Source organism: Streptomyces sp. NPDC052101 (assembly GCF_040680235.1).
In the GTDB taxonomy this organism is placed as follows: Bacteria; Actinomycetota; Actinomycetes; order Streptomycetales; family Streptomycetaceae; genus Streptomyces.
This window is the reverse complement of record NZ_JBFAWH010000021.1, coordinates 57,672-115,342: the sequence shown is the minus strand read 5'-3', so window position 1 is coordinate 115,342 and position 57,671 is coordinate 57,672. Positions and strand designations below refer to the sequence as shown.

Genomic DNA, 57,671 nt, shown 5'->3' with positions numbered 1-57,671 from the left:
GGCGGTGAGCGCCGAGGATTCGGCGGTGTCGACGACCTGGGCCGGCCCGCTGAGCCCCAGCAGGGTCACGAGCCGTCCGGTCAGCCCCGAGTGACCGCTGCTCGGCCGCCGGCGCCCGCCGCGGGCCCAGGCCTCGGCGCCCAGCAGCGCGTAGTCGAAGGCGCTCGCGCCGACGAAGACACCGAGCGCCCGCGGCGCCCCGTGCGGGCCGGTCAGCGCGTCCAGCCGGGGCCCGGTGCAGCCGGCGTCCTCCAGCGCCTCCCAGGCGACCTCCAGGAACAGCCGCTCCTGAGGGTCCATCAGGGTGCCGTCGTCGGGCGTGATGCCGAAGAACTCCGCGTCGAACCGGTCGACGCCGTCCAGGAAGTGGCCGCGCTGCCCGGTGGCGAGCGGGCCGGCGCCGGGGCGGGCGGCGGGCGCGGCCGACGAGGTGTCCCGGCCGGCGCGCAGGTTCTCCCAGTGGGCGCGCGGATCGGGCGCCTGCGGATAGCGTCCGGCGAGGCCCACCAGGGCCCAGCGGTCGTCCACGGCCGTGGTCACGGCGGGGGACGCCGTGTCCGGTGCCGCGCCGGGCCCGCCCCCTGTGCCGGGCCCGGCGACGGCCCGGGGCCGGTCCGCGGTGTCCGCCGCCGGGCGGCGTTCCGGTACGGCGGCCGGTGCCGGGGTGCGCGGCCGTGCCGGTGGTGCGGCCGAAGGCCCGGCCGTGGACCGTGCCAGCAGCCGGGCGGCCTGTGCCCGGTCGAGCGTCCCGGTCTTGAACCGGGTCAGTATTTCTCGGTCGTCCATGGGTTCTGTTTCCAGCCCGTTCAGGCTCATCGGGACAGCAGGGCGAGCGCCTCGTCGACGCTGATCCGGTCGTCGGCCACCGCGTCGAGGAGTGCCTCGACGTCCAGGGGCCCGGCCGGGCCCGGGAGGGAGGCCGCCGCGGGCGCGGGGGCGGCTGCGATGTAGGCGGCCATCGCCGCGAGGTTCGGGTGGTCGTAGAGCGTGACGGCGCGCTCGCGCAGCCCGTAGATCTCGTTGATCGTCGCCACGAACTCCGCGCCGAGGATGGAGTCCACTCCCAGCTGGGGGAAGGCGGCCGCGGTGTTGATGTCCCACGGGTCGCAGCACAGGATGCGGGCCAGTTCCTCGCGCAGCACGTCCAGGACCGCTCCCGCGGCGGACCCGGTGGCCGCGCGCGGGGCCCGCGTCCGGGCGGGGGCGGGCCGGCTGTCCGGGCGCCGGAGGGCGACGGGGGCGCCACCGGAGGCCTTGCGCTCTCGTGTCACGTGCCGGGCGAACGCCAGCGGGGTGGGGTGGTCGAACAGGACGTCGGGCTTGACGGCGGTGCCGTAGCGGGAGTTGACGGTGGCGACGAACTCGACGGTGAGCAGCGAGTCGAGCCCCAGCGACCGGAACGTCTGCTCCGGGTCGATCTTCTCGGCCTTCAGGCGGAGCACGGCGGCGAGCGTGCCGACGAGTTCGGTCAGCAGGTCGGCGGGCGGCTCGGCCGGTTGCGGCCAGGTGGTCTGGATGTCGTGCGACATGGATGGGCTCCAAGGGATGTACGCGTCGGGCGGCGGCCGGGGTCGGTGCCGCGCGGGGTCGGACAGAGCTGACCGAGGGGCCGCAGCACCTCGGTGATCCGGGCCTGGTGGACGCCGGTGACGGGCGTCTGCCGCGCGGGACGTTCACCGGTGGCCCTTCCTCGGAGGCGAAGGGGAAGGCGAACGGGTGGGCGAAGAGGATGGGGAAGGCCTGCGCTCCCGCGGTCACCGGCCTGTGCCGCGTACGCTCCGGCCCGGCCGGTATCCGGCTGCTTCCTCCGGTTGGGGCGGGGGAACGTCTCGGCTGTGCCGATGACTCAGCCGACGCGGCTGAGGGCCTCGGCGCCCGCCGCGGCCCGGGCAGGCATGGCGGGCACGGCCTCCGGGCCGGCCATGAGGATCATCCGCTGCACCCGGGACAGGCCGGCGGAGGGTTCCAGGCCGAGTTCGCGGACCAGGGAGGTGCGCAGCCGCTGGTAGACGTCGAGCGCCTCGCTGCGGCGGCCGGAGCGGTGCAGCGCCAGCATGAACTGGCCGTGCAGGGTCTCGTGCGTGCGGTAACGGCTGACCAGGACGGTCAGTTCACCCAGCAGCTCCCGGTGGCGCCCGAGCCGCAGATCGGCGTCGATGCGCTGGTCGAGCGCGCACAGCCGGGTCTCCTCCAGCCGCTTGCGCTCCATCTCCAGCTGGACCCCGGACTGCACGCCGGCCAGGGCGGATCCGGTCCACAGGGCGAGCGCCTCGCGCAGCCGGCCGGCGGCGCCCGCGAAGTCGCCGGCGTCCATGGCCCGGTAGCCGAGGCCGGCGAGCCGGTCGAACTCGCGGACGTCGCTGGTGCCGCCCGATGTGTTGAGCATGTACCCGCCCGGCATGGTGACGAGCACGTCCTTGGCGGTGCGCCGCTCGCCCAGCCCGGGGTCCCGGGCGAGCGCGGCCGAGATCAGCTCGCGCAGCTGGAGCACATAGGTCTGCAGCGTGGTGCGCGCGCTGCGGGGCGGCCGGTCGCCCCAGAGTTCCTCGACCAGCGAGGCGACGGGCACCACCTGGTCGGCGTGGAGGGCCAGCAGGGCCAGCACCTGTCGTGGTTTCGGTGCGGTCGGGGTCACGGAGACCCCGTTCTCTCTGGCGTCCAGTGCACCCAGTATCTCGATGTCCACGCCGTTCCCCCTCCGTACAAGCCTGGGCCGTTTCCGTTTCAACTCCACTAAAAAACAGCCTGGACGGTTTGTCAATACCAAACCGAACAGACTGTTTTATTGCCCCACACATGAACCGCCACAGAGCGAACTGTCCATATTGGGGGGATATTTGGGGTCTGCGTGGGCGCCGGCGCCCGTCAAGGTCGGCAGGCGGACCGCTGCGCTAATCAGCACGCAGAGTCTGTTTTGCTGTGCCGCAGCAGAAGTCCCAGACCGCGGCGATCCGTTCCGTGGCCAGCCACTCCGGATCCGCCCGGCCGAGCACCTCCAGGCCCACGGTCAGGGCCACGACGGTGGCCGCCGCGGCCTTCGCGGACACTCCCCGGGCGAGCCGGCCGTCCCGCTCGGCCCGCTGCACCGTCTCCTCGATCCAGCGCTGCCACTCCTGCCTGGCCGACACCCCTTCCTCAGCGGCGAGGTCGTCGCACAGCACGAACCCCGCACGGACGACGGTGTCGTCCGCGATCCGGCTCATCAAGGCGTGTGTGGCCGTCATGAGGGCCTCCAGAGCGCCGCCGTGCCGGTCCGCGGCCTCCCGGGCGATCCGGCCCACGGTCCGTGCCGCCTCGTCCTCGACGGCCCGGGCGAGGGCCAGCTTGTTCTCGAAGTGGAAGTGCAGGGCACCGGTGCTGACTCCCGCGCGCCTGCTGATCGTCGTGAGCGACGCGGACACGTACCCTTCCGCGGCGAACGCCTCGGCTCCGGCCCGGATGAGTGCTAGGCGGGTACGGACCGCGCGTTCCTGTTTGACCATCAGTCGTCTCCCGGCCGAGGCGTCGGCGCCGGGACCGCTGCCGGGCGGGGATGGCCGCCGCGCCTCGTCGTTGTCGTTTCATTGTGGGGCGTTGCCGTGTTTGCGGGACGGCAGGTCGGCGTGCTTGGTGCGCAGCATCGCCAGTGACGTGATCAGCACCGCGCGGGTGTCGGCGGGGTCGATGACGTCGTCCACGAGGCCGCGTTCGGCCGCGTAGTACGGGTGCATCAGCTCGGACCGGTACTCCTCGACCATCCGGTCGCGCATGGCCTCCGGGTCCGCCGCCTCGGCGATCTGCCGGCGGAAGATGACGTTCGCGGCGCCCTCGGCGCCCATGACCGCGATCTCGTTGTGGGGCCAGGCGTAGGCGAGGTCGGCGCCGATGGAACGGCTGTCCATCACGATGTAGGCGCCGCCGTACGCCTTGCGCAGCACGAGCGAGATCCGCGGCACGGTCGCGTTGCAGTAGGCGTAGAGAAGCTTGGCTCCGTGCCGGATGATCCCGCCGTGCTCCTGGTCGACACCGGGCAGGAAGCCGGGCACGTCGAGCAGGGTCACGAGCGGGATGTTGAAGGCGTCGCACATCTGCACGAACCGGGCCGCCTTCTCGGACGCCTCGATGTCCAGCACGCCGGCCAGGGTCTGCGGCTGGTTGGCGACGACACCGACGACATGGCCGTCGAGGCGGGCCAGCGCGCAGATGACATTGCGCGCCCAGCCTTCGTGGACCTCCAGGTACTCGCCGTCGTCGACGATCTCCTCGATCACCCTCGCCATGTCGTACGGCCGGCGCCCGTCGACCGGCACCAGATCGATCAGCGCCTCGCCGCGGCGGTCCGCCGGGTCGGAGGAGTCCACCCGGGGCGGGTTCTCGCGGTTGTTCTGCGGGAGCAGCGACAGCAGGTGGCGCACCTCCGCGATGCAGGTCTCCTCGTCGTCGTACGCGAAGTGGCAGACGCCGGAGGTCTCGGCGTGCACGTCGGCGCCGCCGAGCCCGTTCTGGCTGATCTCCTCGCCGGTCACCGCCTTGACCACGTCCGGGCCGGTGATGAACATCTGCGAGGTCTCGCGGACCATGAAGACGAAGTCCGTCAGCGCGGGCGAGTAGGCGGCGCCGCCCGCGCACGGGCCGAGCATCACGCTGATCTGCGGGATCACTCCCGAGGCCGCGGTGTTGCGGCGGAAGATGCCGCCGTACCCGGCGAGCGCGGTCACGCCCTCCTGGATACGGGCGCCCGCGCCGTCGTTCAGGGAGACCAGGGGCGCGCCGGCCGCGATGGCCATGTCCATGATCTTGTGGATCTTGGTGGCGTGGGCCTCGCCCAGCGCGCCGCCGAAGATCCGGAAGTCATGGGCGTAGACGAAGACCGTACGGCCCTCGACCGTGCCCCAGCCGGTGATGACACCGTCGGTGAACGGCCTCTTCGCCTCCAGCCCGAACCCGGTCGCCCGGTGCCGGCGCAGCTGCTCGACCTCCCGGAAGGACCCCGGGTCGACCAGCAGGTCGATCCGCTCGCGTGCGGTCAGCTTCCCCTTGGCGTGCTGCGCCGCGGTCGCCTGCGCACCCGGCCCGGCCAGAGCCCGCGCACGGACGGCGGTCAGCTCCGCCATCCGGCCCCGGACATCGCCCCGGCCTGCTTCGGCCGGGGTGCCGGCCGCCAATGTTGACATGTCCTCAGATTCCTTTCGGCAGCGGAGAGCTGCCTCACCGCCAGCTGTGCGGCGCCTTGTAGGCCTCCGGCCTCCTCCACCAGCGCAGACCGCTGAACGGCTCCTCGTGCCCCTGCTTCGTCCTCCCGGCGGCGCGCAGCGCGAGCAGGACGGCGGTGAGTGCCGCCAGCTCCTCCTCGTCGGCCCGGCCGCGCTCGACGCGCACGATGGGTTCCACTGGGCAGCGAGCGCCCATGCGCCCTCCTTCGGTTGCGGGCCACCACCGTCCTGTGTCCGGCTCGACAGCCGCTCTCGCTCCGCTCGAACCCATCGGGCCGGCACGGAAGACATGGCGCACAGGGGTCGCCGGAGCCGGTCGCGGGCCCGGTCAGCCGACCGGAGCGAGCCGCCCGGCGCCGGACGCGGCCGCGGCGGGCACACCCTGCGGCCCGGACAGCAGGATGGAGCGCTGCAGCTTCCTGAGCGCGGCCGAGGGCTCCAGCCCCAGGGTGCGCACCAGTGTGGTGCGCAGCCGCTGATAGGCACTCAGCGCCTCGCTCCGGCGCCCCGACCGGCACAGCGCCGTCATGTACTGCCCGCACAGCCTCTCGTGGTCGGGGTACCTGCCCACGAGGACGGTCAGCTCGGCGAGCAGCTCCCGGTGCCGGCCGAGCCGCAGCTCGGCGTCGATCCGCTGGTCCAGCGCGCACAGCCGGTTCTCCTCCAACCGCTTGATCTGCGCCGCGAGATGGGGGCCCGCGTGGACGCCGGCGAGGGCGGAACCCCTCCACAGGGCGAGCGCCTCGCGCAGCCGGCCTGCGGCCGCGGGAAAGTCCTCGGCATCCATGGCCCGGTACCCCTCCCCCGCGAGCCGTTCGAACTCCAGGAGGTCCGTGGTGCCTTCGCCGCGCCTGAGGAGATACCCGCCGGGAACCGTCACGAGGACGTCCCTGACCGAGCCGCGGTCCGCCCCGCCGCGCTCCAGCGCGCCGCCGATCAGCTCGCGCAGATGCAGGACGTACGTCTGGAGGGTGGGCCGGGCGCTGCGCGGCGGCTCGGCGCCCCACAGCTCCTCGATCAGCATGTCCACCGGTACGGCCCGGTCGGCCTGCAGGGCGAGCAGGGCCAGCAGCTGGCGCGGCTTGGGGGCAGTCGGTGTGACGCAGATCCCCTGCTCTCGCACGGCGAGCGTGCCGAGTACGTCGATGTCCATGGCTCAAGTCAAAAACAGCACGAGCGGTATGTCAATACCAAACCGCTTGCGCTGTTTTTAAAGTTCCTTCGCTGACCCATCAGGCGTGACACAAAGTGGCAATTCGGGCGCAATTCCCGCACCACAAGCCGGACGACCGGTCCACAGGACGGCCAAAGCAGCCAGAAGTCCCGACCAGAAGAAGACCGTAAGTCCCGTTCTGTGCTGTCGGCGGCATCAGTCCTCGGCTGCGGCGTTCCCGTCCATGGTTCCCTCGCAGGCCGGTACCGGAACCCGCTGGGGTATGGCCGCCAACCGCGGAAGAAGCGCCTGCCAGAGCTGTGTCACGCGTTCGGCCGCGAGCCAGTCGCGGTCCCTCGCGCCCAGCACTTCGAGGCCGACGAGAGTGGCGACGATCGCCGCACCGGCGCTCTCCGCCGACACGCCGGCCGTCAGTTCCCCCGCGCTCTCCGCCTGCGCCAGGAGGTCGACGACCCTGTCGCACCACCACTGGCGCAGCCCGTCACCGTTGCTGTGCGAAGGGTCGCCGCTCAGTCTGAACGCCGCCCTGACCACCACATCGGCGGCGAGCGCGGCCGCCAGGGCATAGGAGGCGGTCACCAGCGCATGCAGCAAGGAGGAACCGGTGGAACGGGAGTCCGCGACCAGCTTCTCCAGAGTGTCCGCGGCAGTGTCCGTCACCTCTTGGGCCAGCAGCTCCTTGGTGGGGAAGTGGAAGTGCAGCGCTCCGGCGCTCACACCGGCCCGCCTGCTGATCATGGGGAGTGAAGCGACGGCGTAGCCGTCGGCGGCGAACACCTCGGCGGCCGCGCGGACAAGGGCCTGCCGGGTGCGTTCCGCCCGTATCTGCCTGACCATGTTGCCCTCCCACCGGCCCGCGCGGTGCCTCGCGCTTCGCGCGCCTCCTCCAGGGACTCGGAGCCTGTGTCGCGTCCCCGGCCGGATCAGCGGCCCGGCTCCACCACTAAACCGCATGTCGGGTTTGCTTTCAGCCAGGAGAGCGACCAGGCCAGCTCTCTCAAGCGTCCCTCAAGGCAGTCCCGACGTCCTGGCGCCAGTACAAGGGGTTCCGAGCGAGAGCCGCTCAGGGGCACGGGCCGGCACGGGCCGTGGCGCATGGCAGGGGGAGGTGACGCGATGGTCCCCGGCCCGGCCGCGACACGCCCCGGCGATCGTCCCGGACGTCCGGTACGGCAGTACCGCGAGCCCCTCCCGGCTTCTTCCGCCGAGAAGGATCGGTCCGCCGGCGACGGACGAACCGCCTCAGCCGGCCGCCCGGACGTCCTCCTCCTGCTCCAACTCCGCCTGCCGGGCCAGCTCTTCGCTTTCGAGGTGCAGCTCTGCCGCGCGCTCGGCTGTGATGACCAGTCCGTTCAGCACCGCGGGGACGGCGATGCTGGGCAGAAGGTGCTCGAACAGCGAGGCGATCCGCTCGGTCAGGTCGGCCCGGTTGCTCAGGGTGTGGGAGTAGACCTGCACACCGGTCCATGCCGCCGAGAAGATCCAGGCGCTCGCCGCCGGATCGACCTGGGGAAGCAGCTCGCCCTGCGCCTTCGCCTCGGCGAGCATCCCCTTCGTGGCCTCGATCCAGAGGGCGACCGCATGGCTGCCGAACAGGGTGCGCATCTCCTGCCCGAGGGAGAGCCTGGCGGCCGCACTGACCACCGGGTCAGTGCACATGCGGTACGCCGTGAGCAACCCCACGTCCACCAGTTCCTGCAGCTTGCACACCCGGGGGGCCAGGGCCATGGTCGCGAACTGCGCGTTGAGCACGCCTTCGGCCAGCGCCTGCTTCGAAGGGAAGTGGAAATACAGCGCACCCTTGGTCACCCCGGCACGGGTGAGAATCTCTCCGATGGTGGCGGCCTCGTAGCCGCGCTCGTCGAAGACAGACGCAGCAGCATTCAAGATCGCGTGCCTGGTACGAATCGCACGCTCCTGCTGTGCCACGACTCCTCCTGTAAGTGGTTGCCTTGGCGAACGGTATGTGTCGCCTTTACCATCCCCCAGTAGAAACCAAACCAGGTAGTCCGTATTTTCACAAGCAGCTCTGGGAATCTCTTTGCTCTCCGGGCCGAACCGTCCAGGCATTTGCGACGTCAACAGGGGGTCCCGCGCGTGGCGCACCAGCTTCTCATCACCGGAGCGAACGGGTTCATCGGCGGACACGTCCTGACCGCGGCACTCGCCAGGCCTGACCTGGGCATTCGGGTGACTCGACACCATGGCCCCGTGTCCGTGCCCGGCCAGGGGCAGGTGCAGGTGACCCACGCGGACCTTGCCGACGCCTCCTCGGTCCCGGGGCTGTGCCGGGGCATCGACGCGGTGGTGCACTGCGCCTCGCGCATCGGAGGGGACGGGGCGAGTCTGCGCGCTGTCAACGACGAGGGCACCAAGGCACTGGTAGCGGACGCCCAGCGGCACGGAGTGCGCCGGTTCGTGTATGTCAGCACCGCGGCCGTCTACGGTCGCGGACCCTTCCGCCAGGCGGACTCACGGACCCTTCCCGTGCGCCCGCACTCCCCCACCAGCCACACCCGTGCCGCCGCCGAGCAGCATGTACTGGCCGCCGGCGGCACCGTGCTGCGCCCCCACCTCGTCTACGGAACCGGCGACCGGTGGGTGATCCCCGGACTCGCCTTCCTGACACGGCAGCTGGGAGCCGAGGTGGAGTGCTCATCGCTGCACTCCGCCGTGGAGGTGACCGCCCTGGCCGAGGCCGCGCTGGCCGCCGCGCTGTCGGACCGGGAGACGGCGGGCGCCCACGACGTCAACCACCCGAGTCCGGTGCGGGCGGACGTGCTGGCGGCCGCCGTACGGCACTGCCTGGAGCCGGCCGTCACCGGCATGGTCGACACGGACGTGGCCCGCGAGCGTCTGGCGGACAACCCGCAGGCTCTGCACCATCTCGACATGCTGACCGCGGACCACTGGTTCCTCAGCTCGGCCATCTGGCGGCTGCTGGACCGTGATCCGGGCCCGGCCCCCGAAGAGGACCTGGCCCGCCATCTGCCCTGGTACCGGCAGCACCTTCGGTCCCTGGTGCCGTCAGGCCACTGAGACCGGTTCCCCCCGGTCGGGGACGGCGGCTCGCTGCTGCCGTCCCAGCAGCAGCGGGAGTTCACGGTGCCCGTTGGAGATGAACGACCCCAGCGGGCGCAACTCCCCCACCGGCACGGCCAGGGCGGCATCGGGGAACCGCTCGAACAGCCCGCGCAGCGCGACCTCCGCCTCCATACGAGCCAGCGTGGCCCCCACGCAGAAGTGCGTACCGTGCCCGAAGGCGAGGTGCTCGCGGCGCGTGGGGCGCGTGACGTCGAAGCGGTGGGCGTCCGGGCCGTGCACCGCGCGGTCCCGGCCGGCCGCCGCGAAGGAGATGACGAGCGGGTCACCCTTGCGGATCACGGTGTCCCCCACCGCCACGTCCTCGACGGCGTACCGCAGGATGCCGTTCGCCCCCGGCGCTTCCACGCGCAGCGCCTCCTCCACCGCGTCGGCCCATGAGGCCTGACCGGTTTGCACGAGCGCGAGTTGCTCAGGGTGGCTCAGCAGCAGGCACACGGCGTTGTCCAGCAGGTTCACGGTGGTCTCGTACCCGGCGGTGAAGAGCAGGATGAGGTTGTCCACCAGCTCCTTCTCGGTCAGGTGCGTCCCGTTCTCCTCGTCCCGGGCGGCGATGAGACCACTGGTCAGGTCCTCACCGGGGGTGCCTCGCTTGAGCGCGACCAGCTCCCCCATCGTCCGGTACAGATCGAACTGGTTCTGCTGTGCCGTCTCCAGCGAGGCCGTGGTGTCGAAGAAACCGGTGATGATCCGGTGCAGGGATGCACGGAACTCCTCGGGGATACCGAACAGCTCGCTCAGTACGCTGGTGGGCAGCCGGTGGGCGAAGCGGCTGCGGAAGTCCAGCTGCGTGCCCGGCGGCTCCTCGGCCAGCTCGTCGAGCAGGTTCTGCGTGATCTCCTCGACCCGGGGACGCAGCTGCGCCACCCTGCGCGCGGTGAACGCCGACGCCACAAGGCCACGCAACCGCCGGTGGTCCTCCCCGTAGGCGGTGACCATGTTCTGCACCGAGACCCAGATGGCCAGCGGCCAGGTCTCGGCTATCTCACCGTTGATCCACGCGGGCCAGTGCCGGTAGGCGTCCTTGGAGATCCGCGGGTCGACCAGCAGTTGCCTGATCGTCTGCTGAGCGGTGACCAGCCAGGCCTCCACGCCTCCGGGCAGGACGACACGGGTGAGTGGCCCCTGTTCGCTCAACCGGGCGGCTTCTCCATGGATGTCCTGGCCCGACGGATCGATGGCATACGGACAGCGCTGGTGCGAAGGCATGGGGTCTCCCGGAGGCCGCGTCGACGTCAGACTGGGGACAGCATCCGTGAAAAAACCGGCTGCCCGGTTTAACAATAGCGGTCACGGATGCCGCGCGCGACACTTTCAGGGACTTCGCAGAGGACCGGGCGGGCAGTGGTTCGACGGGCATCGGACCACGTGAACGGAATGCTTCCCACCGCTTTTTGCCGGGATGCGCCGCCGATCCGACGCGGGAAGGTTCACTCGAGAATGCCTTGAAAAGAAAACCGGTAGGTCCGTATCTTCATGAGGGCAAGGCCCTCCCCACCCTCGGAGACGAGCGGAGCTCAGATGACCGTGCTCACTATCGATCCGGAGACGCTCATACCGGCACCGGGCATACACCGACCCCGGATCCACACGAGCGATCTGCCGAAGCTCACCACCACCGTGCCGCGCGAGTACGTACACCGCTCGTCACACGCGGAGGTCTTCCTCACCGGGTGCGAGAAGATCGACGACACGCACTACGCCCTGACGGGACAGTGGCCGCGCGCCCACACGTTCTTCACCAGCGCGGACGGCCGGGATCACGACGCGCTGCAGGCTGCTGAAACCATTCGCCAGGTGGGGCTGTTCCTCGCCCACGCGGAGTTCGGTGTTCCTCTCGGCCACCAGTTCCTGATGTGGGACATGGACTTCACGACCCGTCCGGAACACATGACCATCGGTTCCGGACCCAGCGATCTGACGCTCACGGCGACGGTCGTCGACGTGGTGCGGCGGGGCAGCAGGCTTGCGGAGTTCGGCCTGGAGATCGTCGTCGAGTCAGGACAGAACAAATGTGCCGTCGGCGGGGGACGGTTCACTTGTCTGTCCAAGGCGACGTACCAGCGGATCCGCGGCGGGGCGGCCGGCGCCCAGTGGCACCGCCGGATGCCGTGGCCGGTCGAGGTGCTGCCGTCCATGGTGGGCAAGATGTCGCCGTTCGACGTGGTGCTCTCCCCCACCGGGCGACTCGACCGCTGGCTCCTCAACCCGGATCCCGGGCACCCCATCCTGTTCGACCACGGCGGGGACCACTTCCCCGGGATGGTGCTGCTCGAGGCCGCACGTCAGGCCGCTTGCTCGCTGCTGCATCCGCTACCGGTCACGATCTCTTCGGCCTGTCTCGACTTCCAGCGCTACGTGGAGTTCGACACGCCCTGCTGGATCGAGGCCACGCTGCGTCCCGCGCACAGCTCCGGCTCGCCGAGTGTGCTGGTCACCGGCCGGCAGGGCGGACACGTGGCCTTCACCGCCCTTCTCACCGGGACGTGCCCGGTTCCGGACGACGCGGAATCCGGCGTCGGCACGCACTGAGCCACCGGACGGCGCTCTTGCTTCTGCTCCCGTCACGACGTGCGAGGGCGAGGACGCCGCCCGTGGCCCTCGCCCTCGGCCCGCCGAGCCACCGTCCATCCGGCCGACGATCCGATGCCCTCTCCCGCCGAACAGTCCTGTCCGGGAGACCGACGGGGAGGATGCCCGGCCCGGCCGGTGCGTCAGGGCCGGGGAAGCCTGCCCTCGGACCGTTCGGTCTTGCGGCCTTTGCTGCCCGGCGTCAGCGTCCGCGGGTCGACCGCCTCGGCCGGTGCCCCGGTGACGTACAGACCGTCGGGGTCGGTGTCCCGGTCGTGCGGCAGCAGCCAGAAGACGCGCCGGCGGAAGGTGCCGGACGAGCGGGACGGTCTGGCGCCCTGACCAAGCTGGGCGTATCCGACCATGCGTCCGTCGCGGTGGTAGGCGGGCCGGCCCCGCCGGGTGGGCAGCCGGTCCAGGCTCTGCCGGACGTAGTCCAGGCCGCTGGGGTCCTCCAGCCAGACGAACCCGACCTCGTGGACGATCTCGTCGTCATCTATGAGGGAGCTCATCCTGTCTCCTGGTCGGCGAGCAGTCGGGTGCCCGGATCGTACGCGCGCCGGCCGGACGGGATCGCCTCCTTCGCCAGAAGCGGCCCCACCAGCTCTCGTACCCGCGCCGCGAAGGCCCGGGAGGAGATCGCCGGAGCCCCTCCATTTTGACACCACGTCTTGCAGGCCGCGTGGAGGCGCACTTGTGCCGCGGGCCGTGACGGCCCTGCGCGCGCCCTGCGGACACCCGCCGATACCCAGGGCGTTTCCGGGCAGGGCCGGAGGCGACGGGGGGAGGAGCCTCCGGCCCTGGGTCTGTGGGTAGGTCAGTGCGGGGCCGGCGGGGACAGGTGCATGAGTGCCCGGGCGGCCAGGCGGTAGCCGAAGGATCCCAGGCCGACCACGACACCGCTCGCCAGCGGGGCGATCACGGACTCGTGCCGGAACTGCTCACGGGCCCATACGTTGCTGAGGTGCACCTCGATCCACGGCGGCGTGTAGCTGGCGAGCGCGTCGCGCAGGCTCCAGCCGGCGATCATCAGGGCACCGGGATTCACGATGGCGCCGACGGTGGTGTCGCTGTGCCGGTGGATGGCGCCGACGAGATCCCCTTCCGAGTCGTGCTGAACGGAGAGCACTTCCCAGCCCCGGACACGCACCTCCTCGGCGACCGCCGCCTCGATATCGGCAAGCGTGTCGGTGCCGTATATCTCCGGCTCCCGTCGCCCGAGGATGCCCAGATTGGGACCGTTCAGGAGAAGCACGACGCTCAAGGGGGCCACCTCGGTATTCACGTTCCCCGCGGACTCCGGCCGCGGACTGCGGATCACTTCCATGCTGTGGCTTCCCCTCGCGGTACGCCACTCCCAGACCTGATAGTTCAAGTGGCCCGCGGACCTGCGCTGTTGCCGTGGGCCCGGCCAGAGCGCTCAAGGCTCGCTCGGGACCTGGTCGAGGCCCCCCACACGCCGCGTCGGCCCGCGCCGCCGCCGCCGTACACCCGCCCTACCCTGGTCCGCGATCGGGCCCCCGACTCGGGCGGCATGGATCCCAGAACAGGAGATGTGATGCTCGATTCTCCGTCTCGCTTGCGGCTGCCCCCGGTTTTCTCCGTCATACCCGGCTGCCAGGGCAGCACCTGCGAAACCGCCCGCCTGTCCGAGTCCTCTTCTTCCGCCTGGTCCCGCGGTGATCTCGAAGAAGGCATTCGGCTGGCGCAAGCCGCCGCTCGCACGGAACCCGAACACACCGGGAACTGCAAGGGCTTGGCAGAACTCTGGCACGCCGCACTGCTGGTCCGGATCCGCGATCTCTCCTCCGCGGCGCGGGTGCTGGCCGACGTGGACAGGCTGACGGCGGCACGGCCCGAGGCCGGCGGCGGCCTCGTGACGGCCTCGCTGCTGTGTGCGGCGGACCTCGCGTTCGCCCGGGGGGATGTCGCCACCGCCGTGGATCTCGCGGGCGAGGGCGTGGACCGGGCGCAGCGAACCGGCCTCCACTGCTTTCTGCCCGATGCCCACACCGTGATGGCGCTGAGCGCGCTGCGGCAGGGCAACATGGGCGTGAGCACGGAGTTCGCCAATCAGCTGCGGGACTGCGCGCTGCTCGGCCAGACCGCCCACCGGCCGAGTCAGTGTGCCTGGGCCGCGGCTCAGCTTCTGGAGGTGCAGGGCGGCGCACCGAGCGCGGCCCAGCTCATCGTGGGCATCGTCACGGACGACCAGCTGCTGCTGGAGCTGCTGGCGTCACAGCCCGCCGCTGCCGCCTGGCTCGTCAGGGCCACGCGGCGGCTGGGCGACGACGTACTCGCCCAGCGGGTGGTCTCGGTGGCCTCCGCGCTCGCGGCGCGCAACCGCGGGCTGCGTTCCGTGGCGGCGGCGGCGCTGCACGCCGCCGGCCTCCTGGAGCGGAATCCGGACCGGGTCCGCGCCGCGGCCGTCTCGCATCCGGACCCGTGGGCCGCCGCGTCCGCCTGGGAGGACGCCGGAAAGCTCTTCGCCAGGCGGCCCGCCGAGCGGGAACGGGCGGTCGAGGCCCTGGAATCCGCGGCGGACGGCTACGCGAACGCCGCGGCTCCGCGTGATGCCCGCAGGGTGGTGAGCCGGCTGCGCTCCCTGGGAGTGCGGCGCGGCCGCTATCCGCAGTACGCCGGCCAGGACGGCGTGAACACGAGCGCGCTCACCAACACGGAGGCCGCCGTGGCCGACCTGGTGAGCCAGGGGTTCACCAACTCCCAGGTCGGCGAGCGGCTGTTCATCTCCGGTCACACCGTGGCCTTCCACCTGAAGAAGATCTTCCGGAAGATGAACGTGGCCTCGCGGGTGGAACTGACGCGGGCGTGGAGCCAGGTGCCGGGCGTGGCCGCCGGGGACGCGAGGGCCCAGTGAGGACCCGTCGTCACACGGCGGCGGGCGGCGGGGTCGCCAGGTCGGGCGCGTTCGTGCCGGCCAGGCCCATCTCCGCCTCGGCGTTCTCGTCGATCCGGGCCATGGCGAGGCGGAGCACGGGCGGTGCCATCAGCGAGGTCACGATCGCGACAAGGATGATGACGGTGTACGTCTCGGCGCCGAGGACCCCGAGTTGCAGGCCCACCGTCGCCACGACGACCTCGATCACCCCGCGGGAGTTCATGCCGGCTCCGAGCGCGAGGGCCTCCCAGCGGCCGAGGCCGCTCAGCTTCGCGCCGACGAAGGCACCCGCGAACTTGCCGAGGATCGCCACGGCGAGCACCACGCAGGCCGTGGCCAGGACGGTGGGCCTGACCAGCGCGGTCAGGTCCATCCGGAGGCCGGCCGTGGCGAAGAAGACCGGCGCGAGGAAGGCGAGGACCGTGGTGCGCAGCGGAGCCAGCTTCTCCCGGTCCAGTTCGCCGCTCGTGCCGATGAGGACACCGCACACGAACGCGCCGAAGACCGCTTCCAGGCGCATCGCCTGCGTCGCCGCCGCGCCGAGCAGCACGATCACCGTCGCCACCGCGACCGTGGGCGCCGGCGACGAGGAACGGCCCGCCGCGCGCAGCGCCGCCTTCACCAGGGGGCGGCCCACCAACCAGGCGGCCAGCACGACGCCCACGGGGTAGAGCAGGGACGTGGTGACCGTCCCGGCGCTCAGCCCGGCCGTCGCCATCGCCGACACGATGGAGAGCAGGAACCAACCGACGACGTCGTCGATCACGCCGGCGGCCAGGGTCAGCTGCCCGACATCGCGGTGCAGCAGGTTCATGTCGATGAGGGTCTTGGCGATCACCGGGATGGCGGTGACGCACATGGCCACCCCGAGGAACAGCGAGAAGACCGTCGGGTCCGTGTGGCCCGGCATCAGCGAGGAGGGCAGCAGGTAGCCCACTGCGACGCCGAGCGCCAGGGGCAGGAGCAGACCGCACAGGCTCACCCGGAGCGCGGTGAGCCGGCGCCGCCTGACGAGGTCGAACTTCAGCTCCATGCCGGTGACGCCGACGAGCAGTACGACGCCCACCTGCCCCACCGCGTCGAGCAGATGCATCTGGCCGGGGTCCTTCGGCAGCAGCCAGTCGGCGAAGCCGGGCCATATGTGGCTGAGGACCGAGGGGCCGGCGAGCACGCCGGCGAGCAGCTCGCCGACGATCGCGGGCATCCCGCACCGCGCGGCCAGCTGCCCGAGGGCCAGGGTCAGAAGAAGCAGGACCGCCAGCTGGAGCAGGAACACCAGCAGCGAGTCATGGGCGATGGTCGGTACGGGGGCGGAACTCAACTCGGTCAACTCGGTCACCTCAGATACGGGCTTCGTGAAGCGTGCCGGCGTCCCGGCGGGCCAGACGGTCCGCGAGGAGCCCGCTCACGCGTGCGCTCTGGTCCACAAGGAAGAAGTGGCCTCCCGGGAACACCTGCAGCTCCGTCAGGCCGGTGGTGTGCTCTTCCCAGGCCGCCGCCTCGTCGATCGAGACCCGGGGGTCGCTGTCTCCGGTGAGCACCGTCACCGGGCACTGAAGCCTGCGGCCGGGTGCAGCGCGGTAGTTCTCGACGGCCCGGTAGTCGCCGCGGATCGCCGGCATGATCACTTCCAGTATTTCCGGGTCGGCGAGCAGCGCCGCGTGCGGGCCGCCGAGCCTGCGCACCTCGTCCAGCAGCTGCGCGTCCGACGCCTGGTGCAGCCGTTCGTCCCGGTCGCGGGACGGGGCCCGCCGGCCGGAGGCGAAGAGCCGTACGGGCGCGGGGAGGCCGGCGTCCTGCATCCGCAGCGCGACCTCGAAGGCGAGGACGGCGCCCATGCTGTGCCCGAACAGCGCCAGGGGCCGGTCGTCGAGGTGGCGTAGCGCCTCGAAGATCCGGTCGGCCAGGTCGGGAACGTTGTCGACGGGCGGCTCGTGGCGCCGGTCCTGCCGTCCCGGGTACTGCACCGCCAGTACGTCCACCGCGGGCGTGAGCGCCTTGGACAGCGGAAAGTAGAAGCTCGCGGATCCGCCGGCGTGCGGCAGGCACACCAGGCGGACATCGCTGTCGGGCGCCGGGTGAAATCGGCGGACCCATGTTCCGAATTGCTCCGGTGCTTGAGGCACGGCCAGAAATTCCTTTCAGGAAACGTCCTTCGGCAGGGTAGAAACGATGTCGCCGGCCCGGTATCCCCCGACCTGATAGGGCGTCCATTTTCCGAACCCGCCGCTGAAGGCGCAGACTTGAATTCCACTGGAGTGGCGCCAGCAATACCGCTGGCGCGGGGACCTGGATTTCGTACGCCTCGGGCATCATGACCGACGGCCTGCCGTTCACCCGGTCTGCCGTTCACCCCGTAGGAGGCGATCACCGTGAAGATAGTCGCGGACACCGACAAGTGCGTCGGTGCGGGTCAGTGCGTGCGCACCGCGCCGGAGCTGTTCGACCAGGGCGAGGACGACGGCGTGGTCGTCGTCCTGGACGCCGAGCCCGGGGACGCGCTCCGGCCGGTGGCCGACGAGGCCGTCGACCTGTGCCCGGCCCGTGCGCTCTCCCTCACCGGCTGACGCGGCGCTCCCGCCGGCCGACCGCACCCGAGAGCGGGCCCACGCCACGGTGGCGTGGGCCCGCTCTCACGTCGGCGGCCTGCGCACCGGATCCCCCGGGGGCGGGCACGGGGGCCGGGACCGGCGCCGGATCAGAGGGGACGGCGGGCGACGATCCGGGCGTGGTGCGGGTCGGTCCTGCCCTTCTCGACCAGCGTCCCGAGCGCCTCGTCCAGGAACTCGTCGACCCGGTCGCCGAGGACCTCGGCCTGCGAGGCGAACCAGGTCCGCCTGAACCGCGTGCGCATCTCGGCCAGTTCCTCGGCGGTCAGGGCCTGGCCCTTCTTCCGGCTGAACGGGTGGGGGAGTTCGGGCTCGTAGTGGACGAGTTCGAGCCCGGCGTCCTTGAGCAGGTCGGCCACGTCGTCGGCCGGGTAGTCGCGCATCGCCGGCGGCACCGCGGCGAACAGGTCCTTCCACTTCGGGCTGTCCGCGATCTCGCGCAGGATCCCGAAGAGGCCGGTGCCCTCGCTGCGCGGCTGGGCGCCCGTCCACTGCAGCACGAGGTACCCGCCCGGGCGGAGCGCACGGGCCATACGGCGCAGCGGCTCATGGGCCTCGGACACCCAGTGCAGCACCCAGGAGGAGTGGATGACGTCGAACCGGCCCTGCGGCAGCCCCAGTTGCTCGACCGTGCGGACCTCGGTGTGCACGGGAAGCCCGGCGCACAGCTGCCGGGTGGCGTCCACCATGGACGGTGACGCGTCGCTGGCCCAGACCTCGAAGCCCCGCTCGGCGACGGTGCGCGCGATCTCACCGGCGCCACAGCCGATCTCGGCGAAGGTGCCGCCCCGTTCCAGGGCGTCGCCCGCGAGCGAGAGCGCGGCCAGTGCCGTCTTGACGTGAGGCGAGTTCACCTTCACGTATTCCTCGGCCACCCACGTGTTGGTGTCGGTCATCGGCGAAGTCCTGTCTTTCTCGGGAAGTCGAGGGTGCGTCGTCGTCTCGTGCCCGGTGATCACCAACGTGACTGGAATTCCCCTCGATGACGACTCGATTGCCGGTCGAGAACAAGTCCATTGCCCATTCGGCGACTTGCATGGCGGTTCCACACAGTAGGACAGCTGCGGTCGGCCTGACATCCCCCGACCTGATAGGCCATCACGCAAGGGGATCCGCGGCGGACAAGGGGGTGCTAATCTCGCCGAATATCCAGAGGTTAAAAGGGGATTCCGCTCTCCGTGCCCTTTCCGAGTAGGGATGACGATGTCCACCATGCGCCCGCACGACCTGTACGAGTCCCCGACGGACACGGACGTGGCCATTGTCGGCAACGGGCCGATCGGCGCCGCCCTGTCGGTGCTGCTCGCCCAGCACGGCTGGCGCGTGACCGTCCTCGAACGCCGCCCCCGGCCGTATCTGCTGCCCCGGGCGACCAGCTTCGACGGCGAGACCGCCCGGCTGCTCGCGGCCACCGGCATCGGGGACCGGATGGCAGGGATCACGGAGCCGGCCACCGGCTACCAGTGGCGTACGGCGGCGGGACAGACGCTCCTGGACATCGCCTTCTCCCCCACGGGCCGCTACGGCTGGCCGGACGCCAACACCATGCACCAGCCCGCCCTGGAGGAACTGCTCGCGGCCCGGGCGGAGTCGCTGCCCGGCATCACGGTGCTGCGCGGCCACCGGGTCGTGGACATCACAGAACAGACCGAACACGACGAGCGGGTGACACTGACCGCCGAGGCCGCCGACGGAGCGGCCCGCACCGTCACCGCGCGCTGGGTCGTCGGCTGCGACGGCGCGAACAGCTTTGTGCGCGAGCACCTCGGCGTCCCCATGACCGATCTCGGGTTCTCCTACGAGTGGCTGCTGTGCGACGTCGAGCTGCGCGAGCCGCGCGAGTTCGCCCCCACCAACGTCCAGATCTGCGACCCGGCGCGGCCCACGACGCTGGTGGGCAGCGGCCCGGGGCACCGCCGCTGGGAGTTCATGCGGCTGCCGGGCGAGAGCAGCGCCGAGCTGAACAGGGAGGAGACGGCCTGGCGCCTGCTCAAGCCGTACGGCGTCACCCCGGAGACGGCCACGCTGCTACGCAGCACCACCTACATATTCCGGGCGACCTGGGCGGAGCAGTGGCGGGCAGGCCGCGTACTCCTCGCCGGTGACGCGGCACATCTGATGCCGCCCTTCGCCGGCCAGGGCATGTGTTCCGGGCTCCGGGACGCGGCCAACCTGGCGTGGAAGCTCGACCTGGCACTGCGCGGCCTGGCCGGCGCCTCCCTCCTCGACACCTATGCCGAGGAACGCAGAGAGCACGTGAAGGAGTCGATCCTGTCGTCGGTGCAGCTGGGCAGGATGATCTGCGTGACGGACCCGGCGGCCGCCGCGGACCGCGACGCCACGGTCCTCGCGGGCCGCCGCGGTCGTACGGGGCCGGGTGCACCGGAGCCGGCGAAGCCGCTGTCGACCGGCGTCCTGCGCCGAGCGGACCCGGAGGGTCCGCCGCCCGGTGCGGTGGTGCCGCAGGGGCGGGTGAACGCACAGGGCGGCACGGGCCTGTTCGACGAGGTCGTGGGCCGTGGCTTCGTCCTGCTCACCACGGACGACCCGCGCCCCGCGCTCGGCGAGGGCCGCTGGTCCTTCCTCTCCGCTCTCGACGCCCATGTGGTGTGCCTGTCGCCGTCCCAAGCGGCGGCCGGGGACACCGGACAGCGCCTGCTGGAGGTGATCGATGTGGACGGCGTCTACGGGTCCTACCTGGCCGAGCACAAGGCAACCGCCATGCTCATCCGCCCGGACCACCACGTCTTCGGCACCGCGAACGGCCCCGAGGACACCGCCGCGCTGGTCGACGACCTGCGCGAGCGGCTGTACGCGGCCGTGCCGTCCGGATGAGCCGGCGTCAGGTCAGGGATTCCAGCCCCACACCTGGCTCCCACCTTGCCTGGGGCAGGAGTTGAAACCCTGCGACGTGGACAGGCGGCCCTGCGACATCACGTGCGCGTACGTGTTCCAGACCGCCGCGTGCCCCAGACTGTAGTTGCACACCAGGACACGGCCGCGGACCGCACCGCCCGCGCGCTTGATGGCGGGGAAGTAGTTCTGCTGAATGCTCTGGTGGTGGTTGGTGGCAGTGAGATCTCCGGCCATGACGATCAGGCGGTTGTCCGACGAGAGCTGGAGCCACCAGGCCAGCGTCTGGTCGGCCTGCACGGTCCGAGTGCCCGGTTCGTCGCATGTCCCGAAGTCCGTCTGCGGCGTCCCGGGGTCGTAGAGCACCACGTAGTCGATGTTCTTCGCCCGGGCCGGATCGTGATCCTTGAGGTAGCGCAGAGCGTAGATCGGGCCCAGCCGGCCCAGGCTCCACCCGGCCAGCCGCGTGATGTTCTTGCCCCCGAACGCCACGGCGTTCGCCGACGGCCGGCAGGAGCCGTCACCCGGCCATTTCCCGTCGTAGCTGCCGTTGGCGGTCAGCACCCGGCCGAAGTGCAGGCTGCGCGCCAGATCCGCCCCGGCGTTGCCCTTCCCCGAGTAGTAGGCCACGTTCTGGCTCGTCGGGGCGGGAGGACTCGGAGTGCCGCCGCACTGCGGGACGCCCGGGGCCACGTGGTTCGCGGTCATGCCGTCGTTGATGTAGTGGGTGTTGAGAAACCCCTTGTCGGCGCGTCCGGCGGCGCTGGGACGGGAGATGTTGTCGCTGTAGTACCAGACCCGGTTGCCGTACCGCCCTACGGAATCCCCCATCAGGTAGCACTCGGCTCGTACCTGCTCACCGCGGTAGACGCCCAGGCCGGTGATGCGGTCGGTGTCCTGGGTGTGGGGGCTGTTGCGGAACCATACGCCGTCGGGGAGGGTCTCGCTGGTGTTCATCACCGTGAAGACCGGGCCGGCGGCCGCGGATGCCGGCACCGTACCGGCGATCAGGCTGCCGGCGAGGACGGCGGCGCTTGCGGCCCAGGCAAGCGCCGCGCGGAGTCGTTGCAGCGACTAGCTCCTCCGAGGAGTGGAGATCGTGCACCGGGCGGCGGCTCTGCCGTGCAGAGGGCGCCGCCCAGGTACTGATCCCTCCAAGATTGCCGAATGCCGTGTTTCCGGCTCCGATCCGCCTTCACCGTAGTGAAGTTGTTATGGCGCATATGCCGGAGTTCAACGCTTCCACTCGCATCGGCCTCTTGGCCCCCACACGCCAACGCCCGCACCGTGCCCCGCGCACGGGACGGCGCTACGTGGCAGAGGTGCGGCGGCCGCCCCGGCGCGCGGAGCCCCGGCCGCCGGTCCCGGCAGCGCCACCCGTGGCTCCGCCGTTCGCCGTGCGTCGGCCGGATCCGCGGACGGCCTTGCCGGAGGCGGCGCCCGTCGCCGCACCGGTCGCGGACTGGCGGTCAAGACCGCGGCCGCCCGCTGCGGCGGCACCGCCCTGGGCCGGGCCGGATCCCGCCCGGCGGTCGGCGCCCCGGCCCGCCGTCCCGGCGGCAGCGCCTGTCGCCGCTTTGGCCCCGCCGCCGCTTCGGCGTCGGCGCCCGGATCGTCCGCCGGGCTTGGTACCGGTCTTCCCCTCCGGGCGGGACGCGGTCGGCGTCGCGGGCTGGGGGACCTCGATGGTGACGGCGACGCCGGAAGGCTCGCGGGCGCCGGTGATGGTGGCCAGTTCCGCGTCGCTCGATGTGATGCGGGCCGTCCGGGGGCGGATGCCCGCGTCCGACATGAGCCGGGTGACGTCCCGCTTCTGCTCGGGCAGGACCAGCGTGACGACGCTGCCGGAGCCGCCGGCGCGGGCCGTGCGGCCGCCGCGGTGGAGGTAGTCCTTGTGATCCGTGGGGGGATCGACGTTCACCACGAGGTCGAGGTCGTCGACGTGTATGCCTCGGGCCGCGACGTTCGTCGCCACCAGCGCGGTGACCTGGCCGTTCTTGAACTGTTCCAGGGTGCGGTTGCGCTGCGGCTGGGAGCGGCCGCCGTGCAGTGCCGCCGCGCGGACACCGACAGCCAGGAGCCGCTTGGCGAGCCGGTCGGCGGACCTCTTGGTGTCGAGGAAGAGGATGACCCGGCCGTCACGGGCCGCGATGCGCGTGGTGACGGCCTTCTTGTCGGTCTCGTCCTGGATGTGGAGCACATGGTGCTCCATGGTGGTCACCGCACCCGCGGACGGGTCCACGGAGTGCACCACGGGGTCGGTCAGGAACCGCTGCACCAGGCGGTCGATGTTGCGGTCCAGGGTGGCCGAGAAGAGCATGCGCTGTCCGTCGGGCCGTACCTGCTGGATCACCTTGGTGATCTGCGGCAGGAAGCCCATGTCGGTCATCTGGTCGGCTTCGTCCAGCACCGTGATGCGTACGTCGCCGAGCACGCAGTCCCCGCGTTCCACGAGGTCGTTGAGCCTGCCGGGAGTCGCCACGAGCACCTCGGCGCCGCGTCGGAGCGTACCTGCCTGCTTGGTGATGGACAGCCCGCCGACCACAGTGGCCAGCCGAAGGTTCACCGCAGTCGCGTACGGGGTCAGCGCGTCCGTCACCTGCTGGGCGAGTTCCCGGGTGGGCACCAGCACGAGGGCGAGGGGTGCCTTGGGCTCCGCGCGCAGTCCGGCCGTGCGGGCCAGGAGCGCCAGCCCGAACGCGAGGGTCTTGCCGGAGCCGGTGCGTCCCCGTCCGAGCAGGTCACGGCCGGCGAGCGAGTTGGGCAGGGTGGCGGCCTGGATGGGGAAGGGCGTGGTCACGCCCTGCGCGGTGAGGGTCTTCAGCAGCCCCGCGGGCATGTCCAGAGCGGCGAAGTCCTCGACGGCGGGAAGTGCGGGTGTCGTGTTTTCCGGAAGCCGGAACTCACGCGGTGACGACGCGGACGCGGGGGGTGACGAGGCGCGGCGGTTCGGCTTCTGGGGTCTGCGGGACATGCAGTGATCTGCCTTCCTGGAAACAGCACAAACCGGGGTCCGCACCATGACGGTGCGGACCCCGGTGAGTGGATACGCGTCCGGCGATCAGGCGGGGACGATGTTCTCCGCCTGCGGGCCCTTCTGGCCCTGCGTGACGTCGAAGGAGACCCGCTGGCCCTCCTGCAGCTCACGGAAGCCCTGGGTCGCGATGTTCGAGTAGTGCGCGAAGACGTCGGGGCCGCCGCCGTCCTGCGCGATGAAGCCGAAACCCTTTTCGGCGTTGAACCACTTCACGGTTCCCTGTGCCATGACCTTCTCCTTCTGTAGGCAGAGGCCCCATCCGGAGATGCCGGAAAACAAATAATGCGCCTGAAGGAGAAACATTCCCGTCAGGCGCACATAGGTTCATGGGTACCACAACTGCAACTCTTGAACCTTAGCACAGCTCGGCGGCCCCGGTCTCAGGGCCGGATCAGCCGGGCCAGCGCGAGTGCGCCCCGCAGCGAGGACAGGCCGCCCAGTGCGGCCGGGCGCACGCCGAGCCGGGGCCGGCCCGGGCGGGACAGCTCCGCGAGCTGTTCGGACACGAGGGTGTCGAAGCCCGGGAAGGCGGTCGCGAAGCCGCCTCCGATCAGGAGGAGCTGGGGGTGGAGCAGTTCCTGGACGCTGGTCGCGGCGGTGGCCAGGGCGCGGCAGGTGCGGCGGAGGGCGGTGACCGCCCAGGGGTGTCCGGCCTGCCAGGCCTGGCGCAGCTCGTCGAAGGTGACGTCGCTCCCCCGCAGCCGGGCCGCGCGGCGCAGCGTGGCCGGGCCCGAGGCGATGGCCTGGAGGCATCCCCGGCGTCCGCACACGCACCGCGGACCGTCCAGCTCGACGACCGTGTGCCCGATCTCGAAGGATCCGCGGCCGAGGCCCGGGCAGAGTTCGCCGCGCAGGACGAGGCCGCCGCCGATGCCCGTGCCGACCCCCAGGTAGAGGAGGTCCGTGCAGCCGGCGGCCTGTGCCTCGGCGAGGGCGCCGAGGTCGCCGTCGTCCGCCCAGGCGACGGCGGTGCCGGGGAACAGGGCGCGCAGTGCCGCGCCCAGGTCCGTGCCGGTCCACTCGGGCCTGCTCGGCCAGGCGGTGATCCGTTCGTCGGGTCCGACGGTCGCGGGCATCGCGACGCCCACCGCTCTCGGGGGCGTCGCCAGCCCGCCTAGGAACTCGCCTATGCGGTCCGCCAGTTGGGCCAGGTCGTGGGCGGCGCTGTGCCGTGGCCGCCAGGTGAAGACGGTCTCGTCCACACAGCTCGCGCCGGCCTCCACCCGCAACGCGACCTTGGTGCCCCCGATGTCGACACCGAGGTGATGTGCCCTCTCCATGCCGTCCGGCCGATCCTCAGTCGCCGGGCACGGACGGGCACAGGGCCAGCAGGTCGGCGGGGCGGCGCAGCACGACGGCCGGCTCGGCGGCGAGCAGTTCGCCGGTCTCGGACAGCGCCCACAGCGCGCCGGCCGAGGTCACACCGGCGCCGTGGGCACTGGCGATGTCGGTCGGTGCGTCACCGACCATGACGGCCTGCTCGGGCGAGAAGCCCAGCAGGTCGAGGGCGTGTTCCACGATGTCCGGGGCCGGCTTCGGGCGGGCGACCTCGTCCGAGCCGATCACATGGTCGAAGAAGGGCAGCAGCCCCAGCTGGTCGAGCAGCGAGCGCGCCCGCTGCCCGCTCTTGCCGGTGGCCACGGCGAGCCTGAGTCCGCGCACCCGCAGGGTGGTGAGCAGCTCCACGACGCCGTCGAAGACCGGCACCTGGGAGGCGAGCCGGTAGCTCTCGCGGACGAAGGGCTCCTCCATCTCCAGGGGCAGGCCCATGATCCGCATGATGTCCGGGAAGTAGCGCCCCAGATGGCGCCGGTACTCGTCGAACGGCGCCGGGCCGTCGCCGACGACCTCCTTGTACGCGATGGCGAACGCCTCGTACATCACCGCGAAGCTGTCGACGAGGACCCCGTCCAGATCGAAGATCACGGCGCGTCTCACCGGCGGGAGCGTCCGGGTCGCCGTCGCCGGGCGGCCCGCCTCGGGGGCGGTGGCCCGGTCCAGGCCCGGGATGTGGGCTCGTTGCGTCGAAACTGGCGATATCACCGGCTTCTTCTCCTCCTACTGATGGACGGGCACGGCCTGATGGACGGGCACGGCGGTCTGCTGGTGCGCGCGACGGGCCGACGCGTAGAAGTCCTCGATGACACGGACCGTCGTACGGGCCTCGCTGACGGCCCTGCCGCGCCGGTTCGGGTCGGCGAGGGCGGCGGCGAGGCCGTCCAGCTGCCGCCGGTACTCGCTGCCGATGGGCTCGTCCGGTACCGGCAGGGCTGTCGTGGTGCCCTCGCGGGTCAGCGTCAGCAGGGCGTGCGGAGCGCGGTTGGGGCTGAAGCCGAAGGTGCAGCTCAGTTCGGCGGTCGCGGCACTGCCCGTCACCTGGATACGGGTCACGTCCCGCGCCTCGTGCGACGCCCAGCCGGCGCTCAGGCAGACGGAGACGCCGTCGTCGCGGACGAGGAAGCCCCGGGCGGTGTCCTCGACGTCACCGGCGGTGCCGGCGGCGGGCTCGTCCTGCCGCCAGGCCGCGCTCCAGGCGCCGGCGCCCACGAAGTCGTTCGACGTGACGCCGGCGACCTGGGTGAAGCGGGCCGGGCCGAGCAGGGATGCGAGCGTGTCGAGCAGATGCCAGCCGAGGTCGAGGAGGACACCGCCGCCCGCCTTGCTGCGCTGGGTGAACCAGCCGCCGGCGTGCGGGATGCCGCGCGCCCGCACCCAGGACAGGTCGACATGGCGGACACGGCCCAGCTCCGGCAGCAGGCGCGCCAGGGCGGCCACGTCGGCGCGGTGCGGGGCGGCGCTGCCGGCGAGCAGCGTGGCGCCGCCGGCGCGTTCGGCGGCGGCCAGGGTGTCGGCCTCGCCGGAGGTCAGGCACACCGGCTTCTCCAGGAAGACGGAGATGCCCTTGCCGAGCAGTTCGGCCGCGACCCGGGCGTGCAGATGGTTGGGTACGGCGACGACGGCGAGGTCGACCGCGCGGGCGGTGAGCGCGTCCACCGTCGGGTGCACGGGTACGCCCGGTGCCGCGTCGAGTGCGGCCCGCGCCGCCGGTGCGGGGTCCACGACGGCGACCACGTCGAAGTCGGCGTGCTCGGCCAGCCGGGGCAGCCACAGCTCCCGCCCCGCCCAGCCGAGCCCGACGACGGCTGCCCTGACGCTCATACGGCGGCCACGGCGTCCGCGATGATCTCGGCCGTCCGGTGCATGTCCTGCTCGCCGGCGAGCAGCACGCGGTGGTGCAGCCAGACGCAGTCCCGGCTGATGGCCTCCGTGTGGGGGCAGCGCTCGGCGATCTGGTCCGGGGTCTCGTCGGGGGCGCCCATCTCCCAGAAGGCGTCGGTGCGGTAGATGGCGCGGAAGGCCGCGAACGCCGGCACGCCGGCCGCCACGAGCCGGTCGACCAGGGCGTTGCGGTCCTCCTCGCCGATGCCGGGCACGCGGAACATCGCCATGTAGTGCGAGGGGAAGTCGGTGCGCTCGTCGGCGCGCTGCGGTACGACGCCGTCGATCGCGTCGAGCAGCGGGGAGAGCACGGCCCAGCGCTGCTGACGGGTGGTGATCTGGTCCTCCACGCGGCTGAGCTGGGCCCGCAGAACCGCTGCGGAGAACTCGTTGAGGCGCAGGTTGCTGCCGGCGATCTGGTGCATGTAGCGGCGGTCGGTGCGGGGCCGTCCGCAGCTGTGCCGCAGGAACGCCGTCTCGTAGGTCTCCGCGTCCGGGAACAGGACGGCGCCGCCCTCGCCCGCGGTCATCAGCTTGCCGTTCTGGAAGCTGAACGCGGCGATGGTGCCCAGCTCGCCGACGCGCTTGCCCCGCCAGCGGGCGCCGTGGGCGTGCGCGGCGTCCTGGAGCAGCGGTATCCCGGTGTCGGCGGAGAGGTCGGCCAGTGCGTCCATGTCGGCCAGGAAGCCCGCCATGTGCACGGGCATGATGGCCCGGGTGCGCGGTGTCACGGCTGCCGCGGCCGCCGCCACGTCGATGTTGTAGGTGTGCGGGTCGACGTCCACCGGGACCGCGACCGCGCCGAGCCGCTGTGCCGCCTGCGACGAGGAGATGAAGGTGAAGGCCGGGACGATGACCTCGGTGCCCGGGCCGACGCCCATGCACTGCAGGGCGAGTTCCAGCGCGTGGGTTCCGTTGGTGACGGCCAGCGCGTGGGGAGCACCGTGGAGTTCGGCGAACTCCCGCTCGAAGGAGTCGACTTCGTTGCCGCCCATGCGCCACCACTGGCCCTGCTCGAGTGCGCGGATGAGGCCTTCCCGCTCTTTTTCGTCGTACTGCGGCCACTGGGGGAATTCCGGCGCCTGTCGCACGTTCATGATTCTCCAAAGAACTGGATGTGGCTCGATGCAGGGCACACAACAGCTGAACAACAGGTCCAAAGTAGGTCCCTGCCGAGGCCGTGACATCCCTTGATCCGGTAGTGGTCGGCGGAATTCACCGAAGGTCGAAGAAAGCCCTATAGGAATTCAGTTGTCCCTCGAGCATGTGAATACCGTGATGGATACGGTGGCCGCGTGCGGCGGCCTCGCGCAGGAGCCGGGTCTCGCGGGGTTTCATGATGATGTCGGCCACGACGCAGCCCGGCGGCAGGGAATCCAGCGGGAACGGCAGCGGGTCGTCCGCGCGCAGCCCGAGCGGTGTGGCGTTGACGGCGAGGTCGGCGTCCCGCGGGTTGGGTCCGCTCAGCGTGTGCACCCGGCCCGGCCAGTGCCCGTCGAGCCGGGCGGCCAGCGCGGTGAGCTTCGCGGTGTCCGTGTCGTACACGCCGAGCCGGTCGACGCCGGCCGCGAGGAGCGCGGCGGCGATGGCGCTGCCCGCACCGCCCGCGCCGACGAGCACCGCGCGGCTGCCCCGGGGTTCGTGTCCGGCCCCGACGAGGCCCGCCACGAAGCCCGATCCGTCGAAGTTCTCCGCGAGCCAGGTGCCGTCGGCCTCGCGGCGCAGTACGTTCGCGCTGCCGACGATGTCCACGGTTGTCCCGCACCGGTCGGCGAGGTGGCGGACGGCCGCCTTGTGCGGCACGGTGACGAACATGCCGTCGAGGTTCTCCACCTGCTGCAGGCCGCGTACGACGGCTTCCAGGTGCTGCGGCCGGGCGTGCACCGGGACGACCACCGCGTCGCGGTGCAGCTCGGCGAGGACCGGGTTCATCAGCGCGGGTGCCTGGACCTGGGCGACCGGGTCCCCCAGGACGGCGTACAGCCGGGTGGTGCCCTGGATGGTCCTGACGGGAGGGTGTCCACTCACCACAGCCTGCCCTCCCGCTCTGTGCCCCCACTCCTGCCCCCGCTTCTGCCTCCGCCCGCCGCCAACTCGCCGACGATCTGGCCCAGTTCCTGCGCCTGGTCGGCGTTGAGGCGGGGGTCGCAGGCGGTGCGGTAGCGGGCGGGCAGGTCGGCCTCCACCGGTCCCGCGGTGCCCCCGACGCATTCCGTGACGTGGTCGCCGGTGACCTCCAGGTGCAGGCCGCCGGGGTGGGTGCCGAGCGCCCGGTGCACGTCGAAGAAACCGGTGATCTCGTCGGTGATCGCGGTCCAGTGCCGGGTCTTGTGTCCGCTCGCCGACGTGTAGGTGTTGCCGTGCATCGGGTCGCACTGCCAGATCACCTGGTGACCGGAGGCGGTGACCTTCTCCACGATCGGCGGCAGCACGTCCCGGACGCGGGTGTGTCCCATGCGGCTGATCAGCGTGAGCCGCCCGGGTTCGGCGTGCGGGTCGAGCCGGCGCACATAGGTGAGGGCCTGCTCCGGAGTGGTGCCCGGGCCTATCTTGAGGCCGATGGGGTTGGCCAGCAGTGCCGCGAACGCGATGTGCGCGCCGTCGAGTTGGCGGGTGCGCTCGCCGATCCACAGGAAGTGCCCGAGCCCGCTGGACAGGCGGGGCTCGGGCCCGCTGAGGTCCGCGCGCAGCGAGGACGTCTCGTAGTCGAGCAGCAGCGCCTCATGGCTGACGTAGATGCCGCCGCCGCCCGCCCCCTGCGGATCGGGCATGCCGCTACGGCCGAGCCGCCGTATCAGCGCCATCGTGTCCGAGGCGGCGGCGTGGGCGCGCAGCATCCGGCCGGGGTCGGGGGTGCGGGCCGCCCGCGTGGGCTCGGCGGAGTTGACCATGTCGCCGCGGTACGCGGGCAGGCCCCCGTCGTCGACGGCCCGGGAGCGGGGCTTGGCGTACTGGCCGGCCATCCGGGCGACCTTGACGACCGGCGCTCCGGTACGGCGCGCGATGACGTCGGCCATCCCCGCCAGCGTGCGCAGATTGGCCCGCTGGTGGGCCTCGGTGTTCTCGGCGAAGGACTCGGCGCAGTCGCCGCCCTGGAGGAGAAACGCCTCGCCCCGGGCGACCGCGGCGAGTTCACCGCGCAGCCGTGCCGTCTCGTCCGACGTCACGATCGGCGCGGCCCGGCGCAACAGCGCCACGGCCTCCCGCACCCGCCCCGGCTCCGGCCAGCCCGGCTGCTGCACGGCATCCCGAGCCAGCACATCCGCCAGCCTCCTGCCAAGCACCCACCCGACGGCCCCGCCGCTGCCGACCGGATCGTCGACGCCGACCGGACCGTCGTTGTCGACCCGCCCGTCGCTGTCAGCCGGCCCAGGGGCGTCGGTCGGTCCGGCGTCGTCGACCGGACCGGCGGTGCGGGCCAGCCCCTCGGCGTCAGGCAGCCCGTCGGTGTCGACCGGCCCGTGGGTGCGGGTCGCCCCGGCGGCATCGGCCAGCCCGTCGGAATCGGTCGGACCGGCGGCGTCGGCGGGGCCGACGGGATCGTCGATGTGAGCCAGCCCGGCGGCGTCGGTCAGGGCGGCGGCGTCGGTCAGTCCGGCGATGTAGGCCAGCCCGGTGGCGTCGGCCAGGCCGGCGGCGTCGACCAGACCGGCGATGCGAGCCAGTCCGGCAGCGCCAGCCGGTCCATCGATGCCAGCCAGCCCGGTGGTGTCGGCGGGACCGGCGGCGTCGACCAGACCGGCGATGCGGGCCAGCCCGGCGGCGTCAGCCAGACCGGCAGCGTCGGTCAGTCCGGCAGCCTCAGCCAGACCAGCGGCGTCGGGCAGGGCGGTGATGTGGGCCAGGCCGGCGGCGTCAGCCAGACCGGCAGCGTCGGGCAGTCCGGCAGCCTCAGCCAGACCAGCGGCGTCGGGCAGGGCGGTGATGTGGGCCAGGCCGGCGGCGTCGGCCAGACCAGCGGCCTCAGTCAGGTCGGCGGCCTCAGCCAGGGCGGTGATGTGGGTCGGTCCGGTGGTGTCGGGTGGCCACTGGAGTTGTTTCATGGGTGTGCCCTAGTGGTCGGGGCGGGGGTGTCGATGAGGGCGGCCAGGGGTGTGCGGGGCATCTCGTCGAGGGCGCGTGCGACGGCCTCGTGCGGTACGTCGTCCACCAGTTCCGCGCCGTTGGGTCCGTCGAGGACGAACGCGAGTCCGTTGGTCGCCTTCTTGTCGTGCCGCATCAGCCGGATCAGGGCCGCGGGCTCGGTCTCGGCGGGCAGCGCGGCGGGCAGCCCGTAGGAGCGGACGACGTCGTGGTGCTCGGTCACCCGCGCCGGGGCGATACGGCCGAGGGCACCGGCGAGCCGGCCCGCGAAGACCGTGCCGATGGCCACCGCCTCACCGTGGCGCAGGGCGAAACCGGTCGCCCTCTCCAGCGCGTGGCCCAGCGTGTGGCCGTAGTTGAGGATGTGCCGCAGGCCGGTGTCGCGCTCGTCGGCCTCGACGATGCGGGCCTTCAGGCTCACACTGGCGGCGATCTGGTCCGCCAGCGGGAGTGCGCGCAGGTCCGGCGCGCCGATGAAGTGGGCGCGGGCGATCTCGCCGTAGCCGTTGAGCATCTCCCGTCGCGGCAGGGTGGACAGGTAGTCCGTGTCGCACAGGACCGCGCTCGGCTGCCAGTACGCACCGACCAGGTTCTTGCCGGCGGGCAGGTTCACCGCCGTCTTCCCGCCGACGCTGGCGTCCACCTGGGCGAGCAGTGACGTGGGCAGGTGCACCACCGGCACGCCGCGGTGGTAGAGGGCCGCGGCGAGACCGACCACGTCGGTGGTCGTCCCGCCGCCGCAGGAGACGACGACATCGGACCTGGTGAGTCCGAAGCGTACGAACTCCCCGCACAGCGCCTCCACCGTGGCGAGGGTCTTGTCCCGTTCCCCGTCGCGGGCCGGCAGCAGCAGGGTCTCCACGCCGGTGTCGGGCACCCATTCCTCGGGGCGGGCCGACACGACGACGGCCCGTTTGGCGCCCAGCTGTCGGACGACCTCGGCGAGGGAGGAACGTACTCCGGGGCCGATGAGCACGTCGTACGCATGATCTCGCAGGCGCAGCGGAACGGATGCCATGACGTCGACGTCCCTACCGGCCCGCCGTCACGCGGCGGACGCGCGACTCGGACCGCTCCTTGCGGTCGATCTCGTCCAGGTGCGGGTAGGAGGGGCAGCCGTAGACGCGCTGGAACGGCTCGAAGGTGTCCCACTCCTTGCGGCGCCGCATCTCCTGGGCCACCGAGTTGTGCTCGCTCCAGAAGTCGCCGCCGATCAGCCGGATGAGGTACCTCTCCAGGGTGTCGCGGTCGGTGGAGCGGGCGGCGTCGGCGGCCATGGCGACCAGCTCGCCGTCGTAGTAGGCGTGGATGAGCCGGATGTAGGTGTCGTAACCGGTCTTGAAGTAGTTGGAGTACCGCTCCAGCAGGCGCTCCTCCGCCGACCGGTCGGCCAGGGCCTCCCCGAGGGTCTCGGCCGCGCGGACGGCGGTGGCCGTCGCCACCAGGACGCCGCCGGAGAACATGGGGTCGCCGAAGCAGCCGGCGTCGCCGACCATGAGCCAGCCGGGGCCGGTCACCGTGTCCGTGTGGTAGCAGTAATCGGTCTCGATCTTGAAGTCCATGGAGGGCTGCGTGCCGGTCAGGCGGGCGACGATGCGCGGCACCCGGGCCACATGCTCCTCGAACACCTTCTCCGGGGTCGAGGCGCGCAGCACGTCGCGCGGCATGACCGTGCCCACGCTGATGGTGTCCTTGGTCAGCGGGATGGCCCACACCCAGCCGTCGTCGTGGGCGCCGACCTGGATGTCGCCCTCGACGCCGAGGTTGTGGCGCTCGTCGAGCCCGCTGTAGTGCCGGAACACCGCGACCATGCGGAGCTTCTCAAGGGTCTTGCGCAGCCCGAAGCGATGGGCGATCTTGCCCGTGCGGCCGCTGGCGTCGATCACATAGGCGGAGCGCACCTCGTGCGACTCGCCGTCGCGCTCGTAGCGGACGCCGACCATGCGGTCGCCCTCCATGAGCAGCTCGTTCACGTTCGCGCCGAAGACGACCTTCGCGCCGGCGGCCTCGGCCTGCTCGGCGAGCATCCGGTCGAACCTGCGCCGCTCGACCTGGAAGGCGTTGTCGTGCCGGCCCGTGCCCTGCTTGGTGAAGTCCGCGCGGAAGACGCCCTCGAAGAACTTCTTCTCGGTCGGGTCGATGAACTCGCCGCCGAACTTGCGCACATAGCCCTGGGCCTCCACCGCCTCGCGCAGGCCGATCCGCTCGAACAGGCCCATCATGTACGGCAGCAGGGACTCACCGATGTGGAACCGGGGGTCGGTCTCCTTCTCCAGGAGCACCACGGAGTGCCCCTGCTTGGCGAGCAGATAGGCGCTGACCGAACCGGCCGGCCCTGCGCCGATCACGACCACATCGGCTGTTTCCTTCGGCATCGTTCTCCCTTTCTGGTGCCCGATTCGTTTGACCAGCGCGCTCGGTGATCGGGGTGCGATTCACCTGAGTTCGCCCGACAGCAGCTGGGAGACCAGCTGGTCGTGCTCGTCGTCGCCCGTGATGGTGCGTATCTCCTCGCGGCCGTCACGGACCGTCAGATGCCGTCGTCCCTTCAGGACGACCTGACCGTCCTCGAGAGTCCGGCCGCAGAGGATCTTCTGGCTGTCCGGCGGCCCGGCGTCCGCAGTGATCTCCCGGACGAGGAAGTCCTCCATGTCCTGCCAGTCGCTCCACTGCCGGGGTTGCGTCGTGAAGGTGTAGACGACGCTCCACCGGGTGATCCTGCCGCGGCGCTGTAGAGCGATCCTGGATCCGCGCTCGACCAGGCGGTACTGGCATCCGTACTGCCTCTGCACCGCGTCGGAGACCTGCAGCGGCTCGATGTAGGAGGGCCCGGGGTAGCCGACGTCCACGAGCCAGTCCTCGCCGTCCAGGGCGACGCGGATGAACATGTGCTCCACGTCGAGCCCGGACGCCTCCCGGCCCTCGGCGGTGCTGGCCGCGAGCACCGTGACGTCGTAGCCCAGCTCCCTCAGCAGCCGAGCGAACAGCCGGTTCAGCTGGAAGCAGGTCCCGCCCCGCCCCTGGACGATGCTCGTGTCGAACGTGGCGTCCTCGTCGAGGTCGACGAGGTGCACACCGTCGCGGAAATCCTGGGTGGCGCCGTTGTACGGAATCGCCATGAGGTGCTTCTTGTGCAGCTTTCGCAGCGTCGCGATGTCGACACCGGTTTCTCCGGCGCAGCCGATCCGTTCCAGGTACCGGTCCACGTCGAACACTGTCATCACCTTTCTTTCGCAGGGGATTCGCTGCTTCACACGGAAACCGCTACCGGCCGTGCCGCCTCTTCGCCGCACATCAGCTCGTGCAGATGGGCGGCGAGCATTCCGGCCGTCGGATAGTCGAAGACGAGGTTGGGCGAGAGTTTCCGCTCGGTGATGTCGCGGAGCCGGTTGCGCAGTTCGATGGAGGTGAGGGAGTCGAAACCGACCTCGAACAGCCCCTGGTCCGCGTCGATCCGGTACGTGGCGCCGTGGCCCAGCACCGCGGCCACCTGGCCCTGCACCAGGTCGAGCAGCACCTTCGCCCGCTCGGTCCCGGGCAGCCCGGCCAGCCGCTCGGCCAGCGCCTGGCCCGTCTCACCGGGGGCCGCCGCATGGGCCTGCTGCCGGCTCGCGCGGACCAGGCCGCGCAGCATGTGCGGCACTCCCCCGCCGGCCGCGGCCTGGGTGCGCAGCGACCTGAGATCCAGCTTGGCCGGTACCAGTTGGGCCGGCACCAGTTGGGCCCGCCCCGACGCCACGGCGGCGTCGAACAGCTCCATGCCCTCCGCGGGCGTGATCGCCTGGAGGCCGCCGCGCCGGTTCATCCGCGCCTTGGTGAGGTCGTCGGTGCCGGCGGCCATGCCGCTGGTCTGCTCCCACAGGCCCCAGGCCAGGGAGAGGCCGGGCAGTCCGACCGCCCGGCGCTGGGCCATCAGGCCGTCCAGGAAGGCATTGGCCGCCGCATAACTGCCACTGCCCGCACCCATGAAGACCGCCGAGACCGAGGAGTAGACGACGAACGCGTCCAGCTCCAGACCGCGCGTCAACTCATCCAGATGCCGTACCGCGTCCACCTTCGGCCCGAACACCCGCGCCAGGCGCTCCGGAGTCAGCATCCCGATGACACCGTCGTCGGTCACGCCCGCCGTGTGCACCACACCGCGCAGGGGGTGCTCGTCGGGCACCGCGGCGAGCAGGGCCTTGACCTGGTCGAAGTCCGACACGTCACAGGCCACGACCGACACGGCCGCGCCCTGTCCGGTCAGCTCGGCGACCAGCTCCCGCACACCCTCGGCGTCCGGACCCCGGCGGCTGGCCAGCATCAGGTTCCGTACACCGTGCCGCACGACCAGATGCCGGGCCACCAGGCCGCCGAGCGACCCGGCGCCCGAGACCAGGACGGTGCCCTCCGGCCCGAACACCGGTTTCGTGTCCGTGACTTGAGTGGTGACGCGGGCCAGCCGCGGTACGGAGACAGCATCGCCGCGCACCGCGAGCTGAGGCTCGCCGCTCGCCAGCGCCACGCCCAGGACGCGCACCGCAGCGTCACCGGAGACCGGAGCCGCCGGATCGGTGTCGACCAGGACGATCCGGTCCGGGTTCTCGGCCTGCGCGGCACGCACCAGTCCCCACACCGCCGCGCCCGCCGCATCGGTCACCGTGTCCTCGCCGCCGGCGGGCACCGCGCCCCGGGTCAGCACGGCGAGCCGCGCCTCCTCCAGGCCGGGCCCGCTCAGCCAGCACTGCACGGCCTCCAGGACTCGGTTGGTCAACGCCAGTACGGCGTCGTCCCCCTCACCGCCTACGGCCTCCAGGACCGCCAGGGCCGGGCATGCGGCGCCCGACTCCACGTCGTCGGCCAGGGTCGCCACGTCTTCCGCGGTGGCCACCGGCGCCCACGACGGCGCGGGCCCCGTGCCCCGAAGCGACAGCAGCTCGGTCCACTCCACCCGGAACAGCGAGTCGGCACGCGGTGTGTCCGCCGCCGTCTCCAGCTGCTCGGCGGAGACGATCCGGGACACCAGCGAGTCCATCGTCACGACCAGCGCACCGGTCTCGTCCGCCGCCGCCAGCGACAGCGCGTCACGCTCGGGCCGCGCCAGGCGCACCCGCAGCACCGAGGCACCCGCGGCGTGCAGCACCAGCCCGTTCCAAGCGAACGGCAGCCTCAACTCCGCACCGCCCGGCCCGGCTTCGGGGCCGCCGCCAGCCGCGGCCGCCCCCGCGATCTGCAGCAGCGGCGAGTGCAGGGCGGCGTCGAGCAGCGCGGGGTGGATGCCGAACCCGCCGGCCTGCTGCCGGTGTTCCTCGGGCAGGGCGACCTCGGCGAACAGCTCCTCGCCGCGCCGCCACAGGGCGCGCACGGCCTGGAACGCGGGGCCGTAGCCGTATCCCACCTCGGTGAGCAGGCCGTAGCCACCGCTGATGTCCACCGGCTCCGCACCGGGCGGCGGCCAGGCCGCGAAGTCGAACTCCGCGCCCCGGTTCGCGGCCGAGTCCGACAGCGTGCCGCTGGCGTGCCGCGTCCACGCGTCCGCGCCGCCCGGACCGTCGGTGTCCTCGCGCCGCGAGTAGACCTCCACGGTGCGCGAACCGTTCCCGGCCGGTCCGCTCACGGCGACCTGGACGCGTACCCCGCCGTGCTCGGGCACCACGAGCGGCGCCTCGATCACGAGTTCCTCCAGGACACTGCACCCTGCCTCGTCACCGGCCCGCACGGCCAGCTCGACCAGGCCCGTGCCCGGGACGAGCACCACGCCACCGACCCGGTGATCGGCCAGCCAGGGGTGCGACTTCAGCGACAGACGCGAGGTGAACACCAGCCCGTCGGACTGCGGCAGCTCCACCACGGCGCCGAGCAGCGGGTGATCGGTCCCGGCCAGGCCGAGGGAGGTGGCGTCGGTCGTGGTCTCGGCCGACTGGAGCCAGTAGTGCTGGTGGTCGAAGGCGTACGTCGGCAGGTCGACGCCCGCTGCCGTGGCTCCGGCGGGCAGCGCGCCCGCCCAATCCACGGGGACACCGCGAACGAACAGCTCGGCCATCGAGGCGAACAGACGCCGCAGACCGCCTTCCTCGCGCCGCAGCGAACCGGTCACCACAGTGTCGGCGTCGCTCTCATCAGCGGTCTCGGTGACCGGCTGGACGAGGACCGGGTGGGCACTGACCTCGATGAACGCCTTGTGGCCCTGACGGATCAGCTCGGCCACGGCCGGTCCGAAGCCGACCTGTCCCCGCAGGTTGCGGTACCAGTAGTCACCGTCCAGAACCCCGGCACCCTCCACCCAACCGCCTGTGACGGTCGAGTAGAACGGCACCAGCGGCACCTGAGCATCGATACCGGAAAGCGTCTCGGCGAGCGTGTCGCGGATGTCCTCCACATGGCGGGTGTGCGAGGCGTAGTCCACCGCGACCCGGCGCACTCGGACACCGTCGTCCGAGAGAGCCTGAAGGGCCTCGTCCAGCGCCTGCGCGTCACCCGCGATCACCACGGAGGACGGGCCGTTGACCGCCGCGACCTCGACACGATCCGACCAACGCTCAAGACGCTGAACGGCCTCGCTCTCGGTCAGCGCGACCGAGGCCATGCCACCACGCCCGGCCAACCGCTCACCGATCGCCTGGCTCCGCAGCGCAACCACCTTCGCCGCATCCGCCAGCGACAGCGCACCCGAGACACACGCGGCCGCAATCTCACCCTGCGAGTGGCCCAGCACAGCATCAGGACGAACACCCACCGACGACCAGACGGCAGCCAGACCGACCATCACAGCGAAGCTGGCGGGCTGCACCACGTCCACGCGCTCCAGCAACTCCGGAGCAGCCTCCCCGCGCAGCACATCGACGAGCGACCAGTCGATCCACGGCTCCAGCGCAGCCGCACACTCCGCGATCCGCTCCGCGAACACCGGAGACGACTCCAGCAACTCCCGGCCCATACCGACCCACTGCGAGCCCTGACCCGGGAACACCCACACGACCTTGCCGGGCCCGCCCGAGACGCCGACCCTGCCGGTGATCAGCCCGGCCGGGCTCTCGCCGCGCGCCAGCGCGCGCAGCCCGGTAAGCGCCTCCTCGTCCGAGCCGGCCACGACCACCGCACGCTCGCCCAGCAACGCCCGGTCGGCGACCAGCGCCCCGGCGACACCCGACAACGACGCCAGACCGGCGCCCTCGATGAACGCCGCGAGCCGCTCGGCCTGCCCCGCCAGCGAACCGGCACTGCGCGCCGACACCACCAGCGGCACCACACCACCGGGCGCCGTCTCCGCAACAGCCGCCTCCTCGGGCGCCTCCTCCAGGATCAGGTGCGCGTTCGTCCCACTGATACCGAACGAGGAGACACCGGCGCGGCGCGGATGCCCGTTGCGAGGCCAGTCGCGGACCTCCGTCAGCAGCTCCACCGCGCCCGCGGACCAGTCCACCTGGGACGTGGGCGCGTCCACGTGCAGGGTCGGGGGCAGCGCGCCGTGCCGCAGTGCCTGCACCATCTTGATGACGCTGGACACGCCCGCGGCCGCCTGCGTGTGGCCGATGTTGGACTTCAATGAGCCGAGCCACAGGGGCTTTTCGGGATCGCGGTCCTTGCCGTAGGTCGCGAGCAGCGCCTGTGCCTCGATCGGGTCGCCCAGGGCCGTACCCGTGCCATGGCCCTCTACGACGTCCACGTCCGCCGGGGCGAGCCCCGCGTTGGACAGTGCCTTGCGGATCACCCGCTGCTGCGAGGGACCGTTCGGAGCCGTAAGACCGTTCGACGCACCGTCCTGGTTCACCGCGCTGCCGCCCAGCACCGCCAGCACCTTGTGGCCGCGCTGCCGCGCCACCGACAGGCGCTCCAGCACGACCAGGCCCACGCCCTCGGCCCAGCCCGTGCCGTCCGCGCCGTCCGCGTACGCCTTGCAGCGGCCGTCGCCGGCGAGGCCGCGCTGGCGCGAGAACTCCACGAAGCTGACGGGTGTCGCCATCACCGTCACGCCGCCGGCCAGCGCCATGGAACACTCACCCTGCCGCAGCGCCTGCGCGGCCAGATGCATCGCCACCAGCGACGACGAGCACGCCGTGTCCACCGTGACGGCCGGGCCCTCGAAGCCGAACACATACGAGATGCGGCCCGAGGCCACGCTTCCCGCGGTGCCCGTGCTCGCGAAGCCCTCCAGCTCCGGTGCGGCCACTCCGGCGCCGTACCCCTGGTTGGACACGCCGGAGAACACACCGACGTCGGTGCCCTTCAGGGAGGTCGGGTCGACTCCGGCGCTCTCCAGGGCCTCCCAGGAGGTCTCCAGGAGCAGTCGCTGCTGCGGGTCCATCGCCAGCGCCTCGCGCGGCGAGATCCCGAAGAACCCGGCGTCGAACAGGCCGGCGCCCTGCACGAAGCCGCCCTGCCGGGCGTACGACGTGCCCACGCTGTCCGGGTCGTCGTCGAACAGGTCCTCCAGGTCCCAGCCGCGGTCCTCGGGGAAGTCGGACATGCCCTCGCGGCCCTCGTACACCATCCGCCACAGGGAATCGGGGCTCGTCACCCCGCCGGGCAGTCGGCAGGACATGCCCACGATGGCGATCGGCTCGTCGGGGTCCGCGACGGGGGCCGCGGCCTGGGCGGGCGTGCCGGCCGCCGCGGTGTCCCCGAACTCCTCGTGCAGATAGCCGGCGAGGGCCTGCGGGGTCGGGTAGTCGAAGATCAGGGTGGCGGGCAGCTTCAGGCCGGTCGCCTCGCGCAGCCGGTTGCGCAGCTCCACCGAGGTCAGCGAGTCGAACCCGGCCTCGTTGAACGCGGTGTCCGCCCGGACGCTGTCGGCGCCGCTGTGGCCGAGTACGACGGCGGCCTGGGTCCGCACCAGGTCGAGGAGGAGCGCCTGCTGTTCCGCAGTGCCGAGTCCGGCGAGCCGGCCGGACAGGTCGCCGTCCTTGGCGGCCGCCGCCCGTGCCTGCTGCCGTCCCGCCGGTACGAGGCCGCGCAGCAGGTGCGGTACGGCCCCGCCGGAGCGCGCCCCGCGGAGGTCCATCTTGATCGGTACGAGCAGCGCCTGCCCGGAGGCGAGGGCGGCGTCGAACAGCTCCATGCCCTCGGTGGCCGTGATCGCGAGGACGCCGCCGCGGCTGGCCCGCGCCTGGTCCGCGTCGCCCAGGTGGGCGGTCATTCCGGCGTCCTGCTCCCACAGGCCCCAGGCCAGGGAGAGGCCGGGCAGGCCCGCCGCGCGGCGCTCGGCCATCAGTCCGTCGAGGAAGGCGTTGGCCGCCGCGTAGTTGCCCTGGCCCGCCGATCCGAACACACCCGAGGCGGACGAGAACACGGCGAACGCGTCGAGGTCCAGGTCCCGGGTCAGCTCGTCGAGGTGGCGTACGGCGTCCACCTTCGGTGCGAACACCCTGGCCAGGCGCTCGGGGGTCAGCGCCCCGAGCACGCCGTCGTCCAGGACACCGGCCGTGTGCACCACACCGCGCAGGGGGTGCTCGTCGGATATGGAGGCCAGCAGGGTCTGCGCCTGGTCGCGGTCGGAGACGTCACAGGCCACGACGGAGACCTCCGCGCCCTGCCCGGTCAGCTCGGCCACCAGCTCCCGCGCACCCTCGGCGTCCGGGCCGCGACGGCTGGCGAGGACCAGGTGGCGTACGCCGTACCCGGTGACCAGGTGCCGGGCCAGCAGCGCGCCCAGCGATCCGGTGCCGCCCGTGACCAGGACCGTACCGTCCGGGGCGAACACCTCGGAGATGTCCGGGAGTTGACCGGCGGCGGCGCGGGCGAGGCGGGGGGCCGACAGTGCCGTGCCGCGCACGGCGACCTGGGGCTCCCCGCCGGCCAGCACCAGTCCCAGCACGGGCAGTACGCCGTCGTCGGCGGCCGGGTCGGCGTCGATCAGAAGGACGCGGTCCGGGTTCTCGGCCTGCGCGGCGCGCACCAGACCCCACACCGCCGCTCCGGCCGGGTCCGACACCGCGCCGTCGGCGCCGGCGGGGACCGCGCCCCGGGTGGCGACCACGAGCCGCGCGTCGTCGAGGCCGTCCGTGGCCAGCCATGCCTGCAGCACGCTCAACACCCGTGCGGACAGGGCGAGTACGGCGTCTTCCCTGCCGTCGTCGCCGATGGCCTGGAGGACGGCCACCGCCGGAATCTCCTCAGCAGCGGCCAGGGACGTCACGTCCTCGGCCGAGGCCACCGGCGCCCACGTCGGCGCGGGCGCCATGCCCTGGGCCGGGGGCAGTTCGGTCCAGTCCACCTGGAACAGCGAGTCGGCGACCGCGGAGTCCGTCGCCGTCCGGAGCTGCTCGGCGGAGACCGGCCGGGACACCAGCGAGTCCAGCGTCACGACGAGGCCGCCGGTCTCGTCGGCCGCCTGGAGCGACACGGCGCCGGGCCCGGCGGAGGTCAGGCGGATACGCAGCGCGGGGGCGCCCGCGGCGTGCAGCGCCAGGCCGTTCCACGCGAACGGCAGTACCGGCCGGCCGGGGTCCTCCTCCCCCGCCGCGTCGGCCTCGGTGCCGAACATCCCGGCGTGCAGGGCGGCGTCCAGGAGCGCCGGGTGGATGCCGAACGTGCCGGCGCTCTCCCGGTGTTCCTCGGGCAGGGCGGCCTCGGCGAAGACCTCCTCGCCGCGCCGCCACACCGCGCGCAGGCCCTGGAACGCCGGGCCGTAGCCGTAGCCGCGCTCGGTCAGGCCGGCGTAGAAGTCGCCGGTCTCGATCCGCTGGGCGCCGGGCGGCGGCCAGGCGGCGAAGTCGAAGTCCGTGCCCCGGGCCGGAGCCGGGGCCGAGAGGGTGCCGGTGGCGTGCCGCGTCCAGGCGTCCCCGTCAGCGGGTGCGTCCTCGCGCAGGGAGTAGATCTCGACGGGGCGTGCGCCGGTGCCGTCGGGTGCGCCCACGGCGACCAGGACGCGTACGCCGCCCTGCTGCGGTACCACCAGCGGCGCCTCGATCACCAGCTCGTCCAGGACCCCGCAGCCGGTCTCGTCACCGGCGCGTACGGCCAGCTCCACCAGGCCCGTGCCCGGGACGAGCACCACACCGCCGACGGCGTGGTCGGCCAGCCAGGGGTGGGACTTCAGTGAGAGGCGTGAGGTGAGCACCAGGCCGTCGGACTGCGGCAGCTGCACCACCGCGCCGAGCAACGGGTGGCCGGCCGCCGCCTGCCCCAGGGAGGCGGCGTCCGTCGCCGCGTCGGCGGTGTGCAGCCAGTAGTGCCGGTGGTCGAAGGCGTACGTCGGCAGGTCCACGCGGGCGGGCGCGCCGCCGCCGTCGGGGAGCAGGCCGCTGAAGTCGACGGGCACGCCGCGCACGAACAGTTCGGCCAGCGAGGCCAGCAGGGTCTGCTCCTCGGGGCGGCCGTCGCGCAGGGCCGCCACACAGGTCGCCCGCGCGCCGGCGGCGCCGGCCGTCTCCTCGACGAGGCCGGTCAGGGCCGCGCCCGGGCCCAGCTCCACGAACAGCGTGCCGCCGTGCTCGACCGCGGCGGCGATCCCGTCGGCGAACCGCACCGGCCGGCGCACATGGCCGGCCCAGTACTGCGGGTCGGCCAGCTCGTCGGGGGCGGCGAGGCGACCGGTCACGTTGGAGATCACCGGGATCTCGGGCGAGTGCCACTCCACCTCGGCCAGTTGGGCGGCGAAGTCGGCCAGCATCGGCTCCATCCGCCGGGAGTGGAAGGCGTGCGAGACCACGAGGCGCTTCGTCTTGTGCCCCTGCTCGCGCAGCCGGCCGGCCGCCGCGAGGACCGCGTCCTCGTCGCCGGAGAGCACCACCGAGGACGGGCCGTTGACCGCCGCGACCTCCACGCCCTCGCCGAGCAGGCCGGCGACCTGTGCCTCGCTCGCGGCCACCGCGACCATCGCGCCGCCCGGCGGCAGGGCCTGCATCAGCCGGCCCCGGGCCGCGACGAGACGCGCCGCGTCCGGCAGCGACAGCACGCCCGCCGCGTGCGCGGCGGCGATCTCGCCGATCGAGTGGCCGATGACCGCGTCCGGCCGTACGCCCCAGGACTCCACGAGCCGGAACAGGGCGCTCTCCACCGCGAACAGGCCCGCCTGGGTGAACACGGTCTGGTTCAGCAGCTCGGCGCTGCCCGGCACCCTGCCGAGGACCACGTCCCGTACCGGGTGGCCGACCCGCCCGGCCAGGCACGCGTCCAGCTGCTCGCACGCCTCGTCCAGGGCCCGTGCGAACACCGGGTGGCGGTCGTACAGTTCACGGCCCATCCCCGCGCGCTGCGAGCCCTGGCCCGGGAACACCCAGACGACCTTGCCCGGTCCGCCCGAGCCGGCCGCCCGGCCGGTGACGACACCGGCCGCGTGCTCGCCCCGGGCCACCGCCCCGAGTCCGGCCAGGGCCTCCTGGTCCGAACCGGCCAGGACCACGGCGCGCTCGGGCAGCAGCGCCCGCTGGGAGAGCAGTGCCCCGGCCACGCGCGGCAGCGGCGCCGCGTCCGCGGACTCCAGGTGCGCGGCCAGTCGCTGCGCCTGGCCCGCCAGGGAGCCCTCGCCGCGCGCCGACACCACCAGCGGGACCACACCCGCGGGTGCCGTCCCGTCCAAGGCGGGCTCCGCCGCCTCCTCGGGCGCCTCCTCCAGGATCAGGTGCGCGTTCGTGCCGCTGATGCCGAACGAGGAGACACCGGCGCGGCGCGGATGCCCGTTGCGCGACCAGTCGCGGGCCTCGCTCAGCAGCTCCACCGCGCCCGCGGACCAGTCGACCTCGGTCGTCGGCACCTGTGCGTGCAGGGTCGGGGGCAGCACGCCGTACCGCAGCGCCTGCACCATCTTGATGACACTGGACACGCCCGCGGCCTGCTGCGTGTGCCCGATGTTCGACTTCAACGAGCCGAGCCACAGCGGCTTCTGCGGGTCCCGGCCCTGTCCGTACGTGGCCAGCAGCGCCTGCGCCTCGATCGGGTCGCCCAGCGCCGTACCGGTGCCGTGCGCCTCCACGACGTCCACGTCCGCCGAGACCAGTCCGGCGCCGGCCAGGGCCTTGCGGATGACCCGCTGCTGGGAGGGGCCGTTGGGCGCGGTGAGCCCGTTGGACGCGCCGTCCTGGTTGACGGCGCTGCCGCGGATGACGGCGAGCACCCGGTGGCCGCGCTCCCGCGCCTCGGAGAGCCGCTCCAGGACCACCACGCCCGCGCCCTCGGACAGGCCCATGCCGTCCGCGCCGTCCGAGAACGCCTTGCACCGGCCGTCGGCGGCCATGCCCTGCTGACGCGAGAACACCACGAAGGTGCCGGGGGTCGACATCACCATCGCGCCGCCGGCCAGGGCGAGCGAGCACTCGCCCTGCCGCAGCGCCTGCGCGGCCAGATGGATGGCCACCAGCGACGACGAACACGCCGTGTCCACGGACACGGCGGGACCCTCGAAGCCGAAGACGTACGACACCCGGCCGGAGGCCACGCTCGACGCCACGCCGGTGCCGGTGAAGCTCTCCAGCTCCGGCGCGACCCCGCTGCCCCCGGAGCCGTATCCCTGGCTGGCCACGCCCGCGAACACACCGACGTCGGTGCCCTTCAGCGCGACCGGGTCGATGCCCGCCTGCTCCAGCGCCTCCCAGGAGGTCTCCAGCAGCAGCCGCTGCTGCGGGTCCATCGCCAGCGCCTCACGCGGCGAGATCCCGAAGAACCCGGCGTCGAACAGGCCGGCCCCCTGCAGGAAGCCGCCCTGATCGGTGTAGGAGGTGCCGGGGTTGTCGGGGTCCGGGTCGAACAGGCCGTCCAGCTCCCAGCCACGGTCCTCGGGGAACCCCGACACGGCGTCGCGGCCCTCCCGCACCAACTGCCACAGATCCTCGGGCCCTGTCACCCCGCCCGGCAGCCGGCACGCCATGCCCACGATGGCAATCGGCTCGCCCGCGTGCGACGTGCCCTGCTTGCGCAGGTTGTGCAATTCCGTGGTGACGCGCTTGAGGGTCTTGAGGAGTTGTTCGTCCGTGGCCATTCGTCAGTCCTCACGAGAATGTTGATGGAGCCGGATGCCCTGAACCGGTCTCACACGAGCCCGAGTTCCCCATGGATGAAGTCGAGGACTTCGTCGGCCGACGCGGATTCCAGTTGCTCGGCCACCGTGGAGACAGCCGTCTGCTCGACGACCCCATTACACTTCGCGACCAGGCCCTGAAGGCGGAGCGCGATACCCGCTCTCATGGATTCGTCGAGGGTCACTGCAGCGATCACCGACTCGACGTCTTCTATCTTCGCGTTCACCCGGGCCAACACGTCGTCGCCGATACCGAGTTCACTGCGCAGATAGCGGGTGAGCACGAGCGGGGTCGGCTGGTCGAAGACCAGCGTGGCGGGCAGCTTCAGACCGGTCGCCTCACGCAGCCGGTTGCGCAGCTCCACCGAGGTCAGCGAGTCGAACCCGACCTCCTTGAAGGCGGTCTCCGGCCGGATGCTCTCCGGCCCGCTGTGTCCGAGCACGACCGCGGCCTGGGTGCGCACCAGGTCGAGGACCATGGCCTCCTGCTCCGGCTCGGCGAGCCCGGAAAGCCGGCCCAGCAGGTCGCCGTCCTTCGCGGCCGCCGCCCGTGCCTGCTGCCGTCCCGCCGGTACGAGACCGCGCAGCAGATGCGGCACCGTACCTCCGGCCGCCGCACCGGATCGCACCGCGCGCAGGTCCAGCTTGACCGGCACGAGGAGCGACTCCTCGGATGCGAGCGCGGCGTCGAACAGCTCCATGCCCTCGGCGGGCGTGAGCGCCACGACACCGTCGCGGCTGGTGCGCCTGCTCATGCTCGCCTGGTCGTCGGCGCCCAGGTGGGTGGTCATGTTGGTGGCGTACGCCCAGGTGCCCCAGGACAGCGCGAGCCCCGGCAGGCCCGCAGCGCGGCGGTGGGCCATCAGGCCGTCCAGGAAGGCGTTGGCCGCCGCGTAGCCGCTGCTGCCGGCGCCGAGGAAGACGGACGAGGCGGAGGAGTAGACGAGGAACGCGTCCAGGTCCAGGCCGCGGGTCAGCTCGTCGAGGTGGCGTACGGCGTCCACCTTCGGCGCGAATACCCGCGCCAGGCGGTCGGCGGTCAGCGTCCCGACGAGCCCGGCCTCGAACACACCGGCCGTGTGGACCACGCCGGTGAGGGGGTGCTCGTCCGGCACCGCGGCGAGCAGCGCCTTGACCTGGTCGCGGTCGGAGACGTCACAGGCCACGACCGACACGGCCGCGCCCTGCCCGGTCAGCTCGGCGACCAGGTCCCGCACGCCCTCGGCGTCCGGGCCGCGACGGCTGGCCAGCACGAGGTGGCGTACGCCGTGCCGCGCGACCAGGTGCCGGGTGACGAGTTCGCCCAGCGACCCGCCGCCCGAGACCAGGACGGTCCCGCCCGCCTTGAACACCGCTTCCGCGTCGGTCGCTTGACCGGTCACCCGGGCGAGCCGGGGCATGAACTGGACCGTGCCGCGCACCGCGAGCTGCGGCTCACCGCCGGCCAGCGCCGCCCCCAGGACCACTCCCGGACCGTCGGCGTCAGTGTCCGTGTCCGTGTCCGTGTCGAGCAGCACGACGCGGTCCGGGTTCTCGGCCTGCGCGGCGCGCACCAGACCCCACACCGCCGCGCCCGCCGGGTCGCTCACCACGCCGTCACCGGCGGGCACCGCGCCCCGGGTCACGACGACGAGCCGCGACTCCTCCAGGCCCTCCGCGCCCAGCCACGCCTGTACGACCGCCAGGACCCGGGTGGTCAGCGCCAGTACGGCATCGTCGCCCGCACCGCCGACGGCCTCCAGCACCGCGACCGCCGGAGCCTCGCCGCTCAGGGCCAGGGCCTCGACCTCGGCCGCGGTGGCCACCGGCACCCACGCGGGCGCGGGCTGAGCCCCCTGGACCGGGGGCAGTTCGCTCCAGTCCACCCGGAACAGCGAGTCGGCGGCCGCCGAGTCCGCCGCCGTCTGCAGCTGCTCGGCGGAAACGGCCCGGGACACCAGCGAGTCCATCGTCACGACCAGGGCGCCGGTCTCGTCCGCCGCGTCGACCGACAGCGCGTCCGGGCCGCTCGGGGCGACCCGCACCCGCAGTGCCGAGGCGCCCGAGGCGTGCAGCACCAGCCCGTTCCAGGAGAACGCCAGCAGCGGCTGCCCGGCCCCGTCCTGCGACCCCGCGTCCGCCACTGCGCGGAACGTCCCGGTCTGCAGGGCTGCGTCGAGCAACGCGGGGTGGATGCCGAACCTGTCGGCGTCCTTGCGCTGTTCCTCGGGCAGGGCGACCTCGGCGAACAGCTCCTCGCCGCGCCGCCACACCGCGCGCACGCCCTGGAAAGCGGGGCCGTAGCCGACACCGCGCTCACGCAGTTCGTCGTAGAAGCCGTCGGCGTCCAGCTCGACCTGCTGCGCCCCCGGTGGCGGCCAGGCGGCGAAGTCGAAGTCCGTGCCGGGAGCCGGGGCCGAGGCCGACAGCGTGCCGGTGGCGTGCCGCGTCCACACCTCCCCGTCACCGGAAGCGTCCTCGCGCTGCGAGTAGACCTCCACGGTGCGCGAGCCGTTCTCGGCAGGCGCGCCCACGGCGACCTGCATCCGTACACCGCCGTGCTCGGGCACCACGAGGGGCGCCTCGATCACCAGCTCCTCCAGGACGCTGCACCCGGCCTCGTCACCAGCCCGCACGGCCAGCTCGACCAGGCCCGTGCCCGGAAGGAGCGCCAGACCGCCGATCGCGTGATCGGCCAGCCAGGGGTGCGACCTCAGCGACAGGCGCGAGGTGAACACCAGCCCGTCGGAGTGGGGCAGCCGGACCATGGCGCCGAGCAGCGGGTGATCGGCTCCGGCGAGTCCGAGGGAGACGGCGTCGCCGCCGGTCCCGGTGGGCTGGAGCCAGTAGTGCTGGCGGTCGAAGGCGTACGTCGGCAGGTCCACGCCCGCTGCCGTGGCGGCGGGCAGGATGCCGGTCCAGTCCACGGGGACGCCGCGCACGAACACCTCGGCCATCGAGGCCATCAGGCGACGCAGGCCGCCCTCTTCGCGCCGCAGCGAACCGGTCACCACCGCGTCCACGCGGCCCTCGGCTTCATCAACGGTTTCGGTGATCGGCTGGACGAGGACCGGATGGGCACTGACCTCGATGAACGCCTTGTGGCCCTGCCGGATCAGCTCGGCGACGGCCGGTCCGAAGCCGACCTGGCCGCGCAGGTTGCGATACCAGTAGCCGCCGTCGAGGACACCGGCCTCGTCGACCCAGGTGCCGGTGACCGTGGAGAAGAAGGGGATCGCCGGTGCCTGAGCGTCGATGCCGTCCAGCGTCTCGGCGAGGGCGTCGCGAATGTCCTCCACGTGGCGGGTGTGCGAGGCATAGTCCACCGCGACCCGGCGCACCCGGACACCGTCGTCCGAGAGAGCCTGAAGTGCCTCGTCCAGCGCCTGCGCGTCACCCGCGATCACCACGGAGGACGGGCCGTTGACCGCCGCGACCTCGACACGATCCGACCAACGCTCAAGACACGCGACAGCCTCGCTCTCGGTCAGCGCGACCGAGGCCATGCCACCACGCCCCGCCAACCGCTCACCGATCGCCTGGCTCCGCAGCGCAACCACCTTCGCGGCATCCGCCAGCGACAGCGCACCCGACACACACGCGGCCGCGATCTCACCCTGCGAGTGGCCCAGCACAGCATCGGGCTCGACTCCCGAGGACGACCACACCGCCGCCAGACCCACCATCACGGCGAAGCTGGCGGGCTGCACCACGTCCACGCGCTCCAGCAGCTCCGGAGCAGCCTCCCCACGCAGCACATCGACGAGGGACCAGTCGATCCACGGCTCCAGCGCAGCCGCACACTCAGCGATCCGCTCGGCGAACACCGGCGAGGACTCCAGCAACTCCCGGCCCATACCGACCCACTGCGAGCCCTGACCCGGGAACACCCACACGACCTTGCCCGGCCCACCCGAACCGGCGTTGCCGGTCAGCAGGTTGGCGCCGCTCTCGCCGTGTGCCAGGGCGCGCAGTCCCGCGAGCGCCTCCTCGTCCGAGCCGGCCACGACCACCGCACGCTCGCTCAGCAGCGCACGCCCCGTCACCAGCGCGCCGGCGACGTCCGTCAGCGATGCCCCGCCGGCACCGGACTCCAGGAACGAGACGAGCCGCTCGGCCTGCCCCGCCAGCGAACCGGCATGGTGCGCGGACACCACCAGCGGCACCACACCACCGGTCGCCGTCTCCGCAACAGCCGGTTCCGTAACAGCCAGTTCCGTGGCAGCCAGCTCCTCGGTGGGCGCCTCCTCCAGGATCAGGTGCGCGTTCGTCCCGCTGACGCCGAACGAGGAGACACCGGCCCGGCGCGGACGGCCCTCGCGCGGCCACTCCCTAGCCTCCGTCAGCAGCTCCACCGCGCCCGCCGACCAGTCCACCTCGGTCGTCGGCTCGTCCACGTGCAGCGTGGACGGCATCGTGCCGTGCCGGAGCGCCTGCACCATCTTGATGACGCTGCCCACGCCCGCGGCGGCCTGTGTGTGCCCGATGTTGGACTTCAACGAGCCGAGCCACAGGGGCTTTTCGGGATCGCGGTCCTTGCCGTAGGTCGCGAGCAGCGCCTGCGCCTCGATCGGGTCGCCCAGGGCCGTACCCGTGCCGTGGCCCTCCACGACGTCCACGTCCGCCGGGGCGAGCCCCGCGTTGGACAGCGCCTTGCGGATCACCCGCTGCTGCGAGGGACCGTTCGGAGCCGTGAGACCGTTCGACGCGCCGTCCTGGTTCACCGCGCTGCCGCGCAGCACCGCCAGGACCCTGTGCCCGCGCTCCCGCGCCACTGAGAGCCGCTCCAGGAGGACGACACCGACGCCCTCGGCCAGGCCCATTCCGTCCGTGCCGTCCGCGAACGCCTTGCAGCGGCCGTCGGCGGCCAGGCCGCGCTGACGCGAGAACGACACGAAGGAGCCGGGACTCGACATCACCATCGCACCGCCGGCCAGGGCCATCGAGCACTCGCCCTGGCGCAGCGCCTGCGCGGCCAGATGCATGGCCACGAGCGACGAGGAACACCCCGTGTCGAGGGACACCGCAGGGCCTTCGAAGCCGAGCACGTACGACACCCGGCCCGATGCCACACAGGACGAGGCCCCCGTGCCCGCGAAGCCTTCCACTTCCGGAGGCACCACACCGGCACCGGCGCCGTAGCCCTGGCCGGACAGGCCGGAGAAGACGCCGACCTCGGTGCCCTTCAGCGAGACCGGGTCGATGCCCGCCCGCTCCAGGGCCTCCCAGGAGGTCTCCAGGAGCAGCCGCTGCTGCGGATCCATCGCCAGCGCCTCACGCGGCGAGATCCCGAAGAAGCCCGCGTCGAAGAGGCCCGCGCCCTTGAGGAAGCCGCCCTGGGTGACGTACGACGTGCCCGCGTGGTCCGGGTCTTCGTCGAACAGGGCCTCCAGGTCCCAGCCCCGGTCGTCGGGGAAGTCGGAGACGGCGTCGCCCCCTGCGGCGACGAGCTGCCACAGCTCCTCGGGCGAGGAGACACCACCGGGGTACCGGCACGCCATGGAGACGATGGCGATCGGCTCGCGCGCCTGGTCCTGGACCTCGCGCAGCCGCTTGCGGGCGGTGCGGGCGTCCGCGATGGCCCTCTTGAGATAGTCGCGGAGTTCTGCCTCGTCAGCCACTTGATTCAACCCCCAGGTGGTGGATGTGTGCGATTGCCGTAGGTGGGTGTCCGCACCGTCTGTGCGGGGCCGTGCAGGGCCGTGCGGGCCGGGCCCGGGTGGGTCCGGCCCGCACGGACGCGGCTCAGTCGAGCCGCTCGAAGAGCGCGAACAGCTCCTCGTCGCTGGCGTTCTCCAGGTCGTCGTCGGACGTGTCCGCGCCGCCCGTGCCCGGGCCGGCGGTGCCCGCCGCCTCGGCTGCCCGCAGCAGCTCCCGCAGGCGTACGGTGATCCGGTCGCGGGCCTCCTCGTCGGGCGCCGCGGACTCGATGACCGCCTCCAGACCGGCGAGACCGGCCAGCACCGCGTCGGCGGGCGACACCTCGTCGACGGCCAGCTCGGTCCGCAGATGGCGGGCGAGCGCCAGCGGGGTCGGGTGGTCGAAGACCAGCGTGGCGGGCAGCTTCAGACCGGTCGCCTCACGCAGCCGGTTGCGCAGCTCCACCGAGGTGAGCGAGTCGAACCCGGCCTCGTTGAACGCCATGTCCACCCGGACGCTCTCCGGCCCGCTGTGCCCGAGCACGACCGCGGCCTGCCCGCGCACCACATCGAGGAGCAGCGTCTCCTGCTTCGCCGCGCTCAGCCCGGCCAGCCGGTCGGCCAGCTGCCGCTGCTCGCCGCCGCCGGCGGCCGTCCGTGCCTGCTGCCGGCCCGCGCGGACCAGGCCGCGCAGCAGGTGCGGCACGCCGCTGCCCGCCGCCGCGTCGCCACGCACGGCCCGCAGGTCCAGGGCGACCGGCACGAGGAGCGCGTGCTCGGATCGCAGCGCGGCGTCGAACAGCTCCATGCCGTCGGCGGACTTGAGCGCCAGGACTCCGCCGCGCCCCTCACGCCGGCTCATCCGGGTCCTGGTCAGGTCGTCGATGTTCCCGGCCATGCCGGTGACCTGCTCCCACGGCCCCCAGGACAGCGAGAGCCCGGGCAGACCCGCCGCGCGGCGGTGGGCCATCAGGCCGTCCAGGAAGGCGTTGGCCGCCGCGTAGCCGCCGCTGCCCGCGCCCATGAAGACGGAGGAGGCGGAGGAGTAGACGACGAACGCGTCCAGGGCCAGATCGCGGGTCAGCTCGTCGAGGTGGCGTACGGCGTCCACCTTCGGCGCGAACACCCTGGCCAGGCGCTCCGGGGTCAGCGCCCCGATCACACCGGGATCGAACACACCGGCCGTGTGCACCACACCGCGCAGCGGGTGCTCCTGCGGCACCGAGGCGAGCAGCGCCTCGACCTGTTCGCGGTCGGAGACGTCACAGGCCACGGCGGAGACCGTCGCGCCCTGCTCGGTCAGCTCGGCGACCAGTTCCCGCACGCCCTCGGCGTCCGGGCCGCGACGGCTGGCGAGAACGAGGTGGCGTACGCCGTTGCGGGCGACCAGATGCCGGGCCGCCAGGGCGCCGAGCGACCCGCCGCCCGAGACCAGGACGGTCCCGTCCGCCTTGAACACCGGTTCCATATCGGTGACTTGAGCGGTCACCCGGGCGAGCCGGGGCACGGAGAGGGTCGTGCCGCGCACCGCGAGCTGCGGTTCACCGCCGGCCACCACCTCGGCGAGGACGGAGTCCAGCACCGGCTCCACGCCGCCCTCGGCGTCGGGGTCGGTGTCGAGGAGGACGATCCGGTCCGGGTTCTCGGACTGGGCCGCGCGCACCAGACCCCACACGGCCGCGCCGGCCGGGTCGGTCACCGCGCCCTCGGCACCGGCGGGCACCGCGCCCCGGGTCAGTACCACGAGGCGCGACTCCTCGGCACCGGAGGCGCTCAGCCACGCCTGGACCACCTCCAGGACCTGGGAGGACAGGGCGAGCACGGCATCCTCGCCGGCACCGCCGACGGCCTCCAGGACCGCGACCTCCGGCAGGCCGCCGCCCGCGGTCAGGGCCGCCAGATCGTCGGCCGTGGCCACCGGCACCCACGCCGATGCGGGCTGAGCCCCCTGGGCCGGGGGCAGTTCGGTCCACTCCACCGCGAACAGCGAGTCGCTGCTCTCCGCCACCGCGGAAGCACCCAGCTGCTCGATGTTCACCGCCCGCATGACCAGCGATTCCATCGTCAGGACCGGGCTGCCGGTCTGGTCCGCCGCCGCGACCGACAGCGTGTCCGGACCGTTCGGTGCGACCCGCACCCGCAGCGCCGAGGCGCCCGAGGCGTGCAGCACGAGACCGTTCCAGGAGAACGGCATCACCGGCTGCCCGGCTTCCTCCCCGGCGGCGTCCGCCGCTGCGGCGAACGTCCCGGCCTGGAGGGCCGCGTCGAGCAGCGCGGGGTGAAGGCCGAAGCTCCCGGCCTCCTTGCGCGCCTCGTCGGGCAGGGCGACCTCGGCGAACAGCTCCTCGCCGCGCCGCCACACGGCGCGCACGCCCTGGAACACGGGCCCGTACGCGTAACCGCGTTCGAGCAGGCCCTCGTACAGGTCGCCGGTGTCCAGATCCACCTGCTCGGCGTCGGCCGGCGGCCAGGCCGCGAAGTCGAAGTCCGTCGCACGGTTCGCGGCCGAGGCCGACAGGAGTCCGGTGGCGTGCCGTGTCCACGTCTCCGCGTCACCAGGCGCGTCCTCGCGCTGCGAGTAGATCTCCACGGTGCGCGAGCCGTTCTCGCTCGGCGCGCCCACGGCGACCTGGACCCGTACGCCACCCTGCTGCGGCACCACGAGGGGTGCCTCGGTCACCAGCTCGTCCAGGACACCGCAGCCGGCCTCGTCCCCGGCGCGTACGGCCAGTTCGAGGAGCCCGGTGGCCGGGATGAGGACCAGGCCGCCGACCACGTGATCGCCCAGCCAGGGGTGCGACTTCAGCGACAGGCGCGAGGTGAACACCAGCCCGTCGGACTGCGGCAGCCGCACCACGGCGCCGAGCAGCGGGTGATCGGTCCCGGCCAGGCCGAGGGAGGCGGCGTCGGTGGCGGTCGGTGCCGTGTGGAGCCAGAAGTGCTGGTGGTCGAAGGCGTACGTCGGCAGCTCGATCCGCGCCGACTCGGCCGCGCCGCCCGGCAGCGCGCCGCTCCAGTCCACGGGGACACCGTGCACGAACACCTCGGCCATCGAGGCGAGCAGACGGCGCAGCCCGCCTTCCTCGCGCCGCAGCGAGCCGGTCACCACCGTGTCGGCGTCGCTCTCGTCGGCGGTCTCGGTGATCGGCTGGACGAGGACCGGATGGGCACTGACCTCGACGAAGACGCCATGACCCTGACGGATCAGCTCGGCGACGGCCGGTCCGAAGCCGACCTGGCCCCGCAGGTTGCGGTACCAGTAGTCCCCGTCCAGAACGTCGGCGTCCTGGATCCAGCCGCTCGTCACAGTCGAGTAGAACGGAACGAGCGGCGCCTGGGCACTGACGCCCGCCAGCGTCTCGGCGAGGGCGTCGCGGATGTCCTCCACGTGGCGGGTGTGCGAGGCGTAGTCCACCGCGACCCGGCGCACCCGGACACCGTCGTCCGAGAGAGCCTGAAGTGCCTCGTCCAGCGCCTGCGCGTCACCCGCGATCACCACGGAGGACGGGCCGTTGACCGCCGCGACCTCGACACGATCCGACCAACGCTCCAGCCGCTGAGAAGCCTCTTCCTCGGTCAGCGCGACCGAGGCCATGCCACCACGACCGGCCAGCCGCTCACCGATCGCCTGGCTGCGCAGCGCAACCACCTTCGCCGCATCCGCCAGCGACAGCGCACCCGACACACACGCAGCAGCGATCTCACCCTGCGAATGACCCAGCACCGCGTCCGGCAGCACACCCACCGACGACCACACAGCCGCCAGACCCACCATCACAGCGAAGCTCGCGGGCTGCACCACATCGACCCGCTCCAGCAACTCCGGAGCAGCCTCGCCCCGCAGCACGCCCACGAGCGACCAGTCGATCCACGGCTCCAGCGCAGCAGCGCACTCGGCGATCCGCTCGGCGAACACCGGCGAGGACTCCAGCAACTCCCGGCCCATACCGACCCATTGCGAGCCCTGACCCGGGAACACCCACACGACCTTGCCCGGCGACGTGGAGCCCACGCTGCCGACGGCCACACCGGACGCGCTCTCGCCGCGCGCCAGCGCACGCAGCCCGGCAAGCGCCTCCTCCTCCGAGCCGGCCACGACCACCGCACGCTCGCCCAGCAGCGCCCGGTCGGCGACCAGCGCCCCGGCGACACCCGACAGCGACGCCTGACCGGACTCCTCGATGAACGACGCGAGCCGGCCGGCCTGCCCCGCCAGGGAGCCCGCGCCGCGCGCCGACACCACCAGCGGCACCACGTCCGCGGACACCAGCGGCTGCTGTGTCTCCGCGGCAGGTGTCTCGTCCGGCTCGGGCGCTTCCTCCAGGATCAGGTGCACGTTGGTCCCGCTGACGCCGAAGGAGGAGACACCCGCTCGACGCGGAGCACCCTCACGCGGCCAGTCCCGCGCCTCGGTCAGCAGCTCCACCGCACCCGCGGACCAGTCCACCTTCGTCGTACGCTGCTCTGCGTGCAGCGTCGGGGGCAGCACGCCGTACCGCAGCGCCTGCACCATCTTGATGACACTGGCCACGCCCGCGGCCGCCTGCGAGTGGCCGATGTTGGACTTCAACGAGCCGAGCCACAGCGGCTTCTGCGGATCCCGGCCCTTGCCGTACGTGGCGAGCAGCGCCTGCGCCTCGATCGGGTCGCCCAGGGCCGTACCCGTGCCATGGCCCTCCACGACGTCCACGTCCGCCGGGGACAGCCCGGCGCCGGCCAGAGCCTTGCGGATGACCCGCTGCTGGGCGGGGCCGTTCGGGGCCGTGAGACCGTTGGACGCGCCGTCCTGGTTCACCGCGCTGCCGCGCAGCACCGCGAGGATCTTGTGGCCGCGCTCGCGCGCCACCGACAGTCGCTCCAGGACCACGACGCCCACGCCCTCGGACAGGCCCATGCCGTCCGCGCCCTCGGCGAACGCCTTGCTGCGGCCGTCGGTGGCCAGGCCCCGCTGCCGCGAGAAGGCCATGAAGGTGGAGGGCGTGGCCATCACCATCACGCCGCCGGCGAGCGCCATGGAGCACTCGCCCTGCCGCAGTGACTGGGCCGCCAGATGCATCGCCACCAGCGACGACGAGCAGGCCGTGTCCACCGACACCGCCGGGCCCTCGAAGCCGAAGACGTACGACACCCGGCCCGACGCCACACTCGACGCCAGCCCTGTGCCCGCGAAGCCCTCGACCTCCGGTGCGATCTGGCCGGTGCCGTAGCCCTGGCCGGAGACGCCGGAGAACACGCCGACGTCCGATCCCTTGAGCGTGGTCGGGTCGATGCCCGCGCCCTCCACGGCCTCCCAGGAGGCTTCGAGGAGGAGCCGCTGCTGCGGGTCCATCGCCAGCGCCTCGCGCGGCGAGATGCCGAAGAAGCCCGGGTCGAACAGACCGGCGCCCTGCAGGAAGCCGCCCTGGCTGGTGTACGAGGTGCCCGCTTGGTCCGGGTCGTCGTCGAACAGGCCCTCCAGGTCCCAGCCACGGTCCTCGGGGAAGTCCGACACGGCGTCGATACCGTCGACGACCAGCTTCCACAGCTCCTCGGGCGAGGAGACACCGCCCGGCAGCCGGCAGGCCATGCCGACGATGGCGAGCGGCTCGTTGGCATCGGCCGCCGCGACCACCGGTGCCGCCGGCACCGCCGGCTCCGGCGCCGCCACGTCGCCGAACTCCTCGAGCAGATGGCGGGCGAGGGCCAGCGGGGTGGGGTAGTCGAAGACGAGCGTGGGGGGAAGCTTCAGGCCGGTCGCCTCGCGCAGCCGGTTGCGCAGCTCCACCGAGGTCAGCGAGTCGAAGCCGAGGTCCTTGAACGCGGTGTCCGCCCGGACGCCGTCCCCCTCGCTGTGGCCGAGCACGACGGCGGCCTGCGCCCGCACCAGGCCCAGGAGCAGCGCCTCCTGCTCGGCGGCCGCGAGTCCGGCCAGCCGGTCGGACAGCTGCTTGTTCTCGTCGGCGGTGCTCGCCGCGCGGGCCTGCTGCCGGCCCGTCCGTACGAGTCCGCGCAGCAGGTGCGGCACAGCCGCGCCCGCCGAAGCGTCGGCTCGTACGCTCCGCAGGTCCAGCTTGACCGGTACGAGGAGCGCCTGCCCGGAGGTGAGGGCGGCGTCGAACAGTTCCATGCCCTCGGCGGCCGATATCTCCAGCACACCGCTGCGGCTCGCCCGCGCCTGGTCGACGGCGCTGAGGTGGCCGGCCATGCCGAGGGACTGCTCCCACAGGCCCCAGGCCAGGGACAGACCGGGCAGACCCGCCGCCCGGCGGCTGCTCATCAGGCCGTCCAGGAAGGCGTTGGCCGCCGAGTAGTTGCCCTGGCCGGCGCCGCCGGAGAGCCCGGCCACGGAGGAGTAGACGACGAACGCGTCCAGCTCCAGGCCGCGCGTCAGCTCGTCCAGGTGGCGTACGGCGTCCACCTTCGGGGCGAACACCGCGGCGAGGCGCTCGGGGGTCAGCGCCCCGATCAGCCCGTCGTCGAACACACCGGCCGTGTGCACCACACCGCGCAGCGGGTGCTCCTGCGGCACCGAGGCGAGCAGCGCCTCGACCTGCTCGCGGTCGGAGACGTCACAGGCCACGACGGACAAGTCCGCGCCCTGCTCGGCGAGTTCGGCCGCCAGCTCGCGTACGCCGTCGGCGTCCGGGCCGCGGCGGCTGGCGAGGACCAGGTGCCGTACCCCGTGCCGGGAGACCAGGTGCCGGGCCGCCAGGGCGCCCAGCGACCCGCCGCCCGAGATCAGAACGGTCCCCTCCGGCCCGAACGTCGCGGCACCGTCCGCGATATGGCCGGTGGTACGGGCGAGCCGGGGGATCGACATGACCGTGCCGCGGACGGCGACCTGGGGCTCCGCACCGGCCACCACCGGGCCCAGCAGGGAGTCCAGGACCGAGTCCACGCCGCCTTCGTCGGCGGGGTCGGTGTCCAGCAGGACGAAGCGGTCCGGGTTCTCGGACTGGGCGGCGCGCACCAGACCCCACACCGCCGCTCCGGCCGGGTCGGTGACCGCGCCCTCGGCACCTGCGGGCACCGCGCCCCGGGTCGCAACCACCAGCTGCGATTCCTCGAGGCCGTCCGCGCTCACCCACGTCTGCAGCACGCTCAACACCCGTGCGGACAGGGCCAGTACGGCGTCCTCGGCGTCGCCGCCGACGGCCTCCAGGACCACCACCGCCGGTGCGGCACCGCTCGCGGCCACGGCCGCCACATCGTCGGCCGTGGTCACCGGGACCCACGACGGCGGAAGCTCCGACCCCGGAACCGGGGGAAGTTCGCTCCACTCCAGCCGGAACAGCGCGTTGGCGACCGTCGCGTCGACCGGCGTCTCCAACTGCTCGGCGGACACCGCCCGGGACACCAGCGAGTCCAGCGTCACCACCAGGCCGCCGGCTTCGTCGGCCGC

35 protein-coding genes (2 of these 35 cut by a window edge) are annotated in these 57,671 nt (G+C 72.5%); 5 read left to right on the top strand and 30 right to left on the bottom strand.

Annotation, left to right across the window (positions count from 1 at the left end; genetic code table 11):
• From AB0L75_RS31020 to AB0L75_RS30980, 9 genes are all read right to left on the bottom strand, one after another.
• On the bottom strand, positions 1-786 hold the start of the coding sequence (locus AB0L75_RS31020) for a polyketide synthase (protein ID WP_365187534.1). It extends 1,080 nt beyond the left edge of the window; only the first 786 of its 1,866 coding nucleotides appear in the window; the start codon lies at positions 784-786; the stop codon falls past the left edge of the window.
• A gap of 26 nt (positions 787-812) precedes the next feature.
• Positions 813-1,529, bottom strand: coding sequence for a phosphopantetheine-binding protein (locus tag AB0L75_RS31015; protein WP_365187531.1), 717 nt, complete (start codon positions 1,527-1,529; stop codon positions 813-815).
• 317 nt (positions 1,530-1,846) lie between these two features.
• Positions 1,847-2,686 carry an AfsR/SARP family transcriptional regulator gene (locus AB0L75_RS31010; RefSeq protein WP_365187528.1) on the bottom strand — a complete coding sequence of 280 codons (840 nt, stop codon included), beginning with the start codon at positions 2,684-2,686 and terminating at the stop codon, positions 1,847-1,849.
• A 205-nt stretch (positions 2,687-2,891) separates the two neighbouring features.
• Positions 2,892-3,482, bottom strand: a complete 591-nt coding sequence (locus AB0L75_RS31005) for a ScbR family autoregulator-binding transcription factor (RefSeq protein WP_365187525.1) — start codon at positions 3,480-3,482, stop codon at positions 2,892-2,894.
• 78 nt (positions 3,483-3,560) lie between these two features.
• Positions 3,561-5,093, bottom strand: a complete 1,533-nt coding sequence (locus AB0L75_RS31000) for an acyl-CoA carboxylase subunit beta (protein ID WP_365187592.1) — start codon at positions 5,091-5,093, stop codon at positions 3,561-3,563.
• Positions 5,094-5,187: 94 nt separating this feature from the next.
• Positions 5,188-5,388, bottom strand: coding sequence for an acyl-CoA carboxylase epsilon subunit (locus AB0L75_RS30995; protein ID WP_365187523.1), 201 nt, complete (start codon positions 5,386-5,388; stop codon positions 5,188-5,190).
• Between the two features lie 132 nt (positions 5,389-5,520).
• On the bottom strand, positions 5,521-6,345 hold the full coding sequence (locus tag AB0L75_RS30990; protein WP_365187520.1) for an AfsR/SARP family transcriptional regulator: 825 nt from the start codon (positions 6,343-6,345) through the stop codon (positions 5,521-5,523).
• 216 nt (positions 6,346-6,561) lie between these two features.
• Positions 6,562-7,203 (bottom strand): ScbR family autoregulator-binding transcription factor, encoded by a 642-nt coding sequence (locus AB0L75_RS30985; protein WP_365187517.1) that lies wholly within the window; start codon positions 7,201-7,203, stop codon positions 6,562-6,564.
• Positions 7,204-7,608: 405 nt separating this feature from the next.
• Positions 7,609-8,295: a ScbR family autoregulator-binding transcription factor gene (locus AB0L75_RS30980; protein ID WP_365187514.1), complete on the bottom strand. Its 687-nt coding sequence runs from the start codon at positions 8,293-8,295 to the stop codon at positions 7,609-7,611.
• Positions 8,296-8,463: 168 nt separating this feature from the next.
• Here AB0L75_RS30980 and AB0L75_RS30975 point away from each other — a divergent pair, with 168 nt between their 5' ends.
• Complete coding sequence (locus AB0L75_RS30975; protein WP_365187512.1) at positions 8,464-9,405, top strand: NAD-dependent epimerase/dehydratase family protein; 942 nt, start codon at positions 8,464-8,466, stop codon at positions 9,403-9,405.
• Here AB0L75_RS30975 and AB0L75_RS30970 read toward each other — a convergent pair.
• Positions 9,394-10,677 (bottom strand): cytochrome P450, encoded by a 1,284-nt coding sequence (locus tag AB0L75_RS30970; protein ID WP_365187509.1) that lies wholly within the window; start codon positions 10,675-10,677, stop codon positions 9,394-9,396. The genes AB0L75_RS30975 and AB0L75_RS30970 overlap by 12 nt on opposite strands.
• A gap of 312 nt (positions 10,678-10,989) precedes the next feature.
• Between AB0L75_RS30970 and AB0L75_RS30965 the strand changes: the two genes are divergently transcribed.
• On the top strand, positions 10,990-12,000 hold the full coding sequence (locus AB0L75_RS30965) for a ScbA/BarX family gamma-butyrolactone biosynthesis protein (protein ID WP_365187506.1): 1,011 nt from the start codon (positions 10,990-10,992) through the stop codon (positions 11,998-12,000).
• Positions 12,001-12,182: 182 nt separating this feature from the next.
• On the opposite strand, the gene AB0L75_RS30960 is transcribed toward AB0L75_RS30965, so the two are convergent.
• Both AB0L75_RS30960 and AB0L75_RS30955 read right to left on the bottom strand, forming a co-directional pair.
• On the bottom strand, positions 12,183-12,551 hold the full coding sequence (locus AB0L75_RS30960) for a DUF6009 family protein (protein ID WP_365187503.1): 369 nt from the start codon (positions 12,549-12,551) through the stop codon (positions 12,183-12,185).
• A 305-nt stretch (positions 12,552-12,856) separates the two neighbouring features.
• Positions 12,857-13,303 carry a type II 3-dehydroquinate dehydratase gene (locus tag AB0L75_RS30955; RefSeq protein ID WP_365187500.1) on the bottom strand — a complete coding sequence of 149 codons (447 nt, stop codon included), beginning with the start codon at positions 13,301-13,303 and terminating at the stop codon, positions 12,857-12,859.
• Positions 13,304-13,795: 492 nt separating this feature from the next.
• On the opposite strand from AB0L75_RS30955, the gene AB0L75_RS30950 reads away from it, so the two are divergent.
• Positions 13,796-14,917, top strand: a complete 1,122-nt coding sequence (locus tag AB0L75_RS30950) for a helix-turn-helix transcriptional regulator (RefSeq protein ID WP_365187497.1) — start codon at positions 13,796-13,798, stop codon at positions 14,915-14,917.
• 10 nt (positions 14,918-14,927) lie between these two features.
• On the opposite strand, the gene AB0L75_RS30945 is transcribed toward AB0L75_RS30950, so the two are convergent.
• A complete protein-coding gene (locus AB0L75_RS30945; RefSeq protein ID WP_365187494.1) occupies positions 14,928-16,268 on the bottom strand; it encodes a cation:proton antiporter in 1,341 nt (446 codons plus the stop codon).
• A gap of 10 nt (positions 16,269-16,278) precedes the next feature.
• Positions 16,279-17,064: an alpha/beta fold hydrolase gene (locus AB0L75_RS30940; protein ID WP_365187491.1), complete on the bottom strand. Its 786-nt coding sequence runs from the start codon at positions 17,062-17,064 to the stop codon at positions 16,279-16,281.
• 246 nt (positions 17,065-17,310) lie between these two features.
• Here AB0L75_RS30940 and AB0L75_RS30935 point away from each other — a divergent pair, with 246 nt between their 5' ends.
• Positions 17,311-17,505 carry a ferredoxin gene (locus tag AB0L75_RS30935; RefSeq protein ID WP_365187488.1) on the top strand — a complete coding sequence of 65 codons (195 nt, stop codon included), beginning with the start codon at positions 17,311-17,313 and terminating at the stop codon, positions 17,503-17,505.
• A 131-nt stretch (positions 17,506-17,636) separates the two neighbouring features.
• Here the strand turns inward: AB0L75_RS30935 and AB0L75_RS30930 are convergent, their stop codons facing one another.
• Positions 17,637-18,443 (bottom strand): methyltransferase domain-containing protein, encoded by an 807-nt coding sequence (locus tag AB0L75_RS30930; RefSeq protein WP_365187486.1) that lies wholly within the window; start codon positions 18,441-18,443, stop codon positions 17,637-17,639.
• Positions 18,444-18,750: 307 nt separating this feature from the next.
• Between AB0L75_RS30930 and AB0L75_RS30925 the strand changes: the two genes are divergently transcribed.
• On the top strand, positions 18,751-20,382 hold the full coding sequence (locus tag AB0L75_RS30925) for a bifunctional 3-(3-hydroxy-phenyl)propionate/3-hydroxycinnamic acid hydroxylase (RefSeq protein WP_365187483.1): 1,632 nt from the start codon (positions 18,751-18,753) through the stop codon (positions 20,380-20,382).
• Positions 20,383-20,394: 12 nt separating this feature from the next.
• On the opposite strand, the gene AB0L75_RS30920 is transcribed toward AB0L75_RS30925, so the two are convergent.
• The 15 genes from AB0L75_RS30920 to AB0L75_RS30850 all read right to left on the bottom strand — a co-directional run.
• Positions 20,395-21,396: a hypothetical protein gene (locus AB0L75_RS30920; protein ID WP_365187480.1), complete on the bottom strand. Its 1,002-nt coding sequence runs from the start codon at positions 21,394-21,396 to the stop codon at positions 20,395-20,397.
• A gap of 313 nt (positions 21,397-21,709) precedes the next feature.
• Positions 21,710-23,374, bottom strand: a complete 1,665-nt coding sequence (locus AB0L75_RS30915) for a DEAD/DEAH box helicase (RefSeq protein WP_365187477.1) — start codon at positions 23,372-23,374, stop codon at positions 21,710-21,712.
• Between the two features lie 87 nt (positions 23,375-23,461).
• Entirely contained in the window at positions 23,462-23,665 is a 204-nt protein-coding gene (locus AB0L75_RS30910) for a cold-shock protein (RefSeq protein WP_031161015.1), read from the bottom strand.
• Positions 23,666-23,817: 152 nt separating this feature from the next.
• On the bottom strand, positions 23,818-24,717 hold the full coding sequence (locus AB0L75_RS30905; protein WP_365187473.1) for an ROK family protein: 900 nt from the start codon (positions 24,715-24,717) through the stop codon (positions 23,818-23,820).
• Positions 24,718-24,733: 16 nt separating this feature from the next.
• Complete coding sequence (locus AB0L75_RS30900) at positions 24,734-25,375, bottom strand: HAD-IA family hydrolase (protein WP_365187589.1); 642 nt, start codon at positions 25,373-25,375, stop codon at positions 24,734-24,736.
• A gap of 120 nt (positions 25,376-25,495) precedes the next feature.
• Positions 25,496-26,596, bottom strand: coding sequence for a Gfo/Idh/MocA family oxidoreductase (locus tag AB0L75_RS30895; RefSeq protein WP_365187469.1), 1,101 nt, complete (start codon positions 26,594-26,596; stop codon positions 25,496-25,498).
• Positions 26,593-27,753, bottom strand: coding sequence for a 3-amino-5-hydroxybenzoate synthase (gene rifK / locus AB0L75_RS30890; RefSeq protein WP_365187466.1), 1,161 nt, complete (start codon positions 27,751-27,753; stop codon positions 26,593-26,595). Before rifK ends, AB0L75_RS30895 begins: the two co-directional genes overlap by 4 nt.
• 118 nt (positions 27,754-27,871) lie before the next feature.
• The gene (locus AB0L75_RS30885) at positions 27,872-28,684 is read right to left on the bottom strand and encodes a ThiF family adenylyltransferase (protein WP_365187463.1); all 813 of its coding nucleotides are present in this window, start codon (positions 28,682-28,684) and stop codon (positions 27,872-27,874) included.
• Complete coding sequence (locus AB0L75_RS30880) at positions 28,681-30,699, bottom strand: 3-deoxy-7-phosphoheptulonate synthase (RefSeq protein WP_365187460.1); 2,019 nt, start codon at positions 30,697-30,699, stop codon at positions 28,681-28,683. Before AB0L75_RS30880 ends, AB0L75_RS30885 begins: the two co-directional genes overlap by 4 nt.
• Positions 30,696-31,757, bottom strand: coding sequence for a 3-dehydroquinate synthase family protein (locus AB0L75_RS30875; protein ID WP_365187457.1), 1,062 nt, complete (start codon positions 31,755-31,757; stop codon positions 30,696-30,698). The genes AB0L75_RS30880 and AB0L75_RS30875 overlap by 4 nt, the downstream gene beginning before the upstream one ends.
• A gap of 13 nt (positions 31,758-31,770) precedes the next feature.
• Positions 31,771-33,114 (bottom strand): NAD(P)/FAD-dependent oxidoreductase, encoded by a 1,344-nt coding sequence (locus tag AB0L75_RS30870; RefSeq protein ID WP_365187454.1) that lies wholly within the window; start codon positions 33,112-33,114, stop codon positions 31,771-31,773.
• Between the two features lie 60 nt (positions 33,115-33,174).
• Positions 33,175-33,960 (bottom strand): arylamine N-acetyltransferase, encoded by a 786-nt coding sequence (locus tag AB0L75_RS30865; RefSeq protein WP_365187451.1) that lies wholly within the window; start codon positions 33,958-33,960, stop codon positions 33,175-33,177.
• 29 nt (positions 33,961-33,989) lie between these two features.
• Positions 33,990-44,633 carry a type I polyketide synthase gene (locus AB0L75_RS30860; RefSeq protein ID WP_365187448.1) on the bottom strand — a complete coding sequence of 3,548 codons (10,644 nt, stop codon included), beginning with the start codon at positions 44,631-44,633 and terminating at the stop codon, positions 33,990-33,992.
• Positions 44,634-44,683: 50 nt separating this feature from the next.
• Positions 44,684-50,272: a beta-ketoacyl synthase N-terminal-like domain-containing protein gene (locus AB0L75_RS30855; RefSeq protein ID WP_365187445.1), complete on the bottom strand. Its 5,589-nt coding sequence runs from the start codon at positions 50,270-50,272 to the stop codon at positions 44,684-44,686.
• A gap of 124 nt (positions 50,273-50,396) precedes the next feature.
• On the bottom strand, positions 50,397-57,671 hold the 3' portion of the coding sequence (locus AB0L75_RS30850; RefSeq protein ID WP_365187442.1) for a type I polyketide synthase. The gene runs 3,564 nt beyond the window's last position; only the last 7,275 of its 10,839 coding nucleotides appear in the window; the start codon falls outside the window, past its right edge; its stop codon occupies positions 50,397-50,399.

Coding starts and splice junctions, on each gene's coding strand:
- AB0L75_RS31015 (WP_365187531.1), bottom strand. CDS start 1,529: ATGTCGCACGACATCCAGACCACCTGGCCGCAACCGGCCGAGCCGCCC.
- AB0L75_RS31005 (WP_365187525.1), bottom strand. CDS start 3,482: ATGGTCAAACAGGAACGCGCGGTCCGTACCCGCCTAGCACTCATCCGG.
- AB0L75_RS31000 (WP_365187592.1), bottom strand. CDS start 5,093: ATGGCGGAGCTGACCGCCGTCCGTGCGCGGGCTCTGGCCGGGCCGGGT.
- AB0L75_RS30995 (WP_365187523.1), bottom strand. CDS start 5,388: ATGGGCGCTCGCTGCCCAGTGGAACCCATCGTGCGCGTCGAGCGCGGC.
- AB0L75_RS30990 (WP_365187520.1), bottom strand. CDS start 6,345: ATGGACATCGACGTACTCGGCACGCTCGCCGTGCGAGAGCAGGGGATC.
- AB0L75_RS30985 (WP_365187517.1), bottom strand. CDS start 7,203: ATGGTCAGGCAGATACGGGCGGAACGCACCCGGCAGGCCCTTGTCCGC.
- AB0L75_RS30970 (WP_365187509.1), bottom strand. CDS start 10,677: ATGCCTTCGCACCAGCGCTGTCCGTATGCCATCGATCCGTCGGGCCAG.
- AB0L75_RS30965 (WP_365187506.1), top strand. CDS start 10,990: ATGACCGTGCTCACTATCGATCCGGAGACGCTCATACCGGCACCGGGC.
- AB0L75_RS30960 (WP_365187503.1), bottom strand. CDS start 12,551: ATGAGCTCCCTCATAGATGACGACGAGATCGTCCACGAGGTCGGGTTC.
- AB0L75_RS30930 (WP_365187486.1), bottom strand. CDS start 18,443: ATGACCGACACCAACACGTGGGTGGCCGAGGAATACGTGAAGGTGAAC.
- AB0L75_RS30925 (WP_365187483.1), top strand. CDS start 18,751: ATGTCCACCATGCGCCCGCACGACCTGTACGAGTCCCCGACGGACACG.
- AB0L75_RS30915 (WP_365187477.1), bottom strand. CDS start 23,374: ATGTCCCGCAGACCCCAGAAGCCGAACCGCCGCGCCTCGTCACCCCCC.
- AB0L75_RS30910 (WP_031161015.1), bottom strand. CDS start 23,665: ATGGCACAGGGAACCGTGAAGTGGTTCAACGCCGAAAAGGGTTTCGGC.
- AB0L75_RS30905 (WP_365187473.1), bottom strand. CDS start 24,717: ATGGAGAGGGCACATCACCTCGGTGTCGACATCGGGGGCACCAAGGTC.
- AB0L75_RS30895 (WP_365187469.1), bottom strand. CDS start 26,596: ATGAGCGTCAGGGCAGCCGTCGTCGGGCTCGGCTGGGCGGGGCGGGAG.
- rifK (WP_365187466.1), bottom strand. CDS start 27,753: ATGAACGTGCGACAGGCGCCGGAATTCCCCCAGTGGCCGCAGTACGAC.
- AB0L75_RS30880 (WP_365187460.1), bottom strand. CDS start 30,699: ATGAAACAACTCCAGTGGCCACCCGACACCACCGGACCGACCCACATC.
- AB0L75_RS30875 (WP_365187457.1), bottom strand. CDS start 31,757: ATGGCATCCGTTCCGCTGCGCCTGCGAGATCATGCGTACGACGTGCTC.
- AB0L75_RS30870 (WP_365187454.1), bottom strand. CDS start 33,114: ATGCCGAAGGAAACAGCCGATGTGGTCGTGATCGGCGCAGGGCCGGCC.
- AB0L75_RS30865 (WP_365187451.1), bottom strand. CDS start 33,960: ATGACAGTGTTCGACGTGGACCGGTACCTGGAACGGATCGGCTGCGCC.
- AB0L75_RS30860 (WP_365187448.1), bottom strand. CDS start 44,633: ATGGCCACGGACGAACAACTCCTCAAGACCCTCAAGCGCGTCACCACG.